This window comes from Bradyrhizobium sp. AZCC 1610, assembly GCF_036924515.1.
In the GTDB taxonomy this organism is placed as follows: Bacteria; Pseudomonadota; Alphaproteobacteria; order Rhizobiales; family Xanthobacteraceae; genus Bradyrhizobium.
The window spans coordinates 6,197,502-6,253,230 of record NZ_JAZHRR010000001.1 but is presented as its reverse complement, the minus strand read 5'-3'; the positions used below and the strand labels follow the sequence as shown (position 1 = coordinate 6,253,230).

Below are 55,729 nucleotides of genomic sequence, written 5' to 3'. Positions count from 1 at the left end.
CGTACGGGTGAACAGGATCACCAGCAGCGAGAGGAAGAGGCCAAGCGTTGCCGTGGTCTGGATGAACGAGGTGTAGTACCCGCGTTTGCCGTGCGGTGAATGCTCGGCCACGTAGGTCGCCGCGCCGCCGTATTCGCCGCCGAGCGCGAGACCCTGCAGCAGGCGCAGCCCGATCAGGATGATCGGCGCCGCGATGCCGATGGTGGCGGCGTTGGGCAACAGGCCGACGATGAAGGTCGACAGGCCCATGATCAGGATGGTGACGAGGAAGGTGTATTTGCGTCCGACGATGTCACCTACACGTCCGAATACAATGGCACCGAACGGGCGCACCAGGAAGCCGGCGGCGAAGGCGAGCAGTGCGAAGATGTCACGCGTCGCTGGCGGATATTCCGAGAAGAACTGTGCGCCGATGATGCCGGCAAGCGATCCGTAAAGGTAGAAGTCGTACCATTCGAAGACGGTGCCAAGCGACGACGCGAAGATGACGAAACGTTCGTCCTTCGTCATGCCGGCGGCCTTGCCGGATGTGATAGCAACAGTAGACATTTCGGATTCGCTCCCCTTTTATATTCGCGCAGATGTGCGTCGCGTCAGTTCGACGCGTAATTGCGCGCCTGACTACATGTTTGGGGGCAATGGCCCAATAGTACTTTCGGCGGGCATAGCGCCGCTTTGCATCGATTGGGCCACAGTGATCGTTGAATCCGCCGGTTATCGGCGCAGTCTCCAACTAAAATCCAATAATCGAGAACAAGAGCGCAGCGGTCCACATCATAATGGAGATGGCCGCGGTCCAGCGCGCGCACATCAAATACGTCTCCCGCATGATCGTTGAAATCATCTTCTGCGCGATGGCCGGGGGCGGCCGGCTTTCCTTGGGCAGATAGAGCCACATCTCGGTCCGGCGGTGGTCCTTGGTCTGGGCTTCGCGGGCTTTCAGAACGAGGACGAGCGTCATCGCCATGGTCAGAAAACCACCGGCCTGAAAGGCAGACCGCGGAAGGAAGGAAAGGGCGATCATGACGCAAAAAATGGCAAGCGACGCGAAGCCGCATGCGCGCAGCACCGTTTCGTAGGCAATACGGCGCATTTCTTCCACGCTACCGCCGCTCCGTCCTTTGCAAGAAAGAGGCTAAGCGTAGCGGCAACGTCGTCTGCCCTCAACCTCGGGAGCCGGCCGGCTAAAGCCCGATTTGGAGAAAATTGCCGACGGCGGGAAGCGCCAGGAGCGCGGTGCCGGCAAGCCAGATCCAGAGCGACACGGTGTTCGATTCCGATGCGCCGGTGGCCCGCTCGTAGATGGCCGCCGGAACTCCGCCCAGGATGACGGTTGCGGTTGAAACCATCAGCGAAGCGAACATCAAGGTCAGCGACAGGTTTCCAAACAGCAGCGGGCCGGCCAGCGGCTTGACGTACAGCAGCGAGAAGATCAACCAAAGCTGGTTGAATATGCCGTTGATCATTCCGAAGAACGCGATTCCGATGAAATAGAAATTGCGATTCATGATGCCGCTCCGCCAACGCGGGGAGCGAGGTTTAACAGCAGCAATGTGTAGTGAAACCCGACCCGCAGCCAGAACAGCCAGACGAAGCCGAACAGCCATAGCAAGACCGGGGCGGTGATCTTCGGGGTGACCAGCGCGACGACGGCGACGACGGGATCGGTGACCCGGCAGAAAAATCGCCAGATGTAGTTCGGCGAATCGGCATCGACCATCAGGCCGAGCAGGACACGGCCGAGCATGGTGTACATCAGCGCCGCCAGGATGAAGTTTGGCAGATGGAAATACCAATAGCTGGCGATCGAAGTTGCAGTATCCAAAGTCCGATGCTCCCGCGGTGCTTCAGCAATCGACGTGCCGGGATGTGTGACGACACCACGATCGTGCCCAACAATGGCAAGTGGCGACTTCCCCGGCAAGCGATGTCATGGCTTATCGAAAACAAAACGGGGCCCCGAGGGGCCCCGTTTGCCGAAACGTGTAGCAGCGCTCCTAGGTGGTCTTTTCCTCGAGCACCGTCCGGCCTCGCGGCTTGCGGATGTCGTCGACATAGGCCTGCATCTCCGCCGACGGCTCCTTGCCGAGCTTGCTGACGACGTAGATGACAGCAAAGCCGAGCGGCGCTCCCAACAAGCCGCAGGCGATGTTGGTCAGGTCGAACCAGCCGACCTTGTTGGCCAACGGATGGGCAAGCGTCGGGAAGGATTCCATGGCGTTGGGCAACGCCATGGTTTTGGCGATGTCGACCAGCGGCGCTCCCGTCAGCGCGTTGGTCAGCGATGTCATGCCGAAATACTTCACGCCCGCGCCCGGGAAATACCTCGTCGTCACGAGATAGAACAGGCACAATCCGAAGCCGGCAATGATGCCGCAGACCGCACCTGTCGCCGTCGCACGCTTCCACCAGACGCCCATCACGAGTGCCGGGAAGTTGCCCGCCATCGCCAGTGAGAATGCCCAGCCGACCATGGCCAGGATGTCCCCGGGCTTGGTGGCCGCCGTCGCCGCCGCGACCACGGCGACGATCAGCAACAGCACGCGGGCGATCATCAGCCGGCGTACGGTTGGCGCGTTGGGATCGATCATCTTGTAGTAGACGTCGTGTGATAGGGCGTTGGCGATGGCGAGCAGAAGCCCGTCAGCGGTGGACAACGCTGCTGCCAGGCCGCCGGCGGCGACCAGGCCCGAGATCACATAGGGAAGTCCCGCGATCTCCGGGGTGGAGAGCACGATCACGTCCGTGTTGATCACGAAGTCCTGCAGTCTTACGACCCCGGGATGACCGGCAATCGCCTTACAGGCTGCCACGATGGCGTCGATGCTGCCTGCATTCTTGCCGCAGATCTGGATCAGCCCGAGTTCACCCCAGTTGAACAACCACGGGCGAATGGCTGTCAGATCCCGCCCGATGATGTTGGTGTACACTTCCAGCTTCGAGAATGCCGCGTAAGCCGGCGCCGAGAAGTACAGCAGGAAGATGAACAGCAACGACCAGGCGACCGACTGGCGTGCCTCACGCACCGACGGGGTGGTGAAGTAGCGCATCAGGATGTGCGGCAACGAAGCCGTACCGACCATCATGCACATGATGATGGCGAAGAAGTTCAGCGGGGTGTAGTTGAAGAACGGCGAGATGTGCGGCTTCAGGTTTGCCGCTGTCGCAAGACCGGTCGCCAGCATCTGCTGCTCGCGCGCGGTGATATCGGCGATGGCCTGTCCGTAGGTGAGTTCCGGAATCGGGAAGCCGTAATTCTTGGTGGACAGGATCACGATCGGCGTCAGGTAGGCGATGATCAGCACGATGTACTGGGCCACCTGGGTCCAGGTCACCGCCCGCATGCCACCCAGCATCGAGCAGACCAGAATGCCGACAAGTCCGGCAAAGACAGCCAGTTCGAACTGCATCCCGAGGAATCGCGAGGCGATCAGACCGGTGCCGTAAATCTGCGCCGTCACATAGGTGAAGGAGCAGGCGACCAGCACGATCACGCCGAGACCGCGGGCGAAATTGCCGCCGTAACGGAACGCCAGGAAGTCGGGCACCGTATAGGCGCCGAACTTGCGCAGGTAAGGTCCGATCAGGATCGAAACCAGCACGAAGCCGCCGGTCCAGCCGAGCACCCACGCCAGGCCGTCATAGCCGAGCAGGAACAATGTGCCGGCCATGCCAACGAAGGATGCCGCGGACATCCAGTCGGCGCCGGTAGCCATGCCGTTGTAGAGTGCGGGCACGCTACGGCCGGCGACGTAGTACTCGGAAACCTGTGCGGTTCGCGAGAGAACACCGATGATGGCGTAGACGGCGAGTGTGAAGAACACGAACAGATAGCCGAGGATCTTGTTCGGGACCCCGACCTGCTCGAGTACCGCGAGCAAAATGACGAAGGCGAGAAAGCCTCCGGTGTAGATGCCGTAGACTTTTCCGAGGTTATTGAGAAAATCGGTACTGCCGCCTGATGTTTTTGTAGCCATGTCCGCTTCTCCCTTAATCTTCCTCGGCGAAGCCGAATTCGCGGTCAATCTTGTCTTGCTGCTTCGCGAACAGGTACAGCATGACCACAAACACGATCAGCGAGCCCTGCGCGGCCATGTAGAAGCCGAGCGGGAAGCCGAGGACGGGAATGACGATAGTGTTGAGCGGCTTCACGAACATGTGGATGACGAAGCCAAAAAAGAACCACACGCCAAGATGCGTGAACATCAGGCGCGAGGTCTTCGCCCAGTGGGCTTCTTCTCTCTGTTTCAGGTCTTGGGTGTCAGGCATGGGCTGCATTTCCTCTGAAGGCACCGGTCAGCAAATACGCCGGGATTGAATATCGAGGGGAATGCAATCCCTTCAGTGCGGCGCCCCCCATGCCGCGACTTCAGCCGGTCTTGCGCCGGTTTGGAGTCAACGAAAGCTAACATCAGGGGCGGTTCCAACTCGATAATACTTTCGGGGGGTGTGAAATTGTTGCGACTGCTAACAGGGATGCGTTGAGAACATTGGACTTGTCGTGAACCAGATAGGGTAAGCTGACGAGGCAACCTGAGCTGAGCTGGATGAGGCCGCAATGAAGCTGTTCGAAAAACTGTTTCGACCCCGTCCGCCGATTCGGGACCGCGAGGCGCTCGCGGACTTCATCGACGCACAGTCGGCGTTCATCGTGCAAAAGGGAATCTACGAATATTCCCGCGCCCGCGCCGGCCACTATGCCAAGGTGCTGTTTGCCGAGCAGGGGTTTGCCAAATCGGTCGAACATTCGCGCTGGCAGGCATATCCGCTCGGTCTTGCGATGGTCGGCGAGATGGTCGAGGGCGTGTTGCGTCCGCACGCCGGCGCGGATCGCCGGGCGGTTCTCGACCAGACGATATCGGTCGTCCTTTCGGTTTTCGACCGTTATCCGGTGCCGCCGTCGATCGGCGAGATCGGCTGGCAGGACGCCCGGCGGGAGCTGGCGCATCGGCTCGACCTCGTGGGAGGGCATGCGCCGAAGCGGGTGATGGACATTCCCGAGCCGCTGGCGGAGAGCTACTTTGCCATGATGCCGATCCACGAAAAGCTGCGCGGGCGAGACTTCGATACGACGCGCAATTACCTGCGCGTCAGCCTGTGCAACATCCACGACGAGTTGATCGGCCGGATCGATGCGCCTGCCGTGACAAGCGCACTGCAGCAGTAGGATCCCGCCCAGGCGGTGCTAACATCGGGCTTCCAGTCGGCATGCGCGCAACCCGCTGGCGAGGGAGGGGGCGATGGACAGGACAAATGGCGGCGCCCCACTTTTGTCGCTCGACGCCGTTGTCATCGATACCGAGACCACCGGACTGGATCCGCGCAAGGCGCGGCTCATCGAGCTTGCTGGGGTGCGCCTGTCGGCCGGAAAGCTCGTTGCCGGCGAATCCTTCCGTCAACTGCTGCGGCCGGCCGGTCAATCGATCCCCGCCGAAACGACGCGCATTCACGGCATCAACGACGCCATGGTCGCTGGCGCGCCGCTGTTTGCCGATGTCTGGCCACACTTCAACACGTTTCTCGGTCAGGCACTGGTGATTGGGCACGCGGTCGGGTTCGACCTTGCGGTGCTGAAGCGCGAATGCGATCTCGCCGGCCTGCCGTGGATACGGCCGCGCACGCTTGACACGCGGCAGCTCGCGCAGATCGCCGCACCGGAACTGGCTGGCTATTCGCTGGACGAACTCGCCGCCTGGATGGGCGTTGACGTCGTCGACCGGCATTCGGCGCTCGGCGATGCCATAACGGCGGCGCGGGTGTTTCTGGCGCTGGTGCCGAAGCTGCGCGACCACAGCATCCGTACCATTGCCGAGGCCGAACGGGCCTGCCTCGCCCTTACCTCCATACTCGACGATGAGGCGCGGAGCGGCTGGATCCAGGCCGTCGAAGCTCCGGAACGTGCCGGCGCGGAACGAACCCTGAAACGTTTCGACAGCTACGCCTATCGGCACCGCAATCGCGACATCATGCGGATGCCTCCGGTCTTTGTGGCATCCGGGATTTCGGTCCACGACGCCCTCGCGCGGCTGGCGAGCGAGAGAACATCGGCGGTGTATGTGGCGCCAAACGCTGTTTTTGGCGACGTGAAGGCCGCGGAGGCGGGTATTGTCACGGAACGCGACCTGCTGCGCGCGATCGCCCGGTTTGGCGCCGCCGCGCTCGATTTGCCGGTCAGCGAGGTCATGAGCCAGCCGCTCGCAGCAGTTTCCGCGGACACCTTTGTCTATCGCGCCATCGGCCGCATGAACCGTCTCAAGATCCGCCACCTCGGTGTCACCGATGAAGCCGGCCGCGTGGTCGGGGCATTGTCCGCGCGAGACCTGCTGCGGCTGCGGGCCGGAGAGGCGATTTCGCTCGGCGAAGAGATTGACGATGCCGCGGACGCGCACGCCTTGGCGCTTGCCTGGGCGAAGCTGCCGCGCGTCGCGGAATCTCTGATGGCGGAAGGGCTGTCCGGCCGCGACATCGCGGAAGTGATCTCCCGTGAACTCGGCGCGCTCACCGGGCAGGCCGCCGTGATCGCCGAGCGGATCATGCGGCAGCGTGGCCAGGGCGATCCCCCATGCGGCTATGCCATGATCGTGCTCGGCTCGGCCGGCCGCGGCGAAAGCCTGCTGGCGATGGACCAGGACAATGCGGTGATCTTCGAACGCGGCGAGCCTGACAGCGAGGAGGATCGCTGGTTCGCCGTGCTCGGAACACATGTCGCTGACATCCTGCATGAGGTCGGCGTGCCCTATTGCAGGGGTGGCGTGATGGCGAAGAACGCGCCCTGGCGTGGTTCGGTCGCAACGTGGCGGGATCGGATCGACCACTGGATCACACGCTCCAATCCTGCGGATCTGCTGTCCGTTGACATCTTTTTCGACCTGCGCGCCGTCCACGGCGATGGCAGTCTTGCCGTCGCGGTGAGGCAGGCCGCCTACGCTGCGGCCGAAGGCCAGGTCGCGTTCGCCAAGCTTTTGGTCGAAGGCATCAGCATCCCCGCGAGCCTGAAACTTTTCGGCGGTATTCGCACCGAGGGCGGTCGCATCGACCTCAAGGCGGCCGGGTTGTTCGGCATTGTCGCCGCGGCGCGGGCCATGGCAATCCGCTACCACCTGATGGACCGATCGACGCCAGCTCGGCTCGCTGGCGTGAAGGCGCTCGCTCGCGTGAGCGAGACCGATCTTGATGCGCTGGTCGAGGCCCAGGGCGTGTTTCTCGATCTCATCCTGTCGCAGCAGATCGAGGATATCGCCAAGGGAACACCGACCACCAACGCGGTCTCGGTCAAGCAATTGTCGCCTCGCAACCGCGATCGATTGCGCGCAGCGCTTCAGGCGGTGACCGTTGTCGATGAATTGACCCGCAATCTCCTGTTCAAGGTTTGATTGTGAATGCAGAAACCTTGTTGCGGTGCACAAATCTGTACAAATCTGGCAATTAACTGCTTTACCGCGTGAGAAGATTGCGAGCTTGCATGCGACTGCCGGGCAGGGGACAATTGCAAAACCGCTTGGCAGGCCTACCGAAAACGTCACCGGTTTGCCGCAACGCTTTTCGCAAGAAGTAAATGACTGCTGCCGCCAATACCCATCTCGTGATCGCCGATGACCATCCGCTGTTCCGCGACGCCTTGCGGCAGGCGGTCGGCAGCGTCGTGGCGTCGGCCGTCATCAGCGAGGCCGGGTCGTTCGACGATCTCACCGCGCTGCTGGAACGGGATTCCGACGTCGACCTGATCCTGCTCGATCTCACCATGCCGGGAATCTCGGGATTCTCCGGTCTGATCTATCTGCGTGCGCAATATCCGGCGATCCCGGTGGTCATCGTGTCCGCCAGCGACGATGCCGGCACGATCCGGAGGTCGCTGGATTTCGGCGCCTCCGGCTTTATCCCCAAGCGCTTCGGGGTCGAGACGCTGCGCGATGCCATCATGAAGGTGATGGAGGGAGACGTCTGGGTTCCGCCGGACACCGATCTCTCGTCGGCCGACGACCCCGACATGACGCGGCTGCGCGATCGCCTGGTCACGCTGACCCCGCAGCAGGTGCGCGTGCTGATGATGCTGTCGGAGGGTCTGCTCAACAAGCAGATCGCCTATGAGCTCGGCGTGTCGGAAGCGACCATCAAGGCGCATGTTTCGGCGATCCTGCAGAAGCTCGGCGTCGAGAGCCGCACCCAAGCCGTGATCGCCGCCGCGAAGATCGCCGGCGGCCAATGGCGCCAGGGAACGTCGACGGGGTGATGGTAGGCCGTAGGATGGGTGGAGCGCAGCGATACCCATCACTTCGCCACGCGAGTATGTTCGCATGACCGGCTACCGCCGCAATTTCGTTGCCGGAGGCAGTTTCTTTTTCACGGTCAATCTGGCGGATCGTCGGCTTCAGTTATTGACCGAAAGTATAGATGCATTGCGAACAGCCTTCCGCGAGACGCAACGGCATCATCCATTCACAATCGATGCGATAGTCGTACTGCCTGACCATCTCCACACGGTCTGGACGCTGCCGGAAGGCGATGCGGATTTCTCCACACGCTGGCGGCTCATCAAAACGTCGTTCTCCCGCAAGCTCGCCGCCGGCGAGCCGATCTCAAGCAGTCGTGTCGGCAAAGGCGAACGCGGTATCTGGCAGCGACGCTATTGGGAGCACACGATTCGTGACGAGATCGATTTTTCGCGTCACATCGACTACGTTCACATTAACCCTGTCAAACATGGGCTTGTGAAACGCGTCAGCGATTGGCCATATTCGTCGTTTCATCGCATGGTGAGAAACGGTGTCTATCCAGAGGATTGGGCAGGCGATGTTTCCGGCCTCGACGGGGAGTTTGGCGAGAGGCATTGAATACTTGGCGAGGTGATGGGTATCGCTGCGCTCCACCCATCCTACGGTCTTGCAACGACAGCTTTTACTCCGCTGCCACCAACTGCTGCGCGCGCCACTGGCCGAGCAAAGCCCGGAGCGACGCCGGTTTGACCGGCTTGTTGAGGATCGCGATGTTTTCCTCGCGCGCGGCCGCCCGGACATTCGGGCTGCGATCCGCCGTGATCAGGATGGCCGGAATATTCTCGCCGAAGCGGCGGCGAATCTCGCGGATCGCGGCGACGCCGTTGCCGCGGTCGAGATGGTAGTCGACCAGAAGGCCGGTCACGCCTCCATCTGAGGATTCGATCGCCGTGATCGCGGCTTCGGGATCGGTCACGGCGATCACCTCGGCATCCCACGCCGTCAGCAGCGTCTTCATGCCGTCGAGGATCGCCGGATCGTTCTCGATGCAGACGACCAGCGCGCCGCTTATCGGCGTTTTGGAGAGCGGCGTCGCGCTGGTGACCGCGGCGGTGTGGTTGATCGCTGTTGCAACCGGCACGGTCACCGAAAACACCGAGCCGCCGCTGACATTGGCATCGATCGCGATGCCGTGGTTGAGCACGCGCGCCAGCCGCTCGACGATCGACAGGCCGAGACCGAGGCCGCGGGCGATCCGCGCGCCCTGCTCGAGGCGGTGAAACTCCTTGAAGATCTCGCTGCGCTTGGTCACGGGAATGCCGACGCCGGTGTCGTAGACCGCAATCTGCAGCGATTGTCCGTGGCGGCGGCAGCCAACCAGCACGCGCCCGCGCGGGGTGTATTTGATGGCGTTCGAGATGAAATTCTGCAGCAACCGACGCAGCAGCGAGCGGTCGGATTGCACCGGCAGCGAGCAGGGGACGAAGGTCAGCTCCAGCCCCTTGGCGCGGGCGATCGGCGCGAATTCGATTTCGAGCGAGCGCATCAGGTCGGCCATCTTGAAGCTTGAGATCGAGGTCGTCATCGCGCCCGCATCGAGCCGCGAGATGTCCAGGAGCGCGCCGAGGATCTCCTCGATCGCCTCCAGCGAGTCGTCGATGTTCTCAACCAGGCGCGAATCCTCGCCGCCGTTCTGCCGCTCGACGAGGCTCGTCACATAGAGCCGCGCCGCGTTGAGCGGCTGCAGGATGTCGTGACTGGCGGCCGCAAGGAAGCGGGTCTTCGAGATGTTGGCGTCCTCGGCGGTGCTCTTGGCCTGCGCCAGTTCGGAATTCAGGCGGGTCAGTTCCTCGGTGCGGTCGCGGACGCGCTTTTCCAGCGTCGCATTGGCGCGTTCCAGCGCTTCGGCGGCCTCGAAGCTCGGTGTGACGTCGGAGAAGGTGACGACAAAGCCGCCACCCGGCATCCGGTTGGAGCGGACCTCGATCACCATGTGGCGGTCCGGCAGGCGCTCCAGATAGGGCTCGCCCTCGGTGGTGTAGGCATCCAACCGCCGCTGCAGCAACCCATCGGGGTCGCCGAAGTCGGCCGGGCTGACGGCGCCCATGAATTCGAGGATTTCCTGCAGGGGGATGCCGAGCTGCACGAGATGCGGCGGCAGTGCCAGAATTTCGCCGAACTGGGCGTTCGAGCAGATCAACTGCAAGTCCGCATCGAACACCGCGATGCCCTGGCGCACATGGTTCAGCGCGGTTTGCAAAATCTCGCGGTTGAAATGCAGCGCGGCGTGCGAATCGTCGAGCAGCTTCAGCGCGGCCTTGGCGGAGACGGTACGCTTGCGCAGCAACAGCGACATCACGAGGCGCGAGGAGGCGGCCCCGATCGAAGAGGCGATCAGGCGTTCGGCGTGTTGCAGCAATTCGAAATCGGCGGGCGCGGCCGGATCGAGATGGCCGGGGTGGCCGGCGGCAAACGCCTCGAAGGCCTGGGCAGCGCGCTCGGGGCCGAGATATTGCGCCACCGTGCTCTGGATGTCCTGCACGGTAACGGTCGTCCGCCAGCGCCGGAACGTCGGCGCGATCGGCGTCAGCGTGTTGGGTACGAACAGATCCGCCTGCAGCCGTTCGATCGACGACGGCCGTTGCGCGATCGACATCACGATGTAGGTCAGGATGTTGAGCGCGAGCGACCAGAGCACGCCATGCATCAGCGGCGGCAGGTCGGCGCCGAACAATGCCCGCGGACGCAGCGCCTCGATGCCGAACGGCCCGTGTTGCAGCAGCAGCAGGCCGGTGGGATTGCCCTCCAGGAAGCTCGGCAGGAACAGCGTATAGGCCCACACCGCAAAGCCCACCAGCATGCCGGTCATGGCGCCGCGGGCGGTTCCCTCGCGCCAGAACAGGCCGCCGAAAAAGGCCGGCGCCAGCTGGGCAAGCGCTGCGAACGACAGCAGGCCGATCGCCGCCAGCTGCGCATTGCCGAGCGCGCGATAGTAGAAATACGCCATCACCATGATGGCGAAGATGGCAAAGCGCCGGATCCTGAGCAGGAAGTCGCCGAAATCCTTGCTGCCGTCGCGCGTCGCGGGGCTGCGCTGCAGCACCAGCGGCAGGACGATGTCATTGGAGACCATGATGGAGAGCGCGACGCATTCCACGATCACCATCGCGGTCGCGGCCGACAGGCCGCCGACGAACACGGCAATGCTCAGCAGCGGGGAATTCGCCTCGATCGGCAGCGCCAATACGTACATGTCGGCGTCCACGGCGCCGAACGGAAAGGTGACGAGGCCGGCGAGCGCGATCGGAATCACGAACAGGTTGATGGCGACCAGATAGAGAGGAAACAGCCAGCGGGCGCGGCTGACCTCCTCGGGGCTGGAGTTCTCGACCACACTGACATGAAACTGCCGCGGCAGCAGCATGATCGCGCAGAACGACAGCAGCGTCATGGTGAGGAAATTGCCGATCGACGGCACGTAGTCGATCGCGCGCACCGCCTCCGGGGTCTTCATCGCACGTTCGATCAGCTCGACGGGCGTGAACATCCAGAAGGTGACGAAGGCGCCGGCGGCGAGAAAGGCCACCAGCTTGACGATAGATTCGGTGGCGATCGCCAGCATCAGGCCGTGCTGGTGCTCGGTGGCGTCGGTCTGGCGGGTGCCGAACAGCACCGCGAATGCCGCCATCGCCAGTGTCACGACCAGCGCGATGTCGCCGATGATCGGGATCGAGGAGAACAGCTTGTCCTCGCTCAGGATCGTCTCCAGCGAGGACGCCACCGCCTTGAGCTGCAGCGCGATGTAAGGCACCGATCCGACGATCGCGATGACAGCCACCGTGGCGGCGACCGCCTGGCTCTTGCCGTAGCGCGCCGCGATGAAGTCGGCGATCGAGGTGATGTTCTGCGACTTGGCGAGCTGGATCACGCGCCGGAGCAGCGGCGTGCATAGCCCGATCATCAGGATTGGGCCGAGATAGATCGCGAGGAAGTCGATGCTGGTGCGGGTGGCGAAACCGACCGAGCCGAAGAAGGTCCAGGAGGTGCAGTAGATCGCCAGCGACAGCGGATAGATCAGCATGCCGGCGCGGCCGCGCTGGGACGGCGACAGCCGGTCGCCATAGCTGGCGACGACGAACAACAGGCCGATATAGGCGAACGCGGCGGCGATTACGCCCCAGTCGTGCAGCATCGCTGCGGGTCTCCCTCTCCGATCGGACGCGCGCTAGCGCCATGGCCGGAAGAGGTGAGTATAAACGCTTTGGGCCGGCAGCGCACCGCGCTACCGGCCCAATTTCCAGCGATTTAGGGCGTAGCTGCCCTAGCCCGGGGATTGCTTCCCATTGACCATCGAGAGGACCGTACGGGCGAGATCGGCGGGGGAATCCACCAGCCGGTCTGCGCCGGCAGTTTCAAGTTCGTCTCGGGTACCGTAACCCCAGAGCACGCCAAGACCGCGCATTCCGACCGCATGGGCGCCGGAAATATCATATCGGCGATCCCCGACCATCAGACTGTGAGACGGCGAAAGATTATGCTTAGACAGAATATGGGCGAGCAGTTCAGGCTTGTGATCCAGCTCGCCGCTCGGCACTGAGCCATGAATGCCATCGAAGTATGTGGCAAACTTCAGATGGTCCAGAATGCGGCTTGCGAAAACCGCCCTTTTTGATGTCGCGAGATAGATTCGCAATCCGGTCCGCTTCATCTCTTCAAGGGATTTGCCAATTCCCGGATAAGGCACGCTTCCGAGAAACCCACTTTCCCCGTAATGTTGACGATAGGCAGCGACTGCTTCACCGACTCTGTCGTCTCCGTATGACTGCAGCAAGATTTGCATCATATCTTCGAGCGGAGGCCCGATGGTACGTCTTAGTCTTGTATCGAGGGTTTCATCCGGTTCATGTCCAAGGGCGCGCAGTGCCGCAAGGCAGCTTGCCAAAATGCCGGGGTGCGAATCGATCAAGGTGCCGTCGAGGTCTAGAAGAACGGAGCAGGTCATGATCCGAAGATAGCGGCCAAAAGCAAACGAGTACAAGTTCGTTTGGTGCTTGCAGGTCGCGGCTATGACGCAGATTGGATCAGGGCAGCAGCCAACTATCCAGCCTTCATCAAACTCGCATCAATCCGAATTCGGCTGCGCGCTAACGAGTCCACGCCCCAGGAGGGGAGGGTTACTCGGCCGCCAGCGATTTCTGCTTCAGCGGCAGGCCGAGACGGTCCCAGACCTGCAGCAGCGCTTCCGCGAGCCGATCGATCAGGCCGTCGTCGTGGTAGGGCGAGGGCGTGATCCGCAGCCGCTCGGTGCCCTTGGCGACCGTCGGATAGTTGATCGGCTGGATATAGATGTCGTGCTCTTCCAGCAGCATGTCGGAGGCCTGCTTGCACTTCTCCGGGTCGCCGACGAACAGCGGCACGATATGGGTTTCGCTCGACATCACGGGGAGGCCTGCGGCACTGAGGATCGCCTTGACGCGGGCGGCGCGGTCCTGGTGGCGCTCGCGCTCCCAGTTCGAGGTCTTCAGATGCCGGATCGCGGCCGTGGCGGCCGAACAGATCGCCGGCGGCAGCGCTGTCGTGAAGATGAAGCCCGGCGCGTAGGAGCGGACCGCGTCGATGATCTCGGCGTTGCCTGCGATGTAGCCGCCGAGGCAGCCGAAGGCCTTGGCGAGCGTGCCTTCCAGCACGTCGATGCGGTGCATGACGCCGTCGCGCTCGGCAATACCGCCGCCGCGCGGGCCGTACATGCCGACCGCATGGACTTCGTCGACATAGGTCATGGCGCCGTATTTCTCGGCGAGATCGCAGATTTTGGCGAGTGGGGCTATGTCGCCGTCCATCGAATAGAGGCTCTCGCAGGCGATCAGCTTCGGCCGTTCGGGACCCGCCGCGATCAAGAGCTCTTCCAGATGCGCCATGTCGTTGTGGCGGAAAATCTGCCGTTCGCAACCGGCCTGGCGCACGCCTTCGATCATCGAATTGTGGTTCAGTGCGTCAGATAGAATGAGGCAGTTCGGAATCAGCTTGGCGATCGTCGAGATGCCGGTCTGGTTCGAGACGTAGCCCGAGGTGAACAGCAGCGAGGCCTGCTTGCCGTGCAGGTCGGCCAGTTCCTGTTCGAGTTGCACCAGTGGATGATGGGTGCCGGCGATGTTGCGGGTGCCGCCGGCGCCGGTGCCAACCCTTGTGGCGGTCTCGACCATGGCGCCGACCACTTTCGGGTGCTGGCCCATGCCGAGATAGTCGTTGGAGCACCAGATCACGACATTGCGGCTACCCTTCGGCGAGTGCCAGACCGCATGCGGGAAGCGGCCCGCGATCCGTTCGAGGTCGGCGAAAACGCGATAGCGCCGCTCGTCATGCAGGCGGTTGAGGGCGGCACTGAAAAATTTGCTGTAATCCATCACAAGACCTGGAACCGGAACCGGCCGGATTGGCTTCGCGCCTTTTTAGAGCCTTTCCAGCTTTGATGTCCATGCGAATTCCCACATTTTGGCGCCGCTCCGGGATGCTACCTAGGCAGAGCAAATGTTGATCCGGATCAAGGCGCTAGATGCGATCTATGCCCGGCTTGAAATTGCTTGAATGGCCCGCGCTGCCGCCTTTCGAACGTGACCATCAGGGTCCGAAGCCAGCGATGACAGCGCGGGCAGGATTTCTGGGCCGGATAAGCTTTCGGCAAGCTCGCAAGCCCATACCCGGTGTCGGGCCAGTTCATCGACATACAGGGCATCGAAGAGGATTCGCCTGTCTGCCGGGGTGGCGCGCTGCCGCAGCACCCAGGCGGCTTCTCTGCGAATGCCAGTTTCGTGATCCCTGGCGTAGATGTTGAACATCGGCGGAAAATCTGTCTCGCGCCAGATGGCGCCTAGCGCGCGAATTGCCGCTTGCCTCGTGGCGCCAGAGGCATTCGCGAGGTGGGACAAAACAAGGTCGTGTGCCTCCAGCAGCCTCCATTGTTCGGCGATCTCACAGGCCGCACGCACCACATATTCGGAAGGATCCCTAAAGGCTTCCAGGACGATGGCAGACAGTTCGCGCCCCCTTGGGTGGCGTCCGATAACTTCCAGCGCCGTCCGTCGCAAGAATTGATCGTCAACTGCCGCGGCTACGGCGAGGGTTTTCAGTGCCGCCGCATCTTCGCGCGATCCGAGTTCACGAACGGCATCGTGGGTAGTCGGCAATTGCACACCAAGGTCTGACATGTGCGACAGTCTTACGGGTTTGACCTGTGCGCGCAAACACCCCGAAGTATCAGGTCGTCCGGAACCGCAGCACCCCATCGCTCACCTCTGCGGTCAGGCGGCCCTCGACCAGCATGTAATTGACGTGCGCGACCAATTCGCCGGCCGCAAAGCCCATCTGGTGCTCGTCGAGCACGTGCTTGCGGAACACGACCGGCACCAGTCCCTGGCCCGCGGCTGCCACGAGCAATCGTGGCGGCCGTTGGCGTCGATAAAGTGCCGCCGGAACCAATGGGCATCCGAGTGAATTATCGAGCAAACATTATGGGAAGTAGCTCTGGGCGACCGTGTGCGGGCAGCGACTTTGATACCGGATCCGGCCATGGCCTGGTCAATAGCTTGTTAGGAGTTTCATTCAACGTCCACGGAACGTCTGCATCGCGCGCGTCGGTCGAGATTTCCTTGAGGACATTGTCTTGCATGCATTCCCCAAAATTCTAGGCCGCCATTATTTTGCAATTTTTGTATTGGCCTGCGCCACGCTGTCCTACCAGATACTGATAACTCGTTTCTTCAGCGTCATGCTGTATTATCATTTTGCATTTGCGGCCATTTCACTTGCGATGCTTGGACTGACTCGCGGGGCGATGGAGGTCTATAACAACCCGGCCCGCTACACGCCCGAAAAGGTGGGAGTGGAATTCGCACGCCACGCATCGTGGTTTGCGATAGCAGGCGTTGGCGCAATGGTTGTCTTCCTGTGCGCGCCGCTCGTCATTCCCGAGCACTCTGTGGCGGTGGTCGTGGCGATTGCGGCGTTGACGTTCGTCATGCCGTTTACCGAAAGCGGGGTTTGCATAACGCTTTTGTTGACTCGCCTGCCATACGGCGGCGGACGGCTCTATGCGGCCGATCTTTTAGGGGCAGCGCTCGGATGCCTCGGAGTCATTTTCGTATTGCTCGTCGTCGATCCCGTGAGCGCCACCTTGTGGATCGGAGCTTTTGCCGCCGCTGCGGGTTGGCTGGTCGTGCGGGACAGCGGCGACATCCGCAGCCTGCGCCTGAGCGGCGCCGTCGCGCTTACGCTGGCTGCTGCAGCCAGCGTGCACACTGGACTTGATGTTTCCGGCAAAAGCCATCTGGGCGTGTTCTGGGCCAAGGGGGCCCAGCAGATGGGAACGCTGTTCGAACGCTGGAATACTTACTCGCGCGTCAGGGTGACCGCGATGGGCGAGACCGGTCCGTTCGGCTGGGGCTTCGCCCATCCGCATGAGACGAAAATCGAGCAGAAGTATCTCGACATCGACGCGGATGCGGGCACGATCATCACCCGGTACGACGGCAATATTGGCAAGCTATCCTACCTGAAGGACGACGTCATCAATGCCGCTTACCTGGTGCAGCCAGCGGCCGACGTCGCTGTCGTTGGCGTGGGCGGCGGTCGTGACATTCTTTCCGCGCTCTATTTCGGCGCCAAGCGCATCCGCGGAATTGAGATCAATCCCGCGATCTTCGAAGTCCTCACCGACAAGTTCGCCGATTTCTCCGGCCATCTCGATCGCCAGCCCGGCGTGTCGCTGGTCAATGCCGAAGCCCGCAGCTACATCAACCATTCATCCGATCGATACGATCTTGTCCAGATATCGCTGATCGACACCTGGGCCGCAACAGCCGCCGGCGGCTTAACTCTCACGGAGAACCGTCTCTATACCGTGGAGGCATGGAGCGATTTTTACCGGGCGCTAAAGCCTGGCGGACTGCTGTCGATATCGCGCTGGTACGAGCCGGAGCATCACCGCGGCGAGCTCTATCGCCTCGTGGCGATCGCAGCGAGCGCGCTCCAACGCAAAGGCGTGCCAGCAGCCGAGCTTTCGAACCATGTTATCGTAGTGAACGTCGGCGGCATCGTAACGGTGATTACCCGTCCCGACGCCTTCACCAATGTCCAGTGGCAAGGTGCGCGAGAAAGACTTCTGGCCCAGGGCTTCAAGATATTGCTGGGGCCGGATGTCACTTTTGACGCCGTCACGTCGACATTGATGTCCGGCAAGGCAGATGCGGCTTTTTTTGCATCACTACCGGAAAACGTCACTCCCTCGACAGACGACAATCCGTTCTTCTTCTATACGTCGCGCTTCGGGGATCTTTTCACCAAGCCCTTATCGACCCTTTCGTATAACAATGCGGCGATCCGCACGACCCTGATGCTCCTCGCGCTAGCGCTTTTCGCCTGCGGCTACTACATCATCGATCCTTTTGTTCGTCTCGCGAGACGGATGCCACTGTCAACGCTGACGCCACCCGTAACGTATTTTTGCGCGATCGGCATGGGCTTCATGCTGATCGAGATATCGCAGATGCAGCGGCTGATGGTCTTCCTCGGACATCCCGTCTACGGGCTCAGTGTCGTACTTTTCACCATTCTTCTCTTCAGCGGGATCGGCAGCGCCACGGTCGGTGCGCATTTCCCTCGACCGGGCGTAGTCATCGCCAGGGTTGTCGCACTCCTGACAACGCTCGTGGCGGCGGGGTTGTTGACCACCTTGCTCACTACCTGGGCGCGATCGGAAGCTACCGACATGCGCATTCTGTTGTCCGTACTGCTCCTGGCGCCCCCGGCGTTCTGCATGGGAATGATGTTCCCGGTCGGGCTGAGTATCTGGCGCCGTCACTCGGAGCTGCATCCGTTCTTCTGGAGCGCCAACGGTATTACGTCGATGGTTGCGTCGGTGCTGGGCATGGCCTTGTCGATCGAATTCGGCATCGCCAACACATACGCGCTCGGCGTCGGCTTCTATCTGGTCTGTGCATTGACGATCGTCGTAAGCCGCCAAGCGAACCTCGTGGGCGTGTCTGCAGCGACGCCGGCCAAGGAACCAGGATTGCAGGATCTGGATGAAGTTGCCGTCACGCCCGCTCCAGCCGCACCGTCGACCCGACACAGATCGAATTGGTCGCCGATATCAAGACCGCCAAATCGCTCGGTTTGACCGGTCCATCGACCGTGCCCGCGCGCCGATGAGGCCACCAAGCAGGAATCGTTGCTTACGGATTTAGGTGTATGAGCACGCGCTCGAGGATGTCACGTCGTCCTGAACCGCAGCACGCCGTCGGCAACCTCTGAGGTCAGCCGTCCCTCGACCAGCATGTAGTTGACGTGCGCGACCAGTTCGCCGGCGGCAAAGCCCATCTGGTGCTCGTCCAGCACGTGCTTGTGGAACACGACGGGCACCAGCTCCTTCGAGGTTTGGGGGGCTTCCCGGCAGGCTTCGGCGATCAGGCGGCAGCGGTCCTCGTGATGGTCGGCGAGCTGCTTGATGCGGGTCTTCAGCCCGTAGAACGGCACGCCGTGGCCGGGCAGCACCATCACGTCGTAGGGCAGCGTGGTGGTCAGGCTCGCGAGCGAGGCCAGATATTCCCCGAGCGAGTTCTGGTCGGGCTCGACCGCCCAGACGCTGACATTGGGTGAAATCTTGCTCAGCACCTGGTCGGCCGAGAGGAACAATTTGTCGGCCGCGCAATATAGCATCACCTGGTCGAGCGCGTGGCCGCCGCCGGTGATCACCTTGAAGCGCCGCGTGCCGATCACGACCTCGTCGCCATGCGAGATGCGGCGGTAGGACGGCGGCAGCACCGAAACTCGCTTCAAATAATCCTGGCCGCGGCCGAGCAATCTGTCGGTCAGGCTTTCGTCCATGCCGTGCCGGCGGAAGAACAGCCGCTGCGCGTTGCGCCGCTCCTCGGTGCCGCGGTTCTGGTGATAGACCGATTGTAGATATTCGACCTGCGACATCTGCAGCAGGCAGTCGAAGCGCTCCGTGATCCATCCGGCAAGGCCGACGTGATCGGGATGCGAATGGGTAACGATCAGCCGCGTGATCTTCACATGCCGCAGCGGCCCCTCGAACAGGGTCGTCCAGGCCGCAATGGATTCCTCATTGCCGAAGCCGGAATCGACCATCGCCCAGCCGTCGCCGTCGGCGAGCAGGTAGATGTTCACGTGATTGAGCCGGAACGGCAGCTTGAGGCGGACCCAAAGCACGCCCGGCACCACCTCGACGACCTGATCGTGGCCGGGGTGATTTTCGAAGGGGTATCGCAGTGCCTCGGCCGAGGACTGCACCATGTCGGTTTTCGAATGCATGCTACCGGCTTAGCGGTAGAGGCGGCGCCGCGCTAGCCGAAAAAACGGATAGGGGATGGGACAAAGGACATGAATTGGCGGTTCGGTCGTCATTCCGGGTTCTATGCTTCGCATAGCCCCGGAATGACGGTGTCTTTCTACGCCGCCCGGATGTTCGACAGGAACGCGTCGATCTCTTCGCGCAGCACGTCGGCCTCGCGGCGCAGCGCGCCGGAGGCGGTCAGCACCTGGCCGGCGGCGGTTCCGGCCTGCGACGAGGCGCTGGAGACACCGACGATGTTGGTGGAAACCTCGCTGGTGCCGCCGGCGGCGTGCTGGATGTTGCGCGCGATCTCGCGCGTCGCCGCACCCTGCTCCTCGACCGCGGCCGCGATCGCGGTGGTCACCTCGTTGATCTCGCTGATCGTGTTGCTGATGTTCCTGATCGCCGAGACCGCGGTCGTCGTCACCGTCTGCATGCTGACGATCTGCTGGCGGATCTCGTCGGTGGCCTTGGCGGTCTGGTTGGCGAGGCTCTTCACCTCGGAGGCGACCACGGCGAAGCCGCGGCCGGCGTCGCCGGCGCGTGCCGCCTCGATGGTGGCGTTCAGCGCCAGCAGGTTGGTCTGCGAGGCGATAGTCTGGATCAGATCGACCACCACGCTGATCCGCGCGGCATTGTCCGCAAGCCCCTGCATGGTGGCATCGGTCTCACCGGCGTCCTCAACCGCCTTGCGGGCGATCTCCGCCGAGGTGATGACCTGACGGCCGATTTCCTCGATTGAGGAGGACAATTCCTCGGTGCCCGACGACACGGTCTGCACGTTGGCTGAGGTCTGCTCGGCGGCCGTCGCCACCGCGGTCACCAGTGCGCTCGATTGATCGGCTGTCGCCGACATGCTTTGCGCGGTCGACTGCATCGAGCCCGCCGCGGATTGCAGGCTGTCGAGCGCGCTGCGAACAGTGGATTCGAACTCGACGATGCGCGCTTCCATGCGGTTGGCGCGTTCGCCCTTGGCGATGCGGTCCTTGTCCTGCTCGGCCGAGAGCGCGCGGCTCTGGATCATGCTCTCGCGGAACACCTGCAGCGAATCCGCCATGGCGCCGATCTCGTCCTGCTGGGGGCTTTGATAGACCTCCGATTCGAGGTCGCCGCTGGACAACACCTGCATCGAGCGCTGCAGATTGCTGATTCGCCGCAGGATGTTGCGGCCGACATAGAGCCAGACGAACAGGATCGAACCGACCAGCGTCAGCACGCCGAGGGCGAGCATGACCATGGTCCCGAACGAGATCTCCTGACGCGCCTGCCAGGCCGCGGCGTCGGTTTCCTTCTGCACGGCGTCGACCAATTGCTGCACGCTGATGCCGAGGCCGACATTGAGCTTGCGGGTTTCCTCCAGAATGGTCTGGCCGAAATCGTCCGCATCCAGTTCCTGCTGGCGGACCTTGAAGACGCCGGTCTTGCCGTCGGCAAGCGCCAGCAGGCCCAAGGTTGTGTTTTGAACGGACCGCATCGCTGTGGTCTTGGGCAGCGCTTCGAGATTCGCCTTCACGCGCGCCTGCGCGGTGCGGAAATCCCTGCCGGTGGCTTCGAGTACATCGCCGCTGGTGGTCGACAGCGCGGCGATCATGTCGAACGCCATGAGATTGCCGCTGGCGGCGATGTCGGCGAGTTGGTCGGCCGTCTTGTGTGCCCGGATCGCATCGGTTTGCGAGAAGTTGGGGGCAGCGTAGATGCTGTAGAGCTCGGTCTGCGCGTCGATTGCCGCAGGGCCGGCAGCTGCCACGAAGCGCCGCTGGGCCTTGCGCACCGCGTCGTAGAGCTTTTCGTGCTGGGCGGCCAGTTCGAGCCGCTCGCGCGCGGCCGAGCCGAGGCTCTTGATCACCTCGTCGATGTTCTTCATGTTCTCGGTGAGCGCCGCGACGACCGCCTTGTCGGCACCGAGTTCGACGATCTCGCCGAGCTTCTTCAGCGCGACCGCCTGGGTTTCCTTCATTTTCTTGGTTCGATCGTTCAACGCCTCTTCGCTGCGCGCGGCCAGCAGCGCCGGCCCCTGGCTGGCAAGGCTCGCGCTCTGTGCCGATAGCTGCAGGCTGGCGGCGAGACGGGGGATATCCCGGCCGCTCAGATCGACCATGGTCCCGCCGAGCCGCCCGAGCATCAGGCCGGCGCCGGCGGAGATGACGATCGCCATGCCGGCGATGACGGCGAAGGCGGCAAACAGACTGCCCCTGACGCCGAAGCTAAAACCCTTGAGCCGTGAATTGGATCGTGCCGCCATTTGCCCGCTGCCCCGTCTACGCTACCTTGAGATGTTTCCTCGCGCGGCAGTATCGCGGTACCCGGTTAACAAGTTTGGAAACCGGAAGGCTTTTCGCCGCATTTTTGACAGCCGGTTGCCTGCCTTTGACGGATTTTTTCCGTGAACCGGAAAACGGCGGCGAAAAACAAAAGGCCGGCATGAAAACCGGCCTTTCGCAATTCGCAGTTGAAAGCGCTCAGTAGCGTGCGGCCACGGGGCTTGCGAAGTTGAAGCGATAGTTGACGCCGAGCTTCAGCGTGTGGTCTTCGGTATGGAAGCTTCCGAACGGCGCCAGCACGGCAGGGCTCGCGAAGCGCGTGCTGCCGAAGTCATAATACATGTATTCGCCTTTGACCGACCAGTTCGGGGCGACCATGTACTCGACGCCGGTGGCCGACGGTCCAGCCGTGGCTGTGGTTGCCATCGAGCAGGAAGGGGATCGGAGCGCCGGCCAGGGTCACCCTCTCGCTGTTGTCGGAATAGGCGTAACCGCCTTTGACATAGACCAGGCCCGGACCCCAGGTGTAGCCGATGCGGGCCGTGATCGAACCGAGGCCGCGCTGATCGTTGGTGTAGACGTAGCCGCCGGGGAAGGTGGCGGTGAGGTTGCTCTTGCCGAGCCAGGAATACTGGCCCTCGGTGCCGAGCACCCAGTTCTGCGCGAATTGCCAATCGAGGCCGGCCTGAACGCCGCCGAGCAGGCGGGCGCTGGACTCGCTCAGCACCGCACCGTTGAAGTCGTTGCTGCCGCTGAAGGCGCCGCCGAGATGGCCGCCGAGATAGAAGCCGGTCCAGTTGTAGACGACGGCCGGCGCATAGACGGGCGGCTGTTTGTAGTAGGGGCGCGCACCGAGATCGGCACCGGCCGCAGGTGCAGCGACGGTGATGGTTGCGAGGGCCACAAGGGCGAGCAGAATCTTCTTCATGTTTGCTGTCTCCGAAAACCGTTCGGCGACACCCCGTGCGGGCGCCATCCATGGCCACGCACATAGACAGCTTTTATCTAAAATGCTGTCACTCCGAGGTGACAGCGGGCTGTAACCCAACCCATTGGCGGACAAACATTTTTTGTACTTAACGAGGGCCTAATCAAAGGTAAGGAAAGGCTTAATTTTCGAAGTCCGCGAAGCCTCCCGGCAAGCTTTGCTTAACCAATGCGGCGCCGCACGTCGCTGCGCATCTGTTCGCGGAAGGCCTGCCGGCGGGCCGGGCGGTCTTTCACCGGGACGTCGTGGCGGTCGAACACGTTGAACATATCGAGGATCGGATAGTGGTCGCTGGCCATCGCCAGGATGCGCAGCAGCTCCGCCACAGGCCCGGTCGGGCCGGTGACCTCCCATTTGCGAATGGTGTCGGCGCCGTCGGAAGCCGGCAGCCCGCAGAGTTTGGCCATGTCGGCCACCGACAGCGGCTGGCCGATGGCCTCACCGAGATGCGCGCGAAGTTTCTTCAATTCCGCTCCGGTCACGGGTTCTCCATGTCAAACTGGCATCTGTGAAGTACGTCACACACCGGGTGTGGCTTGCGGCGTATACGCAGCGCATTGGTTAGCCGAGGAGGCTGTCATGCGCCGATTACTCGAAAGCCTTACCCCCGACGCCCGCCGGATCTACTGGAAATGGGTTGGCGGCATGTTCGCTCTTTACGTCGTGCTGCTGCTCACCGCGGCAGGCATATTCGTCGGTCACGAATCATCGCGCAAGCTCGCGCAGGAACCGGCCGCGACTGTGGCAATCGACGGCAAGCAGCGCTCTGTCCCCGAGGTCTCGTCGGTGCGGCAAGCCGCGCGGTACTAGCATGATCCGGACCCGAAGGGCCGCGTTAGCGCAAAGTGGAAACCGGTTTTCCGAAAAGATCATGCTCAAAAAAGGAGATGAGATCATGATGCGATTCTGCTCAATCGCATCATGATCTAGCGGCGTTCAGACGCCGATCGCATTCCGCGCCACCACGTCGCGATAGAAGGCTGCGCTGAGCTTTGGCGTCCGGCGCTGCGTCCCGAAGTCGACATGGTAGATCCCGAAGCGCTTTTCGAAGCCGTAGATCCATTCGAAATTGTCCATCAGGCTCCAGAGGAAATAGCCGCGGACCGGCACCCCCTCCGACGTCGCGCGCTGCAACTGCCTGAGATAATTGCGCAGGTACATGATGCGATCGAGGTCGTAGACCTGGCCGTCGGCGCGAAGCTTGTCTTCCGACGAGGTGCCGTTCTCGCTGATGTAGATCGTCTCGATGTTCCAGACTTTTGCCGCCAGACGCGGCGCCCAGTAGATCGTCTCGGGGCCGACCCTGAGCCAGTCGGAATTCATGTGCGGGAACGAGGCGGGGAAGGGCAGCACGCTCCAGCCCGGCGGCTTGTCGGAAGCGGCGATGTAGAATTGCGGCGCGTAGATGTTGAGGCCGACGAAATCGTTCGGCTGCGAAATGATCTTGAGTTCGTCGGCGGTGAATTTCGGCGCGGCCGGGCCTGCGAACCGAAGAAACCCGTCGGTGTATTTGCCTTCCAGGATGACGCCGAGGAAGCCCGAGTTCAGTTCGCGCGTCGCGATCTCGGCGGCGCGAACGTTTTCCGGCGTGTCGAACGCCGGCACGCAGGCCGCGATGTTTTCGGCCGGACCCACCTTGGTGCCCGCGCGCCCATGCGCGCGGATCGCCTGCACGGCGAGGCCGTGCGCCAGGGCCACATGGTGGCGGACCTGGTTGACGTCGGCGTCCGGCAGTTTGAGGCCGGGGGCATCGATGCCCCATCCATAGCCGAAATTCACGAACCTTCCGGCTTCGTTGATCGTGAAGATCGACCTGACGCGATCACTGATACGCGCCGCCACGTGGCCGGCATAATCCCCGAATGCTTTCGACGTTTCGCTGGATCGCCAGCCACCCATTTTGTCCTCGAGCGCCTGCGGCAGATCCCAGTGATAGAGCGTCGCGTATGGCTCGATGCCGTGCCTGAGCAGTTCGTCGATGAGGCGGTCGTAGAAGTCGAGCCCCTTGGGGTTCGGCTTACCCGTTCCTTCCGGAAACACCCGCGGCCACGCGATCGAAAACCGGTAGGCCTTGGCGCCGAGTTCGCGGATCAGGCCGATGTCTTCCTTGTGGCGGTGGTAGTGTTCGTTGGCGCGATCCCCGGTCGTGCCGTCCTCGATCTTGCCGGGCGTGTGGGCAAACGTATCCCAGATCGAGCGGCCGCGACCGTCTTCGTTCACCGCGCCCTCGATCTGATAGGCCGACGTGGCGGTGCCCCACACGAAGTCTTTCGGAAAACTCGCCGGCGCAGGACGTTCGGCCGTCGCTTGGGCCGCGGCGTCAGCCGATCCCGCCGCCACTCCGAGCGCAGACAAGCCTGCAAGCTTTGCAAAATGCCGGCGCGAGAATTTTCCGAACATCGTCATCTCCGGTCAGCGTTCGTCGATCTGGTAGGCGGATATCCTGTCGATCTCGAAGGCGACGGTCGCGGGCGACTCGCCATCGACGAACCCCACGCCCTCGAAAGTCTTCGAGCCCATGGCGAGGTTAACGATCATATACATGGGCTCGCCGAAGCCGATGGGGACCTTGATCTCGGAGACCGGCCGGCGGTCGATGAAATAGGTGATGCGATCCGGCTGCCACAGCACGCCGTAGTCGTGGTAGGCGGTCGGGGCGTCCGGTACCCTGAAGTCAAACCCGCAGCGTTCCACGCGCTGCGTGTCCGGTATCCGCCAATGCGTCGTCATCACGATGTCGCCCGGCCGTTGCCCGCGGCCCTCCATGATGTCGACTTCCGGCGGCCAGCCGCCGTCATCGGCGAGCATCCAGAACGCCGGCCACACGCCGATGCCGACCGGTATCTTGGCGCGGATTTCGAAGTATCCGTACTTCTGGGAAAACCGGCTCTGGGTCGTCAGGATGCCCGAGATATATTCGTTGTTGAACAGCACGGTCTTTAGTGACGGCGGGGTGCGGCTGGCTGTAATCGAGAGAATGCCGTCGCTGACCTTGAACGGATCGAGGCCGAGCGGCGTTGTTTCCCGCCCGCCATAGCGCGGATCGACATAGATCTGCTGCTCGCCGTTATAACTGGTTTTGCGCCTGAAGTCGGAGCCTTCGCCGCCCCAATAGCGCGCTTCCGGCCAGGCGGCGCCGCCGGCGTAGTGTGACGCCCACCTTCCATCCAGCAGCGGATGGGTGTCGAAATCATCGTGGAAGGTCCGGTGCAGTGATACCGAAGCAAGCGACGCCGGATCTGGCGCTTCGATGCGGCGGCATTTTTCGCCGAGCATGGCGGTCGCGACCTGCAGCGTGAGTTTGGTCGTAGCACCAGCGAGATCGGCCTGCGCGAACGCCGGGACGGCGGCGAACAGGCAGCCGATCGAGATCAAAGCGCGCAACGTCAATCTCTCGGTTCCCGGCTGGCTTCGGGACGACAGGAGATCATTCACTGACGATGCCCCCGATCTGATGGTCCTTCGGTAGTCGACCGACGTGCTCACCTGTTTGAGGTACGTAGTTATACGAGGTGGAAGCTTAACGGCAAGGTAGCCAAGTCTGATGTTGATTAAGTGTTTGAGATGCCGATGGCACAAAGTGTGGGGCCCGGTCGTCCGGAACCACCGGCAAGATAGTTCATTTTCTTTCTTTTTAGTGCTTCAATTTTAAAGGGCAGCCACCTCACTGTTACGGCGTACGGAAGTCTTGGGATGCTCGTCTATTTTGTGACAGACGAACCGACGAAGTTGCCGGCGATTCGCGCGATGCTCGAACCGCAACACGCCGTGCTTCCCTGGGTGCTGGGCGGCGACGGCACCGGGATCAGGTCGCATGGCGTGCTGATGGTCGACATCGACCTGCGGCAGATGACTCGCGTCGATCAGCTCAGGTTCATTTTGCAACAGCTTGCCGGCATTCCCGAGAAGCTGTTCGTGGTTCACAATCTCTCCCGTTCGATGGTTGCGCAGGCCCATGCGCTCGGCGCGACCGCGGTCATTTCACGCCCCAAGGAAGCCATTCTCAAGGTCGCGCAGATCGAAGAGGCGGAAGCGGCCGCGGAAGATAACGCTGCGGATCCGGCGCCGAAGATGGACGAAGGTGTGGCAGCCTTCGCCTCGATGTTTTCGAATGTGCGCCGTGGCAAGCCACTGAGGCTTGTCGACGCACAGCGTGCGACGTCGAGGATCATCAGCCGCGTCGGACAGGACGGGCTTACGGCATGGCTCGACGAGGTGCGTCGCTATCACGAGGGTACGTTTCAGCACTGCCTGCTTGTAACAGGTGTTGCGGTCGCCTTTGGGCTGGATATCGGATTCTCCAACGGGGACATATCGCGGCTCGGAATGGCGGCGACCCTCCACGACATCGGGAAGGCGCGCATTCCTCTCGCGATCCTGGACAAGCCGGGACGCCTCGATCCCGAGGAGGAGGAGATCATCAGGCGTCATCCCGTGATCGGATATGATTTGTTGAAGGGCGTATCGGGCATCAGTCCGGAAATTCTGGATGGCGTGAGGCATCATCACGAATATCTTGATGGCACCGGCTACCCGGATGGACTGGCGGGCTCGCAGATTTCCGATCTGGTCAGATTGCTGACGATCGCGGATATCTTTGCCGCGCTGGTCGAGTCGAGGCCCTACAGGCCGCCAATGTCCCGGCAGGACGCCTACCAGATCCTCTGCGGCATGGAGGGCAAGCTGGAGGGGCCGCTGGTCAGGGCGTTCCGCGGCATCGCGCTTGCGCCGTGAACAAACGCCTGCCGATCATCGTGGAATGATCGCGATCCTGGGTCGGTTTCCCCAATTGAGGCAGGCAATGTCATTGAAAGGGGATGGTGCTGCCAGACAGGATTGAACTGTCGACCTCTCCATTACCAATGGAGTGCTCTACCACTGAGCTACGGCAGCATGCCCGGTATATTGGGGGAATCGGCCCAAATGGCCGCCCACTAGGCGGCCGGTTCTTGCCACAAGGGCCCCTCTGGCGCAAGCACGCGGGCGGGCCGGAAAGGGCCCAAAATCGTCAAAAACCGGCGCTTGTTGCCGACAAGCTCCTTCAAAGCGGTCAACCGCCAAGGAAACTCCCAAGGAAACTCCCAAGGCCGATCCGGTTCCCAACCATGCTTGGCCGGCGCCCGAGGCGCCGAATCATGACCTCGCATGGCCTTGCGGCGGCAGTGCGGGTCATTGCGGCGAGGGGCGGCTAAACCCACTTTGTTCTGATAGCAGCGTTGCGGGCGGCGTGGCGGCTGGCTCAACCAGGGAATATTCGGCGGACTGACGATGAAGGGCGATGAAGATAAGGCTGCGGGAAAGACCGGCGCGGACGTGAAGGATTCGCGACGGGGCCGGCTGAAGCTGGCCTTGCGTGAAAATCTCAAGCGGCGGAAATCGCAGGCCCGCGGGCGCAGCGATGCCGGTGCATCTTCCGAAAGCGCCGACGCGTGCCTAGATGACGCCAGCGGAGAAAAGCCTTAGCCAGTAGCGTAAAGAAATTTCGCTCGCCGGGCGGCATGGCTCGCTCTCTGCACGGTTCTGTTTCTTTTTTAGGCAGCGACAATGAGTGCAGACATCACGGCCGGTCCGGCGACCGGCGCGACTTCCACCGCGTTTCCACGTTACGAACAAACATTCCCGGCGCTTACCCATCACGAAATCGCGCGCATGCGCCGTTTTGGGGAGTTGCGCGCCTACAAGCACGGCGAAGCGCTGTTTGAGACCGGCAAGGTAGGCCCCGGCATGTTCGTGGTGCTGTCCGGCACAGTCGCGATCACCCAGCGCGATGGCCTCGGCCATGTCACCCCGGTCATCGACCAGGGCCCGGCACAATTTCTGGCCGAGATCGGCCAGCTTTCCGGCCGCGTCGCGCTGGTCGACGGCCATGCCGAGGGCGATGTCGAAACGCTGCTAATTCCGTCGGACCAATTGCGCGCGCTTCTGGTCGCGGAAGCCGAACTGGGCGAGCGCATCATGCGCGCGCTGATCCTGCGCCGGGTCAGCCTGATCCAGGGCGGCGTCGGCGGCCCGGTGCTGATCGGCCCGGCTTCGCTCGGCGACACGGCGCGGCTGCAGAATTTCCTGGCGCGCAACGGCCAGCCGCACCACGTGCTCGATCCCGCAACCGACAAGGACGCCGCCGATCTCGTCGCGCGCTATTCGGCCTCGCGCGCCGATCTGCCGCTGGTGGTTTGTCCTGACGGTACCGTGCTGCGCAATCCGTCGGAGACCTCGCTGGCGCTGGCGGTGGGCATGATCACCAACCATGCGCATGAGAAGCTCTATGACGTCGCGGTGGTCGGCAGCGGTCCCGCCGGTCTCGCCACCGCGGTCTATGCCGCGTCCGAAGGATTGTCGGTGGCGGTATTCGACGCGCGGGCGTTCGGCGGGCAGGCCGGCGCCAGCGCACGCATCGAAAACTATCTGGGCTTTCCGACCGGCATCTCGGGCCAGGCGCTCGCGGGGCGCGCCTACAATCAGGCGCAGAAATTCGGCGCCGAGATGCTGATTCCGGTTTCGATCCGGTCGTTGGATTGCTCGCAGCGCGACGGCGTGTTCGCGCTGGCCACCGAATGCGGGCAGTCGTTGCGCGCCAAAGCCATCGTGGTGGCGAGCGGGGCACGTTACCGGCGGCCCGAGATCGAAAATCTCGACGCCTACGAAGGCCGCGGCGTCTGGTACTGGGCTTCGCCGATCGAGGCCAAGCTGTGCGTCGGTCAGGACGTCGTATTGGTCGGCGGCGGCAATTCCGCAGGGCAGGCCGCGGTGTTTCTGTCCGGCCATGCGCGCAAGGTCTACATGATCATCCGCGGCGGCGGGCTGGGGGCCAGCATGTCGCGCTATCTGATCGAGCGCATCGAAGCGGCGCCCAACATCGAACTGATATTCAACGCCGAGGTGATTGCGGTCGAAGGCGGCGGGGATGGATCGCTCGAAAGCGTGCGCTGGAAGAGCCGGCTGGCGCCCGAGCAGCACAGTTTCGATGTTCGTAACCTGTTTCTTTTCGTCGGCGCCGATCCGGCGACGCGTTGGCTGGACGGCTGCGGCGTGACGCTCGACCGGGCCGGCTTCGTGGTGACGGGGGCGCAGTCCGAGCAGAATCACGGCCGCCCGGTGCCGCCGCTGGAAACCTCGGTGCCCGGCGTGTTCGCGGTCGGCGACGTGCGTTCCGGCTCGGTCAAGCGCGTCGGCGGCGCAATCGGCGAGGGCGCGCAGGTGGTGGCGGCGCTGCATGGCTATCTGGCCGATGCCATGAAGCCGTCGCTCTAGGGACATCGCCGGCATTCAAACGGTGACGCCGAGTGCGCTGGGCTGCGACGATTCCCCGAACAAGCACGCCACCGCGCATTTCCACAACACCGGCCATCCCGTGATCGAAGGCTACGATCCGCCGGAAGGCTGGGGTTGGTGCTATGTCGACGAAGTACTGTTCGACCTGTCACACCGAAAAACTCCACACAACGGACCGATACCGCGCTACTACTGATTCCTCTTTCAACGAAGAATGAGGAATCTCACATGCAATGTGTACCGAGAACGCTGCGCGCCATCGCGTCGAGCATGTGGGTGGCAATATCGGTCGCATTGATTCCTTCGAGCGGTTCGCTCGCGCAGGCGCCTCAGAGCAAGTTTGCCGACGTCAACGGTGTCAGACTGCACTATCTGGTTGCCGGCAAGGGCGATCCCGTCGTGCTGCTGCACGGTTTTGCCGAAACCAGCCATATGTGGCGGCCGCTGATCGCAAAACTTTCCGACAAGCACACCGTGATCGCACCCGATCTGCGCGGCTTCGGCCAGTCGTCGGCGCCGGAGGGCGGATATACCAAGAAGGCGATGGCGCAAGACATCCACGCATTGGTGAAAAGCCTCAAATACGACCGTATCCGGCTGGTCGGTCATGATATCGGACTGATGGTCGCCTACGCCTATGCGGCGCAGTATGCGAGCGAAGTCGACCGGATCGTGCTGATGGAAGCGTTTCTGCCCGGCGTTGGCGAATGGAATAATGTCTTTCTGCTGCGCGATCTCTGGCACTTCCACTTCTTCGGCAAGACGCCGCTTGCGCTGGTCACCGGCCGCGAGCGCATTTATCTCGAACATTTCTGGAACGATTTTGCCGCCGATGCCACGAAATCCGTGCCGGAGGCCGACCGTGAATTCTATGCCAGGGAGTATGCCAGGCCCGGCAACATGAAGGCCGGGATGGAGGTCTTCCGCGCATTCCCGCAGGACGCCATCGAGTTTGCCGACCTTGCGAGGACCAAATTGGCGATGCCTATGCTGGTGCTATCAGGCGAGAAAGCCGGCGGTCCGTTCCTGATCGAGCAAGGCAAGATGGTCGCGACTAACGTCGAGGGCGTGCTGGTGAAGGGACGGGGACATTGGCTGATGGAGGAGGCGCCTGATCAGGTGATTCCCAAGCTGGTCGAATTTCTCGATCGCTAAAATTCGACCGAAGCTTTGCTGCCATTTGTGGCGGCCGTGCAAATATTTCGTGCATCATACAACTTTCGTTGATGTGTCTTCATTCACGCACATGCCTGCATTGCCGACGCCGCACGCGATGCGTGTGGAAACTTTTTGTGCCGCGTCGTAACCTTTAGAAAGTTTCCAACGAAGGGGGCGCATCATGATACTGGGTATGAGTGTGGCGACGTTCGTGATGGTCCATGTGGTCATCAGCCTGATTGCCATTGTCGCTGGCCTGATCGTGATGTTCGGAATGCTCGGCTCGAGGTCTCAGCCCGGCCTCACCGCGATCTTCCTGCTGTTCACCATCCTGACCAGCGCCACAGGCTTTGTAATTCCGCCTTTCTTGTTCGAAAAGCTGCTGCCGTCGCACCTGTTCGGCATCATCTCATTGATCCTGCTCACCATCGCCTGCATCGCGCTGTACGGCATGAAGCTCGCCGGCGCGTGGCGCTGGATTTATGTGCTGACCGCCTTGGCCTCGCTTTATCTCAATGTGTTCGTGCTGGTGGTTCAGAGCTTCCTGAAGGTGCCGGCGCTGACGGCGCTGGCGCCGGACAACCCGCCCGCCGGGCCGTTATTCGCGGTAGCCCAGGGCATCGTACTGGTGTTTTTCGCTGTCATGATCATCGGCGTGTGGCGGCGCTTTCGCCCCGCGTGACCGAACCTCACCGCATGCCGTTGACTGCAACCAAGCAAGAGGAGAATTCCCGTGCCCACCATCACGACCAAAGACGGCGTCGAGATATTCTACAAGGACTGGGGTAAGGGTCAGCCCATCGTGTTCAGTCATGGCTGGCCGCTGTCATCAGACGACTGGGACACGCAGATGCTGTTCTTCGCGAACAACGGTTTTCGGGTCATCGCCCATGACCGCCGCGGCCACGGCCGCTCCAGCCAGGTGGCCGACGGCCACGACATGGATCATTATGCCGACGACCTCGCGGCGCTGACCGCCCATCTCGATCTGAAGAACGCCGTTCACGTCGGCCATTCCACCGGCGGCGGCGAGGTGGTGCATTATATCGCCCGCCACGGCGAGAGCCGGGTCGCGAAAGCGGCGATCCTCAGCGCGGTGCCGCCGCTGATGGTGCAGACGCCGGCTAATCCCGGCGGCTTGCCCAAATCGGTGTTCGACGACCTGCAGGCGCAGCTTGCCGCCAACCGCTCGGAATTCTATCGCGCGCTGCCGTCGGGTCCGTTCTATGGCTACAACCGGCCGGGCGCCAAGCCTTCGGAAGCGATCATCCAGAACTGGTGGCGTCAGGGCATGATGGGCGGCGCCAAGGCGCATTACGATGGGATCGTCGCCTTCTCGCAGACCGACTTCACCGAAGACCTCAAGAAGATCACCGTGCCGGTGCTGGTGATGCATGGCGACGACGACCAGATCGTGCCGTACGAAGACTCCGCGCCGTTGTCAGCGAAGCTTCTGAGGAACGGCACGCTGAAGACCTACAAGGGTTTTCCGCACGGCATGCCCACCACGGAAGCCGCCACCATCAACGCCGACCTGCTCGCGTTCATTAAATCATGAGCTGATCCTGTTCGGCGCGAGCAGCGCGAACAATGGATCGTCATTCCGGGGCAGCCCGCAGGGCTGAACTTCGATGTGCAATTGCACATCGGAGAATCCATCGGACCGCAACGTTGGTGTGAAATGGGTTCCGGGCTCGCGCTTCGCGCGCCCCGGAATGACCGGCTGTGTTGAGTCTGGACCCCATCAAATCGCCGCAAATGTCGCGGCTTCTGCGGTGAGGCGTTCAATAAATTGCGCATCGCAAGGGAGGGTGGCATGGACCGCATTCGTATTGTCGGCGGCAACCCGCTCAACGGCACCATTGCGATTTCGGGCGCGAAGAACGCCGCGCTGCCGCTGATGATCGCAGCGCTCCTGACCGAGGAAACGCTTGTCCTCGACAACGTGCCGCGGCTCGCCGACGTCGCGCAGTTGCAACGCATCTTGGGCAATCACGGCGTCGATATCATGTCCGCGGGCAAGCGGCCCGGCGACCGCGAATATCAGGGCCAGACCCTGCACATTTCGGCAGCCAACATCATCGATACGACCGCGCCCTACGATCTGGTGTCGCGGATGCGTGCCAGCTTCTGGGTGATTGCGCCGCTGTTGGCGCGGATGCACGAAGCAAAAGTTTCGCTGCCGGGCGGCTGCGCGATCGGCACGCGGCCGGTCGATCTGTTGATCATGGCGCTGGAAAAGCTCGGCGCCGAACTCACCATCGACGGCGGTTATGTGGTCGCCAAAGCGCCCGGCGGCCTGCGCGGTGCTGGAATCGATTTCCCCAAGGTGACGGTGAGCGGCACCCATGTCGCGCTGATGGCGGCGACGCTGGCGAAGGGCGCGACCGTTATCACCAACGCCGCCTGCGAACCTGAAATCGCAGATGTGGCCGATTGCCTGAACAAGATGGGCGCGCGCATCACAGGCGCCGGCACGCCGCGGATCGTGGTCGAGGGCGTCGAGAAGCTTCATGGCGCCCGGCATACCGTGTTGCCTGATCGAATCGAGGCCGGCACCTATGCGATGGCGGTCGCCATGACCGGCGGCGACGTGCAGCTTTCCGGCGCGCGTCCCGAATTGCTGCAGTCGGCGCTCGACGTGCTGGCGCTAGCCGGCGCCGACATCACCGTCAACAATGACGGCATCCGGGTGGCCAGGAACAGCGCCGGGATCCGGCCGGTGTCGGTCTCGACCGCGCCGTTCCCGGGCTTTCCGACCGACCTGCAGGCGCAATTGATGGCGCTGATGGCCTGCGCCGGCGGTTCCTCGCAGATCACCGAGACGATCTTCGAGAACCGTTTCATGCATGTCCAGGAACTGGCGCGGTTCGGCGCGCGTATATCACTTGACGGCGAGACCGCGACCATCGACGGCATCGCCAGGCTGCGCGGCGCGCCCGTGATGGCGACGGACCTGCGCGCCTCGGTGTCGCTGGTCATCGCGGGGCTTGCCGCCGAGGGTGAAACCATGGTCAACCGCATCTATCACCTGGACCGCGGTTTCGAACGGCTTGAGGAAAAACTCTCAGGCTGCGGCGCGTCGATCCAGCGCATCAGCGATTAGTTAGAGCGTTTTCCAGCGAAGTGGAGCCCGGTTCGCGGGAAGAAAACGCGTCAAACCAAAAATAGAGGACTATCGAGGAACTTATGCCGGCGCCCGATCCACTCAAACTGATTGCGCTCGACGCCGACGATCTCGCCGTCATATCGGCCCACGTGCAGGACGCCCGCGTCCAGGCGTCCGACATCGTCTGGCGGCAGGATGAAAAGCGGCTGGTGGTCGGCATCGACCGGCTGGACTGGGAGCAGACGCTGTCCGGCGGAACCGAGCCGCGGCGTTCGATCGCGGCACTGCGCTTCGACCGCGTTTTGGCCTGCAAGTCGCGCAACATCGATCTGGCGCAGCCGAGAGCGGTGCTGGAACTGGTCGGGATCGAATTCCATCCCGGCGAGGCCCCGGGCGGCAGCGCGCTGCTGCTGTTCAGCCATGGCGAGGCGCTGCGGCTGGACGTCGAATGCCTGGAATGCGAGCTGACCGACCTCGGCACCGAGGACCTCGGCACCAGCGACCTCGCCATCGCCCCGCTGGGGCCGCAGGGGTGATTCCGGTGCCGTAGGGTGGGGCAAAGACCAAAGACGCTTCGCGCCGTGCCCACCATCTTCACGCCGGGAGAGCCATTATGGTGGGCTCGCGGATCCTGTCATCGGGCGTGCATTCGCGCGACTCGGTGGCTCAGCCCGCCCTTCCCCCCCTATTTCCGGGTGAGCAAGGGTTGACGGCCCTTGGCCGCCGCGCCATTGAGCAGGGGTCTTCGCTGTCTCTCAGAAAGCCACCATGCCCGTTCGCCTGGATACCAGCAGCGCCGATTTCGACCCACGCTTCAAGCAATTCCTCGCCGCCAAACGCGAGGTTTCGGCCGATGTCGAGCGCGCCACCCGCGCCATCGTCGATGACGTGGCCGCGCGCGGCGACGCGGCCCTGCTCGAGGCAACGAAGAAATTCGACCGGCTCGAGCTCGCGGCCTCCGGCCTGCGCGTGACCGCGGCCGAGATCGATGCCGCGGTGGGGGCTTGCGACGCCGCGACGCTCGACGCGCTGAAATTCGCCCGCGACCGGATCGAATTGTTCCACCGCCGCCAGTTGCCGAGGGACGAGCGCTTCACCGATGCGCTGGGCGTCGAACTCGGCTGGCGCTGGAGCGCGGTCGATGCGGTCGGCCTCTACGTGCCCGGCGGCACCGCCGCCTATCCGTCTTCCGTGCTGATGAATGCGGTGCCGGCCCGGGTTGCCGGCGTGCCGCGGCTGGTCATGGTGGTGCCGTCGCCCGACGGCAAGCTCAATCCGCTGGTGCTGGCGGCGGCACACCTTGGCGGCGTGTCCGAGATCTATCGCGTCGGCGGCGCGCAGGCGGTGGCGGCGCTGGCCTACGGCACGGCGACGATCGCGCCGGTCGCCAAGATCGTCGGTCCGGGCAATGCCTATGTCGCCGCCGCCAAGCGGCAGGTGTTCGGCAAGGTCGGCATCGACATGATCGCAGGCCCCTCGGAAGTGCTCGTCATTGCCGATGATACGGGAAACGCCGGCTGGATCGCCGCCGATCTGTTGGCGCAGGCCGAGCATGATGCGAGCGCGCAGTCGATCCTGATCACGGACAGCGCAGGCTTGGCCGCGGACGTCGAGCGTGCGGTGGAATCGCAACTGGCGACGCTGCCCCGCGCCGAGATCGCGCGGGCCTCGTGGAACGATTTCGGCGCCATCATCATGGTCGGCCACCTCGACCAGGCGGTGGAGCTTGCGAATGCGATCGCCGCCGAACATCTGGAAATCATGACCGCGGATGCGGAAGGCTTGTCAGCCAAGGTCCGCAACGCCGGCGCGATCTTTCTCGGGCCCCATACACCGGAGGCGATCGGCGATTACGTCGGCGGCTCCAATCATGTGCTGCCGACGGCGCGTTCGGCGCGGTTTTCGTCAGGGCTCGGCGTGCTAGACTTCATGAAGCGCACCTCGATTCTCAAATGCGGGCCGGACCAGTTGCGCGCGCTGGGGCCTGCCGCGATGACCTTGGGCAAGGCCGAGGGTTTAGACGCCCATTCACGCTCGGTCGGACTGCGCCTCAATTTGCCATGAACAAGCCGCCACCAGACGATGACCAGCACAGCCGCATCGTCGCGGTGACGCTCGACGAGGAATCGATCGGGCGGTCCGGGCCCGATATCGAGCATGAGCGCGCGATTGCGATCTACGATCTGATCGAGCAGAACCTGTTCGCGCCGGAAGGGGCGGGCGAGGGCCCGTTCACGCTGCACCTCGCCATCACTGGCAACCGGCTGATGTTCGACATCCGCCGCGAGGACGGCGCACCGGTGGTGGCGCATCTGTTGTCGCTGACGCCGTTCCGGCGGATCGTGAAGGACTATTTCATGATCTGCGACAGCTACTACCAGGCGATCCGCACCGCCACGACCGACAAGATCGAGGCGATCGACATGGGCCGCCGCGGCATCCATGACGAAGGCTCGCGCACGCTGCAGGAACGGCTGAAAGGCAAGGTGCGGATCGATTTCGAAACCGCGCGCCGCCTGTTCACGCTGATCTGCGTCCTGCACTGGAAGGGGCAGGACGCATGACGCCGAAAAGTGCGAAGCGGTTTTCGGATCAGGTCATGCGTGAACAAGAAAGCATGACCTCGAAAGGCCGGTTCGCCGAAAGGGTCACGGCCCGCACAAGAGAAGCCTGACCGCATGGATGCGCCCCGCGCGCGCAATCCGCAGGCCGTGCTGTTCGCATGCGGCCTCAACAGCGTGCGTTCGCCGATGGCGGCAAGCCTGCTGCAGCAGATGTTCCCGCAGGCGCTCTACGTAAAATCCGCCGGCGTCAAGAAGGGCGAGCTCGATCCGTTCGCGGTCGCCGTGATGGCCGAACTCGGCCAGGATATTTCAGGCCACAAGCCCACGACGTTCGAGGAGCTCGAGGATTGGGAAGGGCTCAATTTCGACCTCATCATCACGCTGTCGCCGGAAGCCCATCACAAGGCGCTGGAGCTGACGCGCACCATGGCCGCCGATGTCGAATACTGGCCGACATCAGATCCGACCGGCGCCGAAGGCAATCGCGAGCAGAAGCTTGCCGCCTATCGCGAAGTCTGCGACGGGCTGTCGATGCGCATCCGCCGGCGGTTTGCCAAGGCCGGCGCGGCGAGCGGCTAGCACGCCGCTGGCGACTGGCGTTCCCCGGACGCTGCGCAGCGCGACCGGGATCGCGCTTTGCGCGACTCCGGCGGTGCGCTGCTGATCCGGGGTCCATGCGATGCGGCAGGTCCCGGCTCTGCGTCGCGTCACTGCGTGCCGCGCCGCGTCCGGGACACGAGACTCAAGGTGGGGCGCGGCGAGCGGGTGACCGCTGGTCCGCGGCGTCGACATCGCACAGGTGCGGTACTACTCTGACCGATGGGCGGGAGCGTCGCGCGACTTCGTTGCGCATGTCATGTTGGAGTACGCGATGAGCGAGATCTGGCAACTCCCGGCCACTGAGCTGGCGCAGCGCATTGCACGCCGGCAACTGAGTTCGGCGGAGGTGGTGGATGCCCATCTGGCGCGTATCGATGCCGTGAACCCGGCGCTGAATGCCGTGGTGCGCGTGCTGACCGACGAGGCCCGCGCTGCTGCAGTCCTGGCCGACCAGAGGCTGGCGTCCGGCGAGACCGTTGGCCCGCTGCACGGCGTGCCTTTCACGGTGAAGGAAAACATCGACATGGCCGGCCTGCCCACAACCTGGGGCGTGCCCGCGCTGGCCAATGCGGTGGCCCCAGTGGATGCGCCAGTCGTCGAACGCATGCGCGCCGCCGGCGCCATACCGATCGCCCGCACCAATCTGCCTGACATGGCGCTGCGCGTGCACACCGACAGTTCGCTTCACGGCCTGACACGAAATCCCTGGCATTCCGGTCGTACCGCAGGCGGCTCGAGCGGCGGCGAGGCCGCGGCGCTGGCCAGCGGCATGAGCCCGATCGGCCTTGGCAACGACATCGGCGGCTCGCTGCGGAATCCGGTGAACGCCTGCGGCATTGCCTCCATCCGTCCATCCGCCGGCCGCGTGCCCGATGCGGGTTGTGTGCCGACCGAAGACCGGTTGCTGGCGGTGCAATTGATGAACGTGCAGGGCCGATGGCCCGCCGCGTGGCGGATGTGCGTCTCGGCCTGCGTGTCTTGATGGGCGCACATCCGCGCGATCCCTGGTCGATCGATGCTCCGTTCGAGGGGCCGGCATTGGCGCGGCCAGTTCGCGTGGCTGTGCTGCCGGAGCCGCCCGGCGGCGGCACCGATCCAAAGGTAGCGGCTGTGGTGCGGCGTGCCGCGCAGGCGCTGACTGATGCCGGTTATGTCGTGGAAGAAGCCTGCCCGCCGCGTTATGACGACGCGGCTGGCTGCTGGAGCCGCCTGATCATGGGCGATTTCGGCTCGGTGCTGGCGTTGTTGTCGCCGATGATGGGCGCTGAGGCGATGACCTTCCTGAACAACTTCAATCAGGACATACCGCCCTTGGCCGACGCGGCGTCATGGTCGCAATTGATGGCCGAACGCGACGGCATTGCGCGCGCATGGTCGACCTTCATGGCCGACCGGCCGTTGCTGCTGTCGCCGACCTGGACGCAATTGCCGTTCGAGCATGGCTTCGATTCGGCGACCCCGGCCGGATCGGCTGCGACCAAGGAGCTGATGCGCCCGGTGGTCCCGGCCAACCTGCTCGGGCTGCCGTCGGCGTGCGTGCCGGCCGGGCGTGACGAGGCGACGGGGTTGCCGATCGGTGTGCTGATCACCGGGCAGCGTTTGCGCGAAGATTTGTGCCTGGAAGCGGCCGAGGCCATCGAGGCCCGCCTGGGCATCGCGACGCCGATCGACCCGGTGCGCTGAGCCTCCTGTCGTTCCTGCGAAAAGCAGGAACCCCGAGCGTGAGCGCAATTGCGCTCATCGCGGCGCCGCGGCCGAGCGATTCGAGGCAGTGCCAGTCGTCTTGTCATTCCCATGACAACGGCCTGTGGTTATGGGCCCCTGCGTCCGCAGGGGCGACGGAGATAGTGGAGCTTCAACAACCACTTGTTCCCCGGTTGTGGAATGGAGTGCCTTCCGATAGGTTCCGCGCGCGCTTCCATCCGAATCCTAAATCCCCGACACATCCCGCATGCTTGGCCGTCCCAAAATCGTTCTCGCTTCCGGTTCGCCGCGACGGCTCAGCCTGCTCAACCAGGCCGGCATCGAGCCCGATGCGCTGCGCCCGGCCGATGTCGACGAAACCCCGAAGCGGGGCGAGCTGCCGCGCGCCTGCGCCAATCGTCTGGCGCGGGCCAAGGCTGACGCCGCGCTGAAATCCGTCCAGCTCGACGACGAGCTGCGCGGCTCTTTCATCCTCGCCGCCGATACGGTGGTCGCGGTCGGCCGCCGTATCCTCCCGAAGGCCAATCTGGTCGACGAAGCCGCGCAGTGCCTGCGGCTGCTCTCGGGACGCAATCACCGCGTCTACACCGCGATCTGCCTGGTGACGCCGAAGGAGGCGTTCCGCCAGCGCCTTATCGAAACCCGCGTGCGCTTCAAGCGGCTCAGCGAGGACGACATCCAGGCCTATATCGGCTCCGGCGAATGGCGCGGCAAAGCCGGCGGCTACGCCGTGCAGGGCATCGCCGGATCGTTCGTGGTCAAGATGGTCGGCTCCTACAGCAACGTGGTCGGCCTGCCGCTCTACGAATCGGTCACGCTGTTGGGCGGCGAAGGTTTCCCGATCCGATTCGGGTGGTTGAATGCCAGCTAAGCCGCCTGAGGATGCGGGCTCTGGCGGCGCCAAGCCGCCGTCGAAGCCTTGCCCGGAATGCGGCAAGCCGGCCAACCCGGCGACGGCGCCGTTCTGCTCCCCGCGCTGCCGGGATGTCGACCTGAACCGCTGGCTATCGGGCAAGTACGTCATCCCCGGCCGCGACACGGATCCCGAAGACGCCGAATAGGCGAGGTTTACCAGTAATTTGACGAGAGCCCTGAAGCCGGGCCTGCCGCGCCGAAGCCGCAGGCGAAGGCGGGTGGACACAGCCCTCCGACCTCTCTATAAACCGCCCGCTCGCCCGGCCTTTGGGTTCGCGGGTATGCCCAGGTAGCTCAGTTGGTAGAGCATGCGACTGAAAATCGCAGTGTCGGTGGTTCGATCCCGCCCCTGGGCACCATTGCTTCAATTTCCTCAACGATTTCATCGCCCAGGTCTTTGATCTGTATCCCCGCTTTTGGCCAGCAGGTGGACACATCGCGTCGAGCGAACGCATTCTCGGCGAGAAGAGCCACGCCAAATTCGCAAGGCGACGCGGTGGCCGGCTGACAGCGAATGAATTTTTAGAAGCCGAAGTATGCGAATTAATGGAGGCCGTTTCGCACGCTTACGCGCAGGGATGGGATGTCGCTCACAGGATTCGATCAGGCCAGACGTTCAGAAACTTGCCATCTGGTCCACACGCAGCTTTGAGCCAATTCATATTGAATCGAATTCCAATCAATCCGCGGGTGAATGTATCGCCGATGACGAGTACGGTAGGCCCGTAGAATCCGATCATCGGCACCTCCTTTAAACGGATGACGCGACCCGTCGCCAATTCCTGCATCTTGCCCGGCGACACAACTTCAAAAGGAATCGTTATGCGAAAATCCATTATTCTTGCTGGGCTGGCTGTGGCCGCACTCCCCACATTTGCGGATGCCGCCGACGACCATCACGCAACGGTACAGCCCGAGGCGCTGAAATGGACAGCTCCGGCGGCCTATGGAAGCGGCGCCCAGTTTACAGTGATCAAGGGCGACCCGACCAAGGAAGGCATGTACGTCGTTCGCCTGAAGGTGCCCAAAGGCTTCAGGATACAAGCCCATACACATCCGAACGATGAGAACGTGACCGTACTGTCAGGCACCTTCCATATCGGCACCGGCGACAAGCTCGACGAGAACAAGGGCGAGACGATAACGGTCGGCGGCTATTCCTACGTCGCCAAAGGCATGACGCATTACGCGTTCTTCCCGGAAGAGACTGTCATTCAGCTTCACGGCATGGGGCCGCAAGGTATCACTTATGTGAATCCGGCCGACGACCCGCGGAAGAAGTAGGCGCGAGGCGAACCAGAGACCGGCGAACTTTCGGGACCTGACACCGCCTATGGCGGTGTCAGGCTCGGAAGTCGGTTGCGGCCTGAATGTTCATCCAGAACGCAGCGCCGGTCTTGAAGAACTTGCCAAGCCGCAGCGCGGTGTCGGCCGTAACGGGCTTTTCTTCGCGCGCGATGCGTTCGATCCGGGTACGTGGCATGTGCAGCGCGGCCGCGACCGCGTAGGGTGTCAGTTTGAGCGGAACGAGAAATTCTTCCCGCAAGATTTCGCCGGGATGAATCGGCGGAAGTTTCTTTGCCATGTGCAAACTCCTGGTGATAGTCGAGCATCTCCAGGTCTTCGGGACCCGCATCGGTCCATCTACGATCCGCCACTGATCGTTGATGCAGATTGAGTGCTTACCCGCCAAGTCTGCTATTGTCAGGAGCCTTTTTCACTCGTCGCCTCGGCGACGGGCGGCAGCGGAGTGCCACATGTTTGGTGTTGCCGCTTGCCAGGTCATCCGACCTTCCTGACACTAGGACTGAATCAGGCTGAGCAACTGCCGGTTGATCCGAATTGCGCGCCACGCTTTCGAACGCGACATCGTGATCGCGGAACAAAGACGCAGGCCAACTGGTTTGAGACGATTTCGCCCGCATGGCGTTCGCTCGCATGGCACGGTCGCACCGCTCCGTACGCAATGAATAGACATGGCGATCGGAGCTTACACCAAGGATAGGCGCGATCGAGATGCGCAAGCAGGGGTGGAACCTCGCGCAAGCTTGGCGTCGGCAACCGGACATTGCATCGATCACAATGTGTCGATCGCTATAAACAAATCACAATAACGCCCGGTCGATGGCCTACAGCCCTAGGTTGGCGCGATCCAGCGATCCCTTGTTCTCGGCCGAAATACCGCGAGAAGGACAACGCGCCGATTCCGCGATAGCGGAGCGACGCGGCGCCTTATCCATGCCGGCGCGAGCCGGTGCAACATGTGCCACATGTGCAGGCCGGCGTCGCTGGCCGCCGACCTGCTGAGCAAACAGCAGAGGAGACTCTCATGTCCACAGCGTTCCGCGTGGTTCTCGAAGGCACTCAGGAAGTCCCCCCGAACAACTCGACTGCAAGCGGTCTCGGCACTGTCATCTTTGACAGCACGGAAATTGCCGCGAGCTATACGTTTCGGATCGAGGGCGTCGATTACGGCCTGGTTACGGGTGGTTCGGCGCAGACGCCGTCGACCGACGACGACGTCACCTCCACGCATTTTCACAATGAAGTGCGAGGAGTAAACGGGCCCGTTGTCTTCGGGCAGATCAACCCGGCACAGGACGACGATGATCTCAACATCGCGCTGAATGTGGATGGCTCCTGGACGGTAAGTGGTCGATGGGAGACGACGGACCCTGCCAACGTTTCAATCACCAACTTCGCCGACGAATTCGGCTCAGCTCCGGTGGGATCGGAGATCCCGATCTATTTCAACGTCCATACGAACGAATTTATGGGGGGCGAGATCCGGGGTCAGCTGATCGCAATCGCAGATGACAACGACAACGTTGTCGTCGGAACGCCGGGCGACGATTTCCTCCCCGGGCTCGGCGGCAATGACATCATCCGTGGCCTCGCCGGGAACGACAGGCTTGAAGGCGGCGATGGCGACGACATTATCAGGGGCGGCCAGGGAAACGACGATATCAATACAGGCGCTGGCAATGACCTGGTTTTCGGCGGTCAAGGCAACGACACCGTCGGCGGCATGGCCGGAATGGATACCGTCTTCGGCGGTGCCGGCGATGACTTCATCGCCTGGAACGATCCCACGGGCGATACCGTGTTCGGGGACGCCGGGAATGACACGCTGCGAGGCGGTGACGTTGCCGCCGACACGATCTTTGGTGGTAACGGTGACGACCTCATCCGGGCGGTCGCCAACCAGCAGTTGGCGGATCACGCGCCCGACCGTCTGTTCGGAGACCGCGGGAATGACACCATCATCGGCGGCAATGCTGGTGATACGATCGAAGGCGGCGCCGGCGACGACAACCTCGCAGGTTTCGGTGGAGCTGATCAGTTTATCTTTCGCGAGACTGAACCAGGCAGTGATACCATTACCGACTTCGACGTAACGCAGGACGTCGCGGTGTTGGAAGGCTTCGGAGCCGACTTCGACCCGCTGGACAATCTGAGCGCGTCAGCTTCGGGCACCACCCTTGATCTCGGCGAGGGCAATCAGGTGCTGTTCTTGGGTCTTCTTCCGACCGAGTTGAACGCCGCGAATTTCCTCGTGACCGCTTGAAGCAAGCGAAGCCCGGATGAGCGAAGCGACATCCGGGTTTCGATTGTGCCGATCCCCACATATCGCTTTGTTCATGCGGGCTACTTAGATTACGGTGACAGTGCTGGACTGCACCGTGATCACTCGGAATATAGGGCGAGGAACCCCATCTCATAAATCCAGGTTCAGGCGCTTCTTTGCTTCCGCCTTGAGGTATTGTTTGGCGAGGCCGACGAAAATATCGAAACTTACCCCGCCCAGTTTTTTTACTCCCGCTTGGGTGTTCTCCCAAACCGTCGGGTCACGGATACTCTCCAAGAAGTCTTGGCCATGCCATGTCAATTCGAGATTTATCCATTCCTTGCCGCTGCTGGAATTAGCATTGATACCGCGAACGAACCCGACCTCCTCAATAAGCATCTGCATGTGATATGCAGCGAGGCCATATCCACTGTCGTCGGTGCCTCTTCCCGACACCAGTGTGCTTAACTTTGGCGGTTTGTCCGCTACCGCTATTTTGAGAAGCAGTTCTCGTACGAGGCCCATATCCCGCTGCACGCGAATCTCCATGTGGAGCTTTATGCGGGTCTTTGATTCGCACCCCGTCAATCGCAAAGATTCATGTGTTCACATCTTGCCTGGAATCAGGACATCGTTAAGTTCATCGCAGCACGAAATAGCCGAAGCGTGTGGGGGACACCGGGTGGCTATTTAAAAACCCAAAAATCCCCGACTGCTGGCTCAATGCGCGATGTCGGCTAAGGTAGGACCCCGCGCTAACGAGAAAGGAGAACACCATGTCGGTGTTTCTCACTCTCGAAGCCAGTCAGCCGTGCGGTAAGACGTATCGTCTGGGCTTTGGATGCAACGTGCATCTGGCTTCGATGTTAGCTTTACTGTCGCGGTTGTTCTAAGGGAAGGGCGCTCCTAACGGGGCGCCTTTTCTCTTTATGGTACGTTTTGTGCGGCTACCAGCGCCTGATATTGGGCGAACCCGGCATCCGACATCGGTGTACGGTCCAGGGAAGCCAAATACTTGTTTACGCGCGCCGGGGTAACTATTGCCGATCCGTTCGTTAAGTCGCAATTGAATGCCGTAATCGCGACGCTAGGCGGAACGAGTTTTGCGGGATTGGGTATAAAGCCGGCATCGACGCAGGCGACGCGAATATCCTCGTACGCTGCCGTCAGGACGGCGGGATCGTTGTGAGATCCAATAAAGTCATCGAGGTAGACGGATATACAAACACCATTCGCCATCGCCCGCTCGATTGCGTCGGCCACTTGAGATTTCATCAAGACTAAGCTTGCGAGCAATGCAGACTGCACGAACCCAATGGGCAGCGCATGTTTCGGCCCCGGTCCCGGATTGCGAACGCAGGACCACTTCGAGAAGGTGCCGGCACCGGGATAATGCCACTGGCGGAGCGCCCGAGTGACCCGCATGCGCGCGATGGAGTAGTAGAAATTTTGAATATCTATCTTGAAGAACAGCTGGTTATTCAAATGTGCGTGCAGGGCTGCGACGTGGCCACCCTTCTTGAAGTGATACATATAGTTGGGGAAGACGACTCGCTTTTTGAAGAACTGAAGCATGCGCCGCCCGCGACGCTCGCATTTCTCATTGGGGACAAAAAACCACTTACCCCGCGACGGATATTTGAAATTGTAATTTACGATCATGGCAGTTGGCGACCTTACCCACAAAATCGATCAGAAGGTTGATAGCGGTAAAAACCGGCACCAACCATTCCGCGACCTTGCGGGTAAGGGTCGCCACACGTGCTAAAAACTTGCGCATGCGGCTTCTCCATAGTTCACCGCCAGCTACCCGCGACCCAAACACTTGGAGTCGTCAACCGAGAAGCACCTGATCCGCCGTGAAGCTCACGCCGCATCAGTTACGTCGAATCGCCCGATACGCACATTCGCGCGCATACCGTCCGATGTCGCCAGGTCATCGCCAGCGGAGAACCACAACGTGGGGCTACGGGTTCCCTGAATCAAGCCATTGAACATCAGATGGGTAGAAATATGGGTAGATAGTCTTGCCCGCTTTTGGAAATCTCAGCCTTATCAGGGTATTAGGCAGCGATTGGGGTTCCGCGCCCTGGCACCATTTCATCTTCGCTGCCCATCATATGATTTCAGAGCCCGGCGTGATGATCGCGCAAGTGCTAGGCTCCGGCATGTCAATGGATAAAAGCATTCGATGATGCTCGGGCCGAAGGTCGGCGGCTTGTATCTCGAATACGTCCCGATGATGAGCCGGATCACAGCAATGATCGGTGCTCGCCGGACGCGATGCCCAGCGTACATTCGACATCAAGCAATGATCGAGGAACTCAGGACAGTGGTTGCACGTTTGCGCTCGTGGTGATGCCATCGCAGCACGGTGCGAACCGATGATGGCGCGCTTGTCTCAATCGCCGGATCGTCCCGACCGGCACAGAAGTTCCAGTTATTGCGGTAAATGTCAAAAAAGGTACTGACCTTGATCAGATGGCGGTCTTACGGCACGTCTGCCGCAGTTCTGGCGTTCCTGCTCGTCTTCCTGCCTGGCTTGGCGCCAGCCGTTATGACCGGCCCTGATGCGGAATCCCGGGTTGAAGATATCATGGCGGCTAACATCGCCCCCGAGGCAACGGCCGGTCATGTGGGCGGGCTTGCATCTGTTGTCTACGTTGCCGGCTATACGCGGTTCTTTAGCTACGGCCTTGCCGATCAAGCAGAGGAGCGGCCGGTTACGCCGGACTCGCTGTTCAATATCGCGTCACTTCGCAAGGTATTTGAGGCTGCGCTGGTCGCGCTCGGAACGCTTCGCGGCGAATTGCGGCTGGACGATCCGGTCAGCAAATACGTCAGCGAATTGCAGGGCGACTATATTCGCCGGGTCACGATCGGCGAACTCGCCGCCCATACTTCCGGCCTGTTGTTGCCGACGGATCACCCGCCCTGGCCCAATGCGTCGTATTCGCTGGCCGAATTCATCGACATGCTCAACGCCTGGACGCCACGCGCGGGCGAAGAGCCGGGCAAGCAACGCGTTTATACGCACGCCGGTTACGTGCTGCTGCAACTCGCGCTCGAGCGCCGGTACGGGCTTCCTATCAAGGAACTCATCGAGAGCCGTATCCTGAGGCCTCTCAATATGAACTCGACGCTGCTCCCCGAACGGGGGCCGGACCACCGCGCCGTCATGAGTCCGGCGCTGATGCAGCGCGTCGTCCAGGGCTATTCCGATAACGGCATGCCGATCGGTCCGCGCGGCAACCAGCAGGGCTATTTTGAATTCCCCGGGACCGGGCAGATGTTCACCTCGGCGCGGGATCTCGCGGTCTTTGTCGCTGCCTGCCTCGGCGATGGCGTCGCCGATCCCCAGCTACGTGAGGCTTTGCAGATGACGCAGCGTGAAATGTTCCGTGTCAGCGAGCAGTTCGGACAGGCGATGGCTTGGGAAACCATCGATGTGGACGGAGTAAGCATCGTCGACAAGCCGGGCGGCCTCAACAATGCGACGGCCTATGTGGGGCTCGTGCCCGGGCGCAAGATTGGCGTCGTTCTGCTCGCCAATCGCGCCGAGTTTCCGCACGAAATCGCCCGCTACCGTGTGCTTCCAGCATTGTCGCGATTGTAGATGAGAGCGACGGTGACAGCACACTAAACATTTCCCGCTTGATTAAGTGCACCATCCCTCTCACGCCGCCTTATAGGACGCAATCTTCTTGATCTGCGGCGCGAGCACATCTTCGGCCGTTTCGAGATCGAAGCGCGCCTGAATGTTCATCCAGAACGCAGCACCGGTCTTGAAGAACTTGCCGAGCCGCAGCGCGGTGTCGGCCGTAACGGGCTTTTCTTCGCGCGCGATGCGTTCGATCCGGGTGCGCGGCACGTGCAGCGCGGCCGCGACTGCGTAGGGTGTCAGTTTGAGCGGAACGAGAAATTCTTCCCGCAGGATTTCGCCGGGATGAATCGGCGGAAGTTTCTTTGCCATGTGCAAACTCCTGGTGATAGTCGATGATCTCCACGTCTTCAGGACCCGCTTCGGTCCATCTGAATACGATCCGCGATTGCTTTAGTATTTCGACGGGATACCACAGGCGATCGGAAAAGGGACGGCTGCTCTGTCAATTCCTGACGAGTACAAGATCGATCCTCGTCGCGCTCAACCCCTTGCGAACAGCCTCCCATCTCCGCTGCCGGCTGATTTGCCTGAAGCGCAAGGGCAAACTGCTGCTCGGGGCATGCGACCAATTGGCACGACGGGCAAATCAGTAAAACCTGTCCAGCCCGTCCGCAAAAAATATTCCGCTTCACGCAGAGGCCAAATCAACTCCATAACTCCGCGCATCTCATCCACCAAAGGGGCGTTGGCCACGTCACGAACGCGCGGTGAGATGCGGTGGACGCGAAGGGCGCTAGCTGACGTCGGTGCCTTTAGCGGACGGTGAAGTCGTGTGGTTCGGGCGCCGCGGTGCTGGCGCTAAGTTGGCGGGAAGTATCCCGCCGATGACGGTGGCAAGAAAGCCGTTCACCGGGAAGAGCACGAAGTAAGCCGTAACCCATCGCGCAGGGAAAGCCGGGATGCCTCCGCTGGACCTGTATGCTCGTGTGCGCGTTCTTATGCGCAAATTGCACACGAGACCGCGGGTGCAGCGTGCACCCGGCTTTCCCTGCGCCCTTTGCTTTTTCGTGGAGGGCGGAAGTTACGCAAAGCTCGGGCGCATTTCAGCCGCGAGAACGCGGACGCATACCCTCTCGCTGTTTGACAGTTGAATCCGAACGATGAGCCAAGACGAGGGCGTGAAACTGACGCGGATGGACCAATCGCATTTCCCGCTTCAGTGCCGTCTCGTCAATGGCAGCAAGCATGTGAGCCAGTTCATATCCGGTTGCGATCGGAAAGCGCCTAAATAGCGAACCCAGGAGTTTGCCACAGGAGGTTGCCATGTGTCTCCGTAGCCTGATGATCGCATCCGCATTCGTCTTAGCCTTTTCTGGAATCTCCGGCGCCGCTTCAGCGCAAGGGGAAAACTTCTCCCGGAATACGGATCGGCCCGGCCGCGATTTCCGCAACATCGCCATCAACGGCAATGCGCAAGATTGCCTAAGACTCTGCAACCGGGAACGCGAATGCCGCGCATGGACGTTCGTCAAGCCCGGTATCCAGGGGGCGTCTGCCCATTGTTGGCTGAAGAACGTGATCCCAGCCGCCGTCGCCAACTCGTGCTGCACGTCCGGCGTGTTTAGAAGAATAGACTGACCGAGCGAGTCTTGCGAACCTGAACCATCCGGACAACGCTTCGCCTCGCGTTCGAAGTTGCATGAAAGGAACAAGCGCGGCTTTGCCTAGCCGCCCTTCTTGCCGAGTACGAGATCGACCGTGTGTGCGCCAATCTTCCGAAGCTGGGCCTCATCCCCGAAGGCGCGTTCAAGCACGGCCAATCCGCGCGTCATGGTGACGATGTGTAATGCAGCGGTTTCAGGGTCTCCGTTGAACTCGCCCCGCTCGATGCCCCCGGACAAGGCTTCCTGAACCAGATCGGTGATGCGCGCCACCAGATCCGCGAAGGCCTGGCGCGCGTTCTCGTCCAGCCCTTCACCTTCGACCGACGTTAGCTCCATCAGTCCCCGCGTGGTCGGGCATCCGCGGGGCGGCGAGCCGGAACGGAAGTTCTTGATTGTCAGTTCGAAAAACGCCGTGAGGCGCTCGCGCAAGGTCCCTGAGCCGAGCGTCTTTTGAAGAGAGTTCAGATACTCGCTCGCATAGCGCTCGTAGGCGCAGAGCAACAGCGCTTCCTTGCTGCCGAAGGCATTGTAGAGACTGCCGCGCTGGACGCCCGCGTCACGCGCGATGTCCGAGAGCGACGTTCCACGCACTCCTTTGCGCCAGAATTGATCGAACGCGATGCGCAGGACGTCGTCGTGGTCAAACTCTCGCGGCCTCAAGCTTCCCTCCAACGGTTCAATCGCGGCGCTCAAAAAGTATTTGACACGGCGTCAAGAATGTGGTTTTCGACATCGTGTCAAAAATAATTGGGGTGGATAGCTCATTTCGTCAATGGGGTGAACCACCCGTGCGGGAGCCGCCACACGGCGCGCGTTCGCCTTACCAGTTTTTCGAAAGGATCCACGATGCCGCTCGTTCACATCTCACTGCGCGCCGGAAAGCCGGAAGCCTACCGGCAGGCGATCTTCGACGGCCTTTACCGCGCGATGCGCGAAGCGTTAGACGTGCCCGAAGACGACCAGTTCATGACCATCAGCGAGCACGGCGCGGCGAACTTCCGCTACGGCGCGTCTTGTTTTGGAATCGCCCGGAGCGACGATGTCGTGTTCATCCAGATCACCGTGTTCAACACGCGCACCCCGGAACAGAAGAAAGCGCTGTTCCGGCGGACCGCGGAGTTGCTCGGCGAAAGCCCCGGCATCCGGCCGGAGAACGTGTTCGTGAATGTGCTCGAGGCCGCGAAAGAGAATTGGTCAGTCGGCCACGGCCTCGCGCAATTCGCTTGAGGGGCATGCGTGAACTTGCTGCAACGTTGGGGCACGCCATTTGCCCATCCGCGGGCTTTCTCCAGTTCCGCCCAACTACATCTGAATATCGGGCCTGAAGATGGCCCGAACCGTCCATTTCATCTTCGGCTGACTTTGTCTGACGCAAAACCGGCCATCGACGACGGGCACCTTGATAATCGAAGCAGGCTTGTTGCCGCAGCAATGCTGGATGCTCTCCGGAAAGCCCGGCTGGTAGATGTAGAAGCGAGCATAAAAAGGTTCGACGGTGACCATCAGGTCGATTGAATTCAGGCCACGAGGAATCTTGTCGCGCAGGTCGACCAGGCGGTCGCCGGGATTGCAGGCCAAAGCGGCCATTGTCAGGAGCCATTTCATCCCGGCAGAGTAAGCCATTTCGCGCTGAGCAAAAGACCGCCCAAGGGCGGTCTCTTCGCAGTTCTGTCAGCGACGATCAGGCCGCACGGATCGCAGTGTCGTATGCTCGTGCGCGCCCTTGCTGGCGATCACGCCGCCAGCGCGTCCGGATTGACTTCGCCCTTGGCGATATCGGTGAGGATGGCGTCGGCCTCTTTCTCTTCCAGCAGGCTGTCGTGCAACAGCACCTGGTCGTCACGCAGATCGAGCTGGCCGGCAAGTGCTGCGGCTGAACCGTAAGCGGCGATCTCGTAGTGCTCGAGTTTCTGGGCGGATGCGATCAGGCCCGCATCGCGAAGATCGTCGCCCTCCAAAATGCCGAGCATCTTGCGGGTTTCACCGATCAGGGCCTGCATGGACTGATCGACATGCGCCGTCGGGTCGGCGCCGTGTTTGTGAAGGATGCCGACAAGGCGCTCCTTCTGCCTCATTGTCTCCGCATGGTGGTCCACCAGCGCATCCTTCAATGCCGGGTGAGATGCTGCGGCCGCCATGCGCAACAGCGCTTCGCCAAGTTGCTCCTCGACACTCACCAGTTCCTGCAGTTCGGCCAAGTACATGTCCTTGAAATTGCTGATTTCCATGACGAAATCCTTATCATCGGATGTGTACGAGGCTTCCGGGCGCGTCGCTGAATTCGGAAGCAGCCGGCACAAGCCGGGCGGCCTTTTTCGCGTTCGAGGCCTCGCGATGTCTTTTCAACGAGACCGCGGCGCATCTGGTTCCGGGCCATGCGCCAGGAGGTGTTCGATGACGGAATGGTATTTTGTCTGGGTCGAGGGTCTGCGCGGGCCCATGCCGCAGAAATGGTCATCGGACGGGCTATGGGGGCAGATCGGCCGTCAGGACGTCATTGTCCGTTTCGCGCTGAGCGATGCGGAAGCTCATCTGCCGCTCGACGAACTGGCGAGGCTGCATCCGATTCCCGACGGGAGATAGCAGGCGGCGCCGTTGCTTAGCGCGTTCCGCAGAGTTCCGTGCGGTAGATGCAGCATTTCGAACATGGCTTTCTGCGGAACATTGCGGATTTAATTTCGTTGCCGGGTTGAACGGGCGCAAAGAGGCACCACTGTCCCGGGTTCAATTCGGCTTGCTGAATTGAATTAGAACTTGCGAACCAGCGCGCTGTGCTGGTGGGACGAGCGATCAAGATACGACACCCTTGACGCCTTTCGTATCCTTCGCAGGAAGCAGCCGTGTGCGGCCTTCGCCGTTATGCGGTCCTCGACCAACCAAGAAGCCAAGCAAGGAGTCCTGCATGAAATTAAACTCGGCACAGGTGGAACGCACCTTGAAGCAATTCGAAGCCCAGGCGCTGCCTGACGATCATCCGGTAGTTCCGCAACTGGCCAGCATGTTCGGGGATCATACGTTCTTCCTCGACAGCGGCGGGCTCAACGTCCTGGAACCGACCGAAGCTTCCGAGCCGGAAGCGCCAGTCGGCATGATCGTAAACCTTGCCAATTGGAGTGATGAGACGCTGACGAAACTGTCGCCGCACGAGCCCGAGCCCACAGGCGTTATCGTCAGCCTCGAATCCAGACACTGACGCTTGAGGCTGCGAGGAGCGATCATTTCGCGGCGGGTTCGGTAACGACGTATCAGGCCGGGCCTGCCGCGATCTGTCAGGTCCGCCTGTGGTGCGGCGGCGCCGGTCAGGTCTCGAAATGAACCCCGATCCGCCTCTCTTTTCGCCAGACGACGCGGCACGGCAGATGAAGGTGATCGGCTTCGATCACCAGCGTGAAGCGTTCGGGAATGCCGACGGGGGAGGTCACCTCGAGTGCGGCACCGGTTTCGGAAAGATTGCGGACCGTGCAATCGAAGGCGGCGCCGCCGCCAAACGAAATCTTGCCCGCTTTCAACAACCGCCGCCGGGGTGCTGTTCTGTGCTCGTCCGCCACATGGACCTCCGCGTGAACCGGGAAGTCTTCGGCCAGCGAGGTTACTATCCTGTTACAAAACGTACCAGCCCTGGCGCAACGCAAAGTGGTAAATTGCCGCAGGGTCGCCCTTGCAGCTCATCGGGCCTGGCCATCCGTCCGCGCCCGCCGGCCCTCGATCGGATAGGCCGGGTCATTGAACCCCGGCGTCGAGGGGTGGCCGCTCGCCACCAGCCGGTCGATCAGCGCCTCGTCCTCGGCCGTGAAGCGATAGTCGAGCGCCTTCAGGTAGTCGTCCCATTGCTCCTCGGTGCGCGGACCCGCGATCACCGCCGAGACGAACGACGAATTCAGCACCCATGAAACCGCGAACTGCCCGGCGGTGATGCCGTGGGCTTCGGCGTGCCGCTTGATCTCCTGCGCGAGCTGCAGGGATTCCGGCCGCCATTCGGTCTGCATCATCCGCTTGTCGGCGCGGCCGGCGCGCGTCTCCTTGTCGGGCGCAGCATCCGGCTTGTACTTGCCGGTCAGCACGCCGCGCGCCAAGGGGCTATAGGGCACGATGCCGAGGCCGTAATAACCGCAGGCCGGGAAATGCTCGACCTCGGGCATCCGGTTCATGGCGTTGTAATAGGGCTGGCTGACAATTGGGCGATCGATGCCGTTCTTGTCGCAGATGTTGCAGATCTCGGCGACGCGCCAGGCGCGGTAGTTCGAGACGCCGAAATAACGGATCTTGCCCTGGCGCATCAGGTCGCCGATGGCGCGCACCGTCTCCTCCAGCGGCGTCGCGTGGTCCTCCTTGTGCAGGTAATAGATGTCGATGAAGTCGGTGCCGAGCCGTTTCAGGCTTTCGTCCGCCGCCTGCATCACCCAGCGCCGCGACAGCCCGCCGCGACTGGGGTCGTCGCCGATCTGGTTGGCGAGCTTTGTCGCGAGAATCCAGTTGTGCCTGTTGTTCGAGATGGCGCGGCCGACCACCTGCTCGGACTGGCCGCCATTATAGGCGTCCGCGCCGTCGATGAAGTTGACGCCGGCCTCGCGCGCGCGTCCCACGATCCGCGAAGACGTCGCCTCGTCGGTAGGCCCGCCGAACATCATGGTGCCCAGACAGATCGGTGAAATCTTCAGGCCGCTGCGGCCGAGGTTACGGTGTTGCATGGGGTGGGTCTCCTCCGGCTCTACGCAATGACGGTACCTCAACTCTCACTCTTCAATATCTTGAACACGCCGCTCGCCATCGCGATACAGCGTTTATCGACGGTCACCTCTGTCGAGATGAAGATGAGGCTGCGTGTGGAGCGCACCACGTGCGGCTTCGACACCAAAACCTCGCCGATCTTGCCGGCTTCGACAAAGTGCGTATCGAGCTGCACCGTCGCCAGCGTCGGCTTGCCCGAGACGAAGCGGGCTGTCATGCCGCAGGTTCGATCGGCGAAGGTCATGATGACGCCGCCCTGCACCAGGCCGCGGCGGTTGTGGTGCTTGTCCTCGGTAGCAAGTGCGTATTCGTGCGTGCCGTCGACCACGCGCTGCCATAGCGGGCCGATCAGGTGCAGGAAGCCGGATGTTTCGACGATCTTCCAGCCGTCGGATTTGAGTTTATCCGCGGCTTTGCTCGTCATGTCGTGCTTTCCGTTTCCTGCGGGCTGTCATGCTGTCCGGGGCCATTTCATCTGATGTGCTTGTGTTGTAGTCAAGCGGGATGGTCCGGTCATTCGACGATACCACACGGCGGAATATTGCAGGTCGCTGCGCGGCATTTGCGCGGGCGTCATCCGGCGAGACGGTGGCTGGGCTGAAGCGCGCTGCCGTGGCCATCGCGCTGACGGCAGCCGAGGCCGGCGGGGGGACGACGTTTCTGCTGACCCGCCGCGCCGCGACCTTGCGTTCGCACGCCGCCCAATGGGCGCTGCCGGGCGGGCGTTGCGACCACGGCGAGACGCAGGCGCAGGCGGCGCTGCGCGAGCTTCACGAAGAACTCGGCGTTGGCCTCGGCGAGGACGATGTGCTCGGCCTGCTCGACGACTACCCGACGCGATCAGGCTATCTCATTACGCCCGTGGTGGTCTGGGTGAGCGCCAGCGCCGATTTCGTACCCAACCCCGCCGAGGTCGCCTCGGTGCATCGCGTCGCGCTCGCCGATATCGAACGAAACGACGCCTTCAGCTTCACGACGATCCCCGAAAGCACACGGCACGTGATTCGCTTTCGGCACGCCGGCCAGCATATCCACGCGCCTACGGCGGCGCTGATCTATCAATTTGCCGAAGTGCTGGCGGGAAGAAACACGCGCGTCGCGGAACTGGAACAGCCGGTATTTGCGTGGAGGTAGCATCGCGCATCCATCTCACGATGTGAGATACGATGGATCGCAATGACGACGTAAGCACCTCATTCGGAAGTCAACTTGCGAATACGGATCGTTTCAGCAACGATGGCGGCGCCATAAGAAAAACAGTCCTGGGAGCGCGCTTATCATGTCCACGTGGATCAAGAGCTTTTGTGTCGTCGCCGCACTGCTCGGTGTTAGCGTAGCCGTCGATTCAGCGCGAGCGCAAACCTATCCCGCCCGCGCCATCACGCTGGTCATTCCATTCGCGCCCGGCGGCAGCACCTCGATCGTCGGCCGCGCCATTGCCGACAAGATAAGCGAACTGCTCGGCGAGAAGGTCGTGGTCGACAATCGTCCCGGCGCCGGCGGCACGGTCGGCACCAAGGCGGTCGCGAAAAGCGATCCCGATGGTTACACGTTGCTCCTGGGCTACACCGGCACGCTGGCGATCGGTCCCTCGCTCTACAAGAACCCAGGCTACGATCCGCGCAAGGATTTTGCGCCGATCGGCATGATTGGCAACGCGCCGAATTCGCTGGTGGTGCATCCGTCGTTCCCCGCGAAAAGCGTCGCCGAACTGATCGCCTATGCGAAGGCCAATCCGAACAAGGTCAATTTCGGCTCGGCCGGCGCCGGCACCGCCAGCCACATCACCGGCGAATATTTCGCCCGCGCCGCCGGCATCAAACTCGTGCACATCCCCTACAAGGGCACCGGCCCGGCGCTGACCGATCTCCTCGGCGGCCACATCCCGATAGCATTCGCGCCGATCCCGGCCTCGCATGCCAATGTCTCCGCCGGCAAGCTGCGCGCGCTTGCGGTGAGCAGCATCGCCCGTTCGGGCTTGCTGCCCGACGTGCCGACCATGATAGAAGCAGGCCTGTCCGGCTTCGACGC

The 55,729-nt window shown here is 62.2% G+C and carries 59 protein-coding genes, 2 tRNA genes and 2 pseudogenes (2 of these 63 only partly in view); 33 read left to right on the top strand and 30 right to left on the bottom strand.

Annotated features, from left to right (window positions below):
• The 6 genes from V1279_RS30770 to V1279_RS30745 form a co-directional block, all read right to left on the bottom strand.
• Positions 1 to 510, bottom strand: partial view of an MFS transporter gene (locus V1279_RS30770; protein ID WP_442894924.1) — the beginning only. Its footprint begins 1,113 nt before the window's first position; only the first 510 of its 1,623 coding nucleotides appear in the window; its start codon is at positions 508 to 510; the stop codon falls past the left edge of the window.
• Positions 511 to 733: 223 nt separating this feature from the next.
• The gene (locus tag V1279_RS30765; protein ID WP_334443803.1) at positions 734 to 1,102 is read right to left on the bottom strand and encodes a hypothetical protein; all 369 of its coding nucleotides are present in this window, start codon (positions 1,100 to 1,102) and stop codon (positions 734 to 736) included.
• A gap of 82 nt (positions 1,103 to 1,184) precedes the next feature.
• On the bottom strand, positions 1,185 to 1,508 hold the full coding sequence (locus V1279_RS30760) for a hypothetical protein (protein ID WP_334443801.1): 324 nt from the start codon (positions 1,506 to 1,508) through the stop codon (positions 1,185 to 1,187).
• A complete protein-coding gene (locus V1279_RS30755) occupies positions 1,505 to 1,825 on the bottom strand; it encodes a hypothetical protein (RefSeq protein ID WP_334443799.1) in 321 nt (106 codons plus the stop codon). The genes V1279_RS30760 and V1279_RS30755 overlap by 4 nt, the downstream gene beginning before the upstream one ends.
• A gap of 172 nt (positions 1,826 to 1,997) precedes the next feature.
• Positions 1,998 to 3,977 (bottom strand): sodium:solute symporter family protein, encoded by a 1,980-nt coding sequence (locus V1279_RS30750; protein WP_334443796.1) that lies wholly within the window; start codon positions 3,975 to 3,977, stop codon positions 1,998 to 2,000.
• A gap of 13 nt (positions 3,978 to 3,990) precedes the next feature.
• Entirely contained in the window at positions 3,991 to 4,269 is a 279-nt protein-coding gene (locus V1279_RS30745; protein ID WP_334443793.1) for a DUF4212 domain-containing protein, read from the bottom strand.
• 289 nt (positions 4,270 to 4,558) lie between these two features.
• Here V1279_RS30745 and V1279_RS30740 point away from each other — a divergent pair, with 289 nt between their 5' ends.
• From V1279_RS30740 to V1279_RS30725, 4 genes are all read left to right on the top strand, one after another.
• Entirely contained in the window at positions 4,559 to 5,167 is a 609-nt protein-coding gene (locus V1279_RS30740) for a hypothetical protein (protein WP_334443790.1), read from the top strand.
• 73 nt (positions 5,168 to 5,240) lie between these two features.
• Positions 5,241 to 7,373 carry a DUF294 nucleotidyltransferase-like domain-containing protein gene (locus V1279_RS30735; protein ID WP_334443787.1) on the top strand — a complete coding sequence of 711 codons (2,133 nt, stop codon included), beginning with the start codon at positions 5,241 to 5,243 and terminating at the stop codon, positions 7,371 to 7,373.
• A gap of 182 nt (positions 7,374 to 7,555) precedes the next feature.
• Entirely contained in the window at positions 7,556 to 8,230 is a 675-nt protein-coding gene (locus V1279_RS30730; RefSeq protein WP_334443784.1) for a response regulator transcription factor, read from the top strand.
• Positions 8,231 to 8,294: 64 nt separating this feature from the next.
• Positions 8,295 to 8,831: an REP-associated tyrosine transposase gene (locus tag V1279_RS30725; RefSeq protein ID WP_334443781.1), complete on the top strand. Its 537-nt coding sequence runs from the start codon at positions 8,295 to 8,297 to the stop codon at positions 8,829 to 8,831.
• 64 nt (positions 8,832 to 8,895) lie between these two features.
• Here the strand turns inward: V1279_RS30725 and V1279_RS30720 are convergent, their stop codons facing one another.
• From V1279_RS30720 to V1279_RS30700, 5 genes and pseudogenes are all read right to left on the bottom strand, one after another.
• A complete protein-coding gene (locus V1279_RS30720; RefSeq protein ID WP_334443778.1) occupies positions 8,896 to 12,405 on the bottom strand; it encodes a PAS domain-containing hybrid sensor histidine kinase/response regulator in 3,510 nt (1,169 codons plus the stop codon).
• 129 nt (positions 12,406 to 12,534) lie between these two features.
• Positions 12,535 to 13,215, bottom strand: coding sequence for an HAD hydrolase-like protein (locus tag V1279_RS30715; RefSeq protein ID WP_334446632.1), 681 nt, complete (start codon positions 13,213 to 13,215; stop codon positions 12,535 to 12,537).
• A 172-nt stretch (positions 13,216 to 13,387) separates the two neighbouring features.
• A complete protein-coding gene (gene hemA / locus V1279_RS30710; protein ID WP_334443775.1) occupies positions 13,388 to 14,617 on the bottom strand; it encodes a 5-aminolevulinate synthase in 1,230 nt (409 codons plus the stop codon).
• A gap of 156 nt (positions 14,618 to 14,773) precedes the next feature.
• A complete protein-coding gene (locus V1279_RS30705; protein ID WP_334443773.1) occupies positions 14,774 to 15,418 on the bottom strand; it encodes a HEAT repeat domain-containing protein in 645 nt (214 codons plus the stop codon).
• A gap of 49 nt (positions 15,419 to 15,467) precedes the next feature.
• Positions 15,468 to 15,623, bottom strand: a pseudogene (locus tag V1279_RS30700) (MBL fold metallo-hydrolase); the annotation flags it as partial.
• 250 nt (positions 15,624 to 15,873) lie between these two features.
• Here V1279_RS30700 and V1279_RS30695 point away from each other — a divergent pair.
• Positions 15,874 to 18,387, top strand: a complete 2,514-nt coding sequence (locus tag V1279_RS30695; RefSeq protein ID WP_334443771.1) for a hypothetical protein — start codon at positions 15,874 to 15,876, stop codon at positions 18,385 to 18,387.
• Between the two features lie 92 nt (positions 18,388 to 18,479).
• Here V1279_RS30695 and V1279_RS30690 read toward each other — a convergent pair whose 3' ends face one another.
• Both V1279_RS30690 and V1279_RS30685 read right to left on the bottom strand, forming a co-directional pair.
• Positions 18,480 to 19,541 carry an MBL fold metallo-hydrolase gene (locus tag V1279_RS30690; protein WP_334443768.1) on the bottom strand — a complete coding sequence of 354 codons (1,062 nt, stop codon included), beginning with the start codon at positions 19,539 to 19,541 and terminating at the stop codon, positions 18,480 to 18,482.
• Between the two features lie 137 nt (positions 19,542 to 19,678).
• On the bottom strand, positions 19,679 to 21,805 hold the full coding sequence (locus tag V1279_RS30685; protein WP_334443765.1) for a methyl-accepting chemotaxis protein: 2,127 nt from the start codon (positions 21,803 to 21,805) through the stop codon (positions 19,679 to 19,681).
• On the opposite strand from V1279_RS30685, the gene V1279_RS30680 reads away from it, so the two are divergent.
• Positions 21,796 to 22,029, top strand: coding sequence for a hypothetical protein (locus V1279_RS30680; RefSeq protein WP_334443764.1), 234 nt, complete (start codon positions 21,796 to 21,798; stop codon positions 22,027 to 22,029). The two genes, V1279_RS30685 and V1279_RS30680, sit on opposite strands and share 10 nt — an antisense overlap.
• Here the strand turns inward: V1279_RS30680 and V1279_RS30675 are convergent.
• Together V1279_RS30675 and V1279_RS30670 are read right to left on the bottom strand one after the other, a co-directional pair.
• Positions 22,023 to 22,752 (bottom strand): annotated as a pseudogene (locus V1279_RS30675) (outer membrane protein). The gene V1279_RS30680 and the pseudogene V1279_RS30675 overlap by 7 nt on opposite strands.
• 221 nt (positions 22,753 to 22,973) lie before the next feature.
• Positions 22,974 to 23,294, bottom strand: coding sequence for a helix-turn-helix domain-containing protein (locus tag V1279_RS30670; RefSeq protein ID WP_334443761.1), 321 nt, complete (start codon positions 23,292 to 23,294; stop codon positions 22,974 to 22,976).
• A gap of 97 nt (positions 23,295 to 23,391) precedes the next feature.
• On the opposite strand from V1279_RS30670, the gene V1279_RS30665 reads away from it, so the two are divergent.
• Complete coding sequence (locus tag V1279_RS30665; RefSeq protein ID WP_334443758.1) at positions 23,392 to 23,622, top strand: hypothetical protein; 231 nt, start codon at positions 23,392 to 23,394, stop codon at positions 23,620 to 23,622.
• Between the two features lie 126 nt (positions 23,623 to 23,748).
• On the opposite strand, the gene V1279_RS30660 is transcribed toward V1279_RS30665, so the two are convergent.
• Together V1279_RS30660 and V1279_RS30655 are read right to left on the bottom strand one after the other, a co-directional pair.
• Positions 23,749 to 25,212: a GH1 family beta-glucosidase gene (locus tag V1279_RS30660; protein ID WP_334443756.1), complete on the bottom strand. Its 1,464-nt coding sequence runs from the start codon at positions 25,210 to 25,212 to the stop codon at positions 23,749 to 23,751.
• A gap of 12 nt (positions 25,213 to 25,224) precedes the next feature.
• Positions 25,225 to 26,202: a glycoside hydrolase family 16 protein gene (locus V1279_RS30655; protein WP_442894839.1), complete on the bottom strand. Its 978-nt coding sequence runs from the start codon at positions 26,200 to 26,202 to the stop codon at positions 25,225 to 25,227.
• Between the two features lie 303 nt (positions 26,203 to 26,505).
• Here V1279_RS30655 and V1279_RS30650 point away from each other — a divergent pair, with 303 nt between their 5' ends.
• Positions 26,506 to 27,546, top strand: coding sequence for an HD-GYP domain-containing protein (locus V1279_RS30650; RefSeq protein ID WP_334443754.1), 1,041 nt, complete (start codon positions 26,506 to 26,508; stop codon positions 27,544 to 27,546).
• 84 nt (positions 27,547 to 27,630) lie between these two features.
• On the opposite strand, the gene V1279_RS30645 is transcribed toward V1279_RS30650, so the two are convergent.
• Positions 27,631 to 27,705 (bottom strand) — tRNA-Thr (locus V1279_RS30645).
• Between the two features lie 375 nt (positions 27,706 to 28,080).
• Between V1279_RS30645 and V1279_RS30640 the strand changes: the two genes are divergently transcribed.
• The 16 genes from V1279_RS30640 to V1279_RS30565 all read left to right on the top strand — a co-directional run bounded on the left by V1279_RS30640 (position 28,081) and on the right by V1279_RS30565 (position 40,493).
• Positions 28,081 to 28,275, top strand: coding sequence for a hypothetical protein (locus V1279_RS30640; RefSeq protein ID WP_334443751.1), 195 nt, complete (start codon positions 28,081 to 28,083; stop codon positions 28,273 to 28,275).
• An 81-nt stretch (positions 28,276 to 28,356) separates the two neighbouring features.
• Positions 28,357 to 30,063 (top strand): FAD-dependent oxidoreductase, encoded by a 1,707-nt coding sequence (locus V1279_RS30635; protein ID WP_334443749.1) that lies wholly within the window; start codon positions 28,357 to 28,359, stop codon positions 30,061 to 30,063.
• Between the two features lie 22 nt (positions 30,064 to 30,085).
• Entirely contained in the window at positions 30,086 to 30,280 is a 195-nt protein-coding gene (locus V1279_RS30630; protein WP_334443747.1) for a UBP-type zinc finger domain-containing protein, read from the top strand.
• A gap of 32 nt (positions 30,281 to 30,312) precedes the next feature.
• A complete protein-coding gene (locus V1279_RS30625) occupies positions 30,313 to 31,239 on the top strand; it encodes an alpha/beta fold hydrolase (protein ID WP_334443744.1) in 927 nt (308 codons plus the stop codon).
• A gap of 184 nt (positions 31,240 to 31,423) precedes the next feature.
• Positions 31,424 to 31,924, top strand: coding sequence for a hypothetical protein (locus tag V1279_RS30620; protein ID WP_334443741.1), 501 nt, complete (start codon positions 31,424 to 31,426; stop codon positions 31,922 to 31,924).
• Between the two features lie 51 nt (positions 31,925 to 31,975).
• A complete protein-coding gene (locus V1279_RS30615; protein ID WP_334443738.1) occupies positions 31,976 to 32,800 on the top strand; it encodes an alpha/beta fold hydrolase in 825 nt (274 codons plus the stop codon).
• 258 nt (positions 32,801 to 33,058) lie between these two features.
• Positions 33,059 to 34,348: a UDP-N-acetylglucosamine 1-carboxyvinyltransferase gene (murA, locus tag V1279_RS30610; RefSeq protein WP_334443736.1), complete on the top strand. Its 1,290-nt coding sequence runs from the start codon at positions 33,059 to 33,061 to the stop codon at positions 34,346 to 34,348.
• Positions 34,349 to 34,431: 83 nt separating this feature from the next.
• A complete protein-coding gene (locus V1279_RS30605; RefSeq protein WP_334443734.1) occupies positions 34,432 to 34,887 on the top strand; it encodes a DUF2948 family protein in 456 nt (151 codons plus the stop codon).
• A 232-nt stretch (positions 34,888 to 35,119) separates the two neighbouring features.
• Entirely contained in the window at positions 35,120 to 36,415 is a 1,296-nt protein-coding gene (gene hisD / locus V1279_RS30600; RefSeq protein ID WP_334443732.1) for a histidinol dehydrogenase, read from the top strand.
• Positions 36,412 to 36,915 carry a UPF0262 family protein gene (locus V1279_RS30595; protein ID WP_334443730.1) on the top strand — a complete coding sequence of 168 codons (504 nt, stop codon included), beginning with the start codon at positions 36,412 to 36,414 and terminating at the stop codon, positions 36,913 to 36,915. The genes hisD and V1279_RS30595 overlap by 4 nt, the downstream gene beginning before the upstream one ends.
• Before the next feature lie 114 nt (positions 36,916 to 37,029).
• Complete coding sequence (locus V1279_RS30590) at positions 37,030 to 37,494, top strand: arsenate-mycothiol transferase ArsC (protein WP_334443728.1); 465 nt, start codon at positions 37,030 to 37,032, stop codon at positions 37,492 to 37,494.
• 292 nt (positions 37,495 to 37,786) lie between these two features.
• A complete protein-coding gene (locus tag V1279_RS30585) occupies positions 37,787 to 38,497 on the top strand; it encodes an amidase (RefSeq protein ID WP_334443725.1) in 711 nt (236 codons plus the stop codon).
• A complete protein-coding gene (locus tag V1279_RS30580; protein ID WP_334443722.1) occupies positions 38,452 to 39,198 on the top strand; it encodes an amidase family protein in 747 nt (248 codons plus the stop codon). The genes V1279_RS30585 and V1279_RS30580 overlap by 46 nt, the downstream gene beginning before the upstream one ends.
• A gap of 268 nt (positions 39,199 to 39,466) precedes the next feature.
• Positions 39,467 to 40,090, top strand: a complete 624-nt coding sequence (locus V1279_RS30575) for a Maf-like protein (RefSeq protein ID WP_334443719.1) — start codon at positions 39,467 to 39,469, stop codon at positions 40,088 to 40,090.
• Entirely contained in the window at positions 40,080 to 40,280 is a 201-nt protein-coding gene (yacG, locus tag V1279_RS30570) for a DNA gyrase inhibitor YacG (protein ID WP_334443716.1), read from the top strand. Before V1279_RS30575 ends, yacG begins: the two co-directional genes overlap by 11 nt.
• A 137-nt stretch (positions 40,281 to 40,417) precedes the next feature.
• Positions 40,418 to 40,493 (top strand) — tRNA-Phe (locus tag V1279_RS30565).
• Positions 40,494 to 40,724: 231 nt separating this feature from the next.
• On the opposite strand, the gene V1279_RS30560 is transcribed toward V1279_RS30565, so the two are convergent.
• Positions 40,725 to 40,970: a hypothetical protein gene (locus V1279_RS30560; protein WP_334443713.1), complete on the bottom strand. Its 246-nt coding sequence runs from the start codon at positions 40,968 to 40,970 to the stop codon at positions 40,725 to 40,727.
• Here V1279_RS30560 and V1279_RS30555 point away from each other — a divergent pair.
• A complete protein-coding gene (locus V1279_RS30555; RefSeq protein ID WP_334443710.1) occupies positions 40,957 to 41,418 on the top strand; it encodes a cupin domain-containing protein in 462 nt (153 codons plus the stop codon). The two genes, V1279_RS30560 and V1279_RS30555, sit on opposite strands and share 14 nt — an antisense overlap.
• Positions 41,419 to 41,476: 58 nt before the next feature.
• On the opposite strand, the gene V1279_RS30550 is transcribed toward V1279_RS30555, so the two are convergent.
• Positions 41,477 to 41,719 carry a HigA family addiction module antitoxin gene (locus V1279_RS30550; RefSeq protein WP_334443707.1) on the bottom strand — a complete coding sequence of 81 codons (243 nt, stop codon included), beginning with the start codon at positions 41,717 to 41,719 and terminating at the stop codon, positions 41,477 to 41,479.
• Between the two features lie 744 nt (positions 41,720 to 42,463).
• On the opposite strand from V1279_RS30550, the gene V1279_RS30545 reads away from it, so the two are divergent.
• Complete coding sequence (locus tag V1279_RS30545) at positions 42,464 to 43,702, top strand: calcium-binding protein (protein ID WP_334443704.1); 1,239 nt, start codon at positions 42,464 to 42,466, stop codon at positions 43,700 to 43,702.
• Positions 43,703 to 43,852: 150 nt separating this feature from the next.
• Here V1279_RS30545 and V1279_RS30540 read toward each other — a convergent pair whose 3' ends face one another.
• The 3 genes from V1279_RS30540 to V1279_RS30530 form a co-directional block, all read right to left on the bottom strand.
• A complete protein-coding gene (locus V1279_RS30540; RefSeq protein ID WP_334443701.1) occupies positions 43,853 to 44,239 on the bottom strand; it encodes a DUF2513 domain-containing protein in 387 nt (128 codons plus the stop codon).
• 390 nt (positions 44,240 to 44,629) lie between these two features.
• Positions 44,630 to 45,277, bottom strand: a complete 648-nt coding sequence (locus V1279_RS30535; protein ID WP_334443698.1) for a reverse transcriptase domain-containing protein — start codon at positions 45,275 to 45,277, stop codon at positions 44,630 to 44,632.
• A 46-nt stretch (positions 45,278 to 45,323) separates the two neighbouring features.
• Entirely contained in the window at positions 45,324 to 45,482 is a 159-nt protein-coding gene (locus V1279_RS30530; protein WP_334443696.1) for a hypothetical protein, read from the bottom strand.
• Between the two features lie 816 nt (positions 45,483 to 46,298).
• On the opposite strand from V1279_RS30530, the gene V1279_RS30525 reads away from it, so the two are divergent.
• Positions 46,299 to 47,318: a serine hydrolase gene (locus V1279_RS30525; RefSeq protein ID WP_334443693.1), complete on the top strand. Its 1,020-nt coding sequence runs from the start codon at positions 46,299 to 46,301 to the stop codon at positions 47,316 to 47,318.
• 60 nt (positions 47,319 to 47,378) lie between these two features.
• Here V1279_RS30525 and V1279_RS30520 read toward each other — a convergent pair whose 3' ends face one another.
• Positions 47,379 to 47,675, bottom strand: coding sequence for a HigA family addiction module antitoxin (locus V1279_RS30520; protein ID WP_334443692.1), 297 nt, complete (start codon positions 47,673 to 47,675; stop codon positions 47,379 to 47,381).
• Between the two features lie 972 nt (positions 47,676 to 48,647).
• Here V1279_RS30520 and V1279_RS30515 point away from each other — a divergent pair.
• On the top strand, positions 48,648 to 48,944 hold the full coding sequence (locus V1279_RS30515) for a PAN domain-containing protein (protein ID WP_334443690.1): 297 nt from the start codon (positions 48,648 to 48,650) through the stop codon (positions 48,942 to 48,944).
• A gap of 86 nt (positions 48,945 to 49,030) precedes the next feature.
• On the opposite strand, the gene V1279_RS30510 is transcribed toward V1279_RS30515, so the two are convergent.
• On the bottom strand, positions 49,031 to 49,663 hold the full coding sequence (locus V1279_RS30510) for a TetR/AcrR family transcriptional regulator (RefSeq protein WP_334443688.1): 633 nt from the start codon (positions 49,661 to 49,663) through the stop codon (positions 49,031 to 49,033).
• 153 nt (positions 49,664 to 49,816) lie between these two features.
• Between V1279_RS30510 and V1279_RS30505 the strand changes: the two genes are divergently transcribed.
• Complete coding sequence (locus tag V1279_RS30505) at positions 49,817 to 50,197, top strand: tautomerase family protein (protein WP_334443686.1); 381 nt, start codon at positions 49,817 to 49,819, stop codon at positions 50,195 to 50,197.
• A 75-nt stretch (positions 50,198 to 50,272) separates the two neighbouring features.
• Here the strand turns inward: V1279_RS30505 and V1279_RS30500 are convergent, their stop codons facing one another.
• Together V1279_RS30500 and V1279_RS30495 are read right to left on the bottom strand one after the other, a co-directional pair.
• Positions 50,273 to 50,557, bottom strand: coding sequence for a hypothetical protein (locus V1279_RS30500; RefSeq protein ID WP_334443683.1), 285 nt, complete (start codon positions 50,555 to 50,557; stop codon positions 50,273 to 50,275).
• Positions 50,558 to 50,703: 146 nt separating this feature from the next.
• Complete coding sequence (locus V1279_RS30495; protein WP_334443680.1) at positions 50,704 to 51,198, bottom strand: YciE/YciF ferroxidase family protein; 495 nt, start codon at positions 51,196 to 51,198, stop codon at positions 50,704 to 50,706.
• 166 nt (positions 51,199 to 51,364) lie between these two features.
• Between V1279_RS30495 and V1279_RS30490 the strand changes: the two genes are divergently transcribed.
• Together V1279_RS30490 and V1279_RS30485 are read left to right on the top strand one after the other, a co-directional pair.
• Positions 51,365 to 51,553, top strand: a complete 189-nt coding sequence (locus V1279_RS30490; RefSeq protein WP_334443677.1) for a hypothetical protein — start codon at positions 51,365 to 51,367, stop codon at positions 51,551 to 51,553.
• 319 nt (positions 51,554 to 51,872) lie between these two features.
• Positions 51,873 to 52,163 carry a hypothetical protein gene (locus tag V1279_RS30485; RefSeq protein WP_334443675.1) on the top strand — a complete coding sequence of 97 codons (291 nt, stop codon included), beginning with the start codon at positions 51,873 to 51,875 and terminating at the stop codon, positions 52,161 to 52,163.
• A gap of 106 nt (positions 52,164 to 52,269) precedes the next feature.
• Here V1279_RS30485 and V1279_RS30480 read toward each other — a convergent pair whose 3' ends face one another.
• The 3 genes from V1279_RS30480 to V1279_RS30470 form a co-directional block, all read right to left on the bottom strand.
• Positions 52,270 to 52,518: a PilZ domain-containing protein gene (locus V1279_RS30480; protein WP_334443673.1), complete on the bottom strand. Its 249-nt coding sequence runs from the start codon at positions 52,516 to 52,518 to the stop codon at positions 52,270 to 52,272.
• A gap of 117 nt (positions 52,519 to 52,635) precedes the next feature.
• Positions 52,636 to 53,658 (bottom strand): aldo/keto reductase, encoded by a 1,023-nt coding sequence (locus V1279_RS30475; RefSeq protein ID WP_334443670.1) that lies wholly within the window; start codon positions 53,656 to 53,658, stop codon positions 52,636 to 52,638.
• A 38-nt stretch (positions 53,659 to 53,696) separates the two neighbouring features.
• Entirely contained in the window at positions 53,697 to 54,122 is a 426-nt protein-coding gene (locus tag V1279_RS30470) for a PaaI family thioesterase (RefSeq protein ID WP_334443667.1), read from the bottom strand.
• A gap of 80 nt (positions 54,123 to 54,202) precedes the next feature.
• Between V1279_RS30470 and V1279_RS30465 the strand changes: the two genes are divergently transcribed.
• Complete coding sequence (locus V1279_RS30465) at positions 54,203 to 54,832, top strand: NUDIX hydrolase (RefSeq protein ID WP_334443665.1); 630 nt, start codon at positions 54,203 to 54,205, stop codon at positions 54,830 to 54,832.
• Positions 54,833 to 54,977: 145 nt separating this feature from the next.
• Positions 54,978 to 55,729: the 5' portion of a Bug family tripartite tricarboxylate transporter substrate binding protein gene (locus tag V1279_RS30460; protein WP_334443662.1), read on the top strand. 229 nt of this gene lie beyond the right edge of the window; 752 of the gene's 981 nt are visible here — the first part of the coding sequence; its start codon is at positions 54,978 to 54,980; its stop codon lies off the right edge, out of view.

Coding starts and splice junctions, on each gene's coding strand:
- V1279_RS30760 (WP_334443801.1), bottom strand. CDS start 1,508: ATGAATCGCAATTTCTATTTCATCGGAATCGCGTTCTTCGGAATGATC.
- V1279_RS30750 (WP_334443796.1), bottom strand. CDS start 3,977: ATGGCTACAAAAACATCAGGCGGCAGTACCGATTTTCTCAATAACCTC.
- V1279_RS30745 (WP_334443793.1), bottom strand. CDS start 4,269: ATGCCTGACACCCAAGACCTGAAACAGAGAGAAGAAGCCCACTGGGCG.
- V1279_RS30740 (WP_334443790.1), top strand. CDS start 4,559: ATGAAGCTGTTCGAAAAACTGTTTCGACCCCGTCCGCCGATTCGGGAC.
- V1279_RS30735 (WP_334443787.1), top strand. CDS start 5,241: ATGGACAGGACAAATGGCGGCGCCCCACTTTTGTCGCTCGACGCCGTT.
- V1279_RS30730 (WP_334443784.1), top strand. CDS start 7,556: ATGACTGCTGCCGCCAATACCCATCTCGTGATCGCCGATGACCATCCG.
- V1279_RS30725 (WP_334443781.1), top strand. CDS start 8,295: ATGACCGGCTACCGCCGCAATTTCGTTGCCGGAGGCAGTTTCTTTTTC.
- V1279_RS30720 (WP_334443778.1), bottom strand. CDS start 12,405: ATGCTGCACGACTGGGGCGTAATCGCCGCCGCGTTCGCCTATATCGGC.
- V1279_RS30715 (WP_334446632.1), bottom strand. CDS start 13,215: ATGACCTGCTCCGTTCTTCTAGACCTCGACGGCACCTTGATCGATTCG.
- hemA (WP_334443775.1), bottom strand. CDS start 14,617: ATGGATTACAGCAAATTTTTCAGTGCCGCCCTCAACCGCCTGCATGAC.
- V1279_RS30705 (WP_334443773.1), bottom strand. CDS start 15,418: ATGTCAGACCTTGGTGTGCAATTGCCGACTACCCACGATGCCGTTCGT.
- V1279_RS30690 (WP_334443768.1), bottom strand. CDS start 19,541: ATGCATTCGAAAACCGACATGGTGCAGTCCTCGGCCGAGGCACTGCGA.
- V1279_RS30685 (WP_334443765.1), bottom strand. CDS start 21,805: ATGGCGGCACGATCCAATTCACGGCTCAAGGGTTTTAGCTTCGGCGTC.
- V1279_RS30665 (WP_334443758.1), top strand. CDS start 23,392: ATGCGCCGATTACTCGAAAGCCTTACCCCCGACGCCCGCCGGATCTAC.
- V1279_RS30660 (WP_334443756.1), bottom strand. CDS start 25,212: ATGTTCGGAAAATTCTCGCGCCGGCATTTTGCAAAGCTTGCAGGCTTG.
- V1279_RS30650 (WP_334443754.1), top strand. CDS start 26,506: ATGCTCGTCTATTTTGTGACAGACGAACCGACGAAGTTGCCGGCGATT.
- V1279_RS30640 (WP_334443751.1), top strand. CDS start 28,081: ATGAAGGGCGATGAAGATAAGGCTGCGGGAAAGACCGGCGCGGACGTG.
- V1279_RS30635 (WP_334443749.1), top strand. CDS start 28,357: ATGAGTGCAGACATCACGGCCGGTCCGGCGACCGGCGCGACTTCCACC.
- V1279_RS30625 (WP_334443744.1), top strand. CDS start 30,313: ATGCAATGTGTACCGAGAACGCTGCGCGCCATCGCGTCGAGCATGTGG.
- V1279_RS30620 (WP_334443741.1), top strand. CDS start 31,424: ATGATACTGGGTATGAGTGTGGCGACGTTCGTGATGGTCCATGTGGTC.
- murA (WP_334443736.1), top strand. CDS start 33,059: ATGGACCGCATTCGTATTGTCGGCGGCAACCCGCTCAACGGCACCATT.
- V1279_RS30605 (WP_334443734.1), top strand. CDS start 34,432: ATGCCGGCGCCCGATCCACTCAAACTGATTGCGCTCGACGCCGACGAT.
- hisD (WP_334443732.1), top strand. CDS start 35,120: ATGCCCGTTCGCCTGGATACCAGCAGCGCCGATTTCGACCCACGCTTC.
- V1279_RS30595 (WP_334443730.1), top strand. CDS start 36,412: ATGAACAAGCCGCCACCAGACGATGACCAGCACAGCCGCATCGTCGCG.
- V1279_RS30590 (WP_334443728.1), top strand. CDS start 37,030: ATGGATGCGCCCCGCGCGCGCAATCCGCAGGCCGTGCTGTTCGCATGC.
- V1279_RS30585 (WP_334443725.1), top strand. CDS start 37,787: ATGAGCGAGATCTGGCAACTCCCGGCCACTGAGCTGGCGCAGCGCATT.
- V1279_RS30580 (WP_334443722.1), top strand. CDS start 38,452: ATGGCCCGCCGCGTGGCGGATGTGCGTCTCGGCCTGCGTGTCTTGATG.
- V1279_RS30575 (WP_334443719.1), top strand. CDS start 39,467: ATGCTTGGCCGTCCCAAAATCGTTCTCGCTTCCGGTTCGCCGCGACGG.
- yacG (WP_334443716.1), top strand. CDS start 40,080: ATGCCAGCTAAGCCGCCTGAGGATGCGGGCTCTGGCGGCGCCAAGCCG.
- V1279_RS30555 (WP_334443710.1), top strand. CDS start 40,957: ATGCGAAAATCCATTATTCTTGCTGGGCTGGCTGTGGCCGCACTCCCC.
- V1279_RS30560 (WP_334443713.1), bottom strand. CDS start 40,970: ATGGATTTTCGCATAACGATTCCTTTTGAAGTTGTGTCGCCGGGCAAG.
- V1279_RS30550 (WP_334443707.1), bottom strand. CDS start 41,719: ATGGCAAAGAAACTTCCGCCGATTCATCCCGGCGAAATCTTGCGGGAA.
- V1279_RS30545 (WP_334443704.1), top strand. CDS start 42,464: ATGTCCACAGCGTTCCGCGTGGTTCTCGAAGGCACTCAGGAAGTCCCC.
- V1279_RS30535 (WP_334443698.1), bottom strand. CDS start 45,277: ATGCTTCAGTTCTTCAAAAAGCGAGTCGTCTTCCCCAACTATATGTAT.
- V1279_RS30530 (WP_334443696.1), bottom strand. CDS start 45,482: ATGCGCAAGTTTTTAGCACGTGTGGCGACCCTTACCCGCAAGGTCGCG.
- V1279_RS30525 (WP_334443693.1), top strand. CDS start 46,299: ATGGCGGCTAACATCGCCCCCGAGGCAACGGCCGGTCATGTGGGCGGG.
- V1279_RS30520 (WP_334443692.1), bottom strand. CDS start 47,675: ATGGCAAAGAAACTTCCGCCGATTCATCCCGGCGAAATCCTGCGGGAA.
- V1279_RS30515 (WP_334443690.1), top strand. CDS start 48,648: ATGATCGCATCCGCATTCGTCTTAGCCTTTTCTGGAATCTCCGGCGCC.
- V1279_RS30505 (WP_334443686.1), top strand. CDS start 49,817: ATGCCGCTCGTTCACATCTCACTGCGCGCCGGAAAGCCGGAAGCCTAC.
- V1279_RS30500 (WP_334443683.1), bottom strand. CDS start 50,557: ATGGCCGCTTTGGCCTGCAATCCCGGCGACCGCCTGGTCGACCTGCGC.
- V1279_RS30495 (WP_334443680.1), bottom strand. CDS start 51,198: ATGGAAATCAGCAATTTCAAGGACATGTACTTGGCCGAACTGCAGGAA.
- V1279_RS30490 (WP_334443677.1), top strand. CDS start 51,365: ATGACGGAATGGTATTTTGTCTGGGTCGAGGGTCTGCGCGGGCCCATG.
- V1279_RS30485 (WP_334443675.1), top strand. CDS start 51,873: ATGAAATTAAACTCGGCACAGGTGGAACGCACCTTGAAGCAATTCGAA.
- V1279_RS30475 (WP_334443670.1), bottom strand. CDS start 53,658: ATGCAACACCGTAACCTCGGCCGCAGCGGCCTGAAGATTTCACCGATC.
- V1279_RS30470 (WP_334443667.1), bottom strand. CDS start 54,122: ATGACGAGCAAAGCCGCGGATAAACTCAAATCCGACGGCTGGAAGATC.
- V1279_RS30465 (WP_334443665.1), top strand. CDS start 54,203: ATGGTCCGGTCATTCGACGATACCACACGGCGGAATATTGCAGGTCGC.